The organism is Symbiopectobacterium sp. (assembly GCF_047692315.1).
Classification (GTDB): Bacteria; Pseudomonadota; Gammaproteobacteria; order Enterobacterales; family Enterobacteriaceae; genus Symbiopectobacterium.
Window position 1 is genome coordinate 57,672 of the sequence record NZ_JBLLJS010000007.1, and the last position, 48,665, is coordinate 106,336.

Below are 48,665 nucleotides of genomic sequence, written 5' to 3' on the forward strand. Positions count from 1 at the left end.
CCAACCGCTGAACCACAGCAAACGGTCGACCGGAGCACTGCAACACCGAGCAGTCATGCCACCGCAAATACGGCAGCACCGGTGTCCTCCGGTGCGCCAACGACATCCGAAGGTGCAATTACACCAGCATCTGCCACTGCGGATCACCTGAATAACCCGCCACCGCAATACCCCGTTCTGGCATTGAAGCGCAAACGGCAGGGCACGGTACAGCTACGGGTACAAGTGCTGGCATCCGGACGGCCGGGTGAAATCCAGATAGTGCGCAGTAGCGGGCGCGACATTCTCTATCAGGCGGCGGTAGCGGCAGTCCGACAATGGTCATTCGTTGCGGCGCGTCGCGGAGGAACGCCCATGGAGAGCTGGGCCAGCTTTCCGCTCAGCTTCAAACTGCAATAGTGCAAACAGGCACTCTTTTTAACCTGATGTGTGCGGCAACCTGGCCGCGCACTGACAATAACACTCTCGAGGTCACAGATGACTCTGCCCACTCACAGCGGGTATTCCATAGAAACATTGACGATCTGGTTACTGATCGTCTTCTCCACCATCACCTGGTCACTGGTGATTATCAAAAGCATACAATTCTCACGCCTGAAGCGTCGCGACCGACACTTCCTGCACGCGTTCTGGCACGCAAAAGCGCTGGCGGATGTTCACATGGAACACCCCCAGCACGCGGGTGCAGCCGCCAACGTCGCCCACGCGGGGCTCGCCTCACTGGAGGTTGATAACCCCGCCAACAGTGGGCTGGCGCAATCCATCGATTTTCAAGACCGCTTCGAGCGCGCCCTGCGGCATCAAATTTAGCGCGAGAGCCAACGATTGGAAGCCGGTCTGGCCGTGATGGCGTCCATTGGTTCTATTTCACCGTTTATCGGCCTGTTTGGCGCCGTGTGGGGCATCATGGAAGCGTTGCAGAGCATCAGTCAGGCAGGCAGTGCCAGTCTGGAAACCGTTGCCGGCCCCGTCGGTTCCGCCTTGCTGGCCACCGGGATTGGTATCGCTGTCGCGGTTCCCGCCGTGCTGGGCTACAACTACTTTTTGCGTCGGGTAAAAAACGGCTTCAGCCTGACACCCGCGACGCATCTCGCAACACATCCCTGACAGGAGCACCAACATGGCTTTTACCCCCCACTCAACATCGAAGCTGCAAAGCGAAATCAATGTCACGCCGTTGGTGGATGTGATGCTGGTACTGCTGGTGGTGTTTATCGTCACTGCGCCGTTGCTCACTAACGCCGTACCGGTCAATTTGCAAAACCGCGGCCACCGCCCCGCCAGACACGCAGCAGCCGCTGGTCGTGAGTATCGACGATGAAGGCCAACTGTTCGTTGCGCAGACGCCAACCTCACTTGAGCAGTTGGAACCGCGGCTTATCGCCGCACACAGCGAAAATGAACGTATTCAGGTGCAACTACGTGCCAGTGAAACGGTCAATTATGGTCTGGTGGCAAAATCACTGGTTAGCATTGAACGTGCGGGCATCAGCAAGGTGGCCATCGTGACCGCGCGCTAGCCTTCGCTGAACCGGGCCTGAATAAACAGAAGTTTGCCGATACTCGAATTTCGGTCATCTGCTTGTTGTGTTTTGCGGCTCCTCAGTAGAGTGAGCGATATTTCCCGCTATTCATCAAGGCGGTCAGTTTGAGCAAAACGCGGTGCAACCGCTTTGCTCTTTGTCCGTTAAACAGGAAGTGATAATGAAAGGTGTTACCTTATTGGCTGGCGCACTTGCACTTCTCTTCAGCGGCCAGGCGCTAAGTTCGGGTGATGACGTATGCGGATTTTCCGATGCATAGTGCGGCATTGCTGCGCTGCCTTATCTGGAACCCAATAACGACACCTGCGTCAATCTGATCCTGCTGCAAAGCAACCGCCACCATTTGGCCCTGCCGCTGCCGCAGCCGTTACCCGATCAGACACGAACCCGAGTAAACCCGTTTACCGCCTATCGTGTGATGGGCTTGACGGCCAGCGAAGCAGGCCTGGACGAAGCCAGCTCAGACAGTGCAGATAAGCCATCGTCACTGACAGCCAAGGCCAAACTGTTGGGGCTTCCTCCAGAGGTTCAGGCGCAGATGGATACGCTGGCACCGGAAGAGAACGAGGGTCGCCACGTCTCCAATGACGTCAACGCGGTAGAGACCTTTTTCGATGTGTTGCTGGCGGATACCCAGCTCAGCGCGCCGCAGCGCATTCAGCTTGCGCAGGCCCGTATCAACATGCTCTCCTCCGCAACCACGTCTGCAACTATGACCCGCGATCTCGCGAACCTGCCCGCTGACGGCCATGCCGGAGAACTCAAACAGTATTTGATCAATGCAGTGGCCTTTTATCAGGGCCTGTTTGAACAGGCAAACAGCGGCTTTCAGTCGCTAACGACGGCCAACCAGCCGTGGGTGGCAGAAACCGCGCGCTACATGCTGATCCGCGTATCGCTGAATCAGGCGATGGAAAATGCGTTGGATGAATACAACATGTTCAATGTTGATAAGGCTGACAAGGAACAAGGTCGGCGCGCAGTCGAACGCATTGACGCCTATCTGCAAGCCTACCCGAAAGGGCTCTACGCCGATTCTGCCCGTGGGCTTTATCGCCGTGCCTACTGGGTGATCGGTGATGAAAATGCCCTGTCAGCGTGCTATCAGCAAGTCATTGCCGTGCAGAAAGACCTGGATGCCTTACAGACGATCAATAACGAAATTGATAATAAGTTGCTGGAAAGCAGCATTTTTATTCAGACGCCAGAAGCGCCGTTGCTGATGCTGGTACAAGATCTGAAACGGCTGCGCAGTGACAAAGGCTGGATGCAGTGGCCCGCGTTGTCAGAAGCGGAACTCATCGCTCAGCAAGCGATGTTTGACGATGCTGGTATGCAACAGCAGTATCGCTATCTGCAGGCGGCCTTCCACTATTACCAACAGCGGGACGCGGCGGCCACGCTGGCGTTGATTCCGGAAGAGACGGGCAACGATCTGGCGGACACCACGCGTTTCAGTCTCCAGATACTGCGCGGTTTGGCGCTTGAAGCGGAACACGGCTGGCGCGAGGCGGAAACGCACTGGCGGCATCTGTTAACGTTAAAAACCAACGAAACGCAGCAGCAGTATCTGCAACTGTCTCTGGCGGAAACGCTGGTTAAATCAGGCCACCCTGATGTCATTTTTGCGCCGGACAGCCCGGTTAAAAATCTGCGCTTCCGCTCAGCCGTACTGAAAACCTCCACCAACGCCAACTTGCTGCGCCAGCAAACCGGCGAGCAGCAAACCCATGAAGAACGCGCCGTAGCACTGCATACCTTGCTGACACAATCACTGGTACACCGTGACTATGCCGCTTATCTCAAAGACAGCGAGCTGTTGCGCACCATCGAACCGTTGAAAAGCGCGGAGAACGCCAGTTGGAATATGGAGGATCTCACCGCGTTTGCCTGGGATGGCAGCGATACTGAAGAGGGTTACCAATGCCCGTCGCTGACCACGGTGGTGTCCACATTAAACAAACGTCCTAATGATGCCCACGCCACCAACTTGTCTGGGGGAATTCTTTTTCCGCACCGGAAATGAGGTCGGGTTCGATTGGGGTGAAAGAAATCAGTTGGAAGCGTTGACTAACGCGCCCAGCCAATTCACAGGGAAAGCCTATTCCCAGCTGGACGCTTACATGAAGGTGATTGCCGATCCGCATGCGCCGCCGGAAGACAAAAGCTACGCGCTTTATCGTGCTATCTACTGCTATGCGCCCAGCAGCATGAACGATTGCGGCACGCAAGAGATCAGCAAGGCAACGCGCAAAGCCTGGTTTACTCAGCTGAAAACCGAATTCAAAGGCACCCAATGGGCCACGCAGCTCAAATATTATTGGTAGTCGCCTGCGTTCTGTTCACGAACGCCGCCAAAGCTGAACGCGTCAACGCCGCCCATTATCAAGATTTTTGGTTGTGGGCGGCAGTCTTGCCAAATCCTTGCAGCGACATCGTGCCGTTACGCGCCCACTCCACCGATACCGTTACCAGCGTCCACAAAATCAGGCCGTTAAACACCAATACCAGCGCAACGGAAGGCACAGCCTCTTCACCCAGAATGGTGGTTGCCAGCGGCAAACCCAGCATGACGTTGTTGGAGAATATGCCGCTCAGCGCAAATACCGAGCCGGAGACGCCGTCCAAATCAAACACCTTGCGGGCAACAATGCGTCCAATCACGAACACGATCAGACAACTGCCGAAAAACGCGATCAGCAAGCGGGCATCTACCGGGGGACGTTTCGAGAAATCACTCATCATGCGGAACAGCATGGCAGGCAGGGCGACAGAGAAAACAAAGCGGCTGACGCCGTCTGTGAACGCGGTGGGCCATTTGGCAAACCGGATCAGGCTGTAACCCAGAATAATCAATACAAACAGCGGTAATGAAATCACCACCTGGTGCCAAAAGGAGAGTACAAAGGGGGGCATAGGTTAATCCTTCAATGCCTCACTCAGCAGCGCCAGATGGCCTGGCCTGATCAATGTAAGCGCCCACTAACAAAATCGGACACATCAGGCAACATAGCGCGGACAGAAAGGCGCGCAATCACCGGCTTATTAGACGAGTTATTATCTCCCCTGAGCATCGCTCAGGGGATGTGGGCGGATTTAGCCGGCGACAAATTCCGCTCCGATTAAATCATCCGGTCTGTACAGATGCAGTCAACGCCCCAGGCCAGCAAATCACGCGCGCGCGCCGGTGAGTTCACGGTGCCGCACGCAGCAGCGCCACGCGTTGCGCATCCAGCAGTTCATGGTTGAGGTGAATGGAGACGCAATCGAGATCGCGCGTCAGACGCAGCAGTCCTCTTCCCACTCATCCAACAACAGCCCACGCGGCAGCGTCGGCACCGCCTGCTGCGCAGCCGCCAGCGCTTCGACGGAGAAAGATGAGAGCAACGGCTCAACCGGATGATCGCGCCACAGCAGTGCTGCCGCCTGTGCCACGATGCGACCCGTAAGGGTTTCTTGTCCGGTGGTGGGTTTAATCTCGATATTGGCGGCTAAACCGTACTGCTTGCAGCGTGCCGCCACCTCGGATAACAGAGGTAAGCGCCCACCAACAAACTGCTTGCTGTACCACCCGCCCGCATCTAGCCCCACCAGTTTATCCCAGGGTAGATCTCCCGCCACGCCCCAGCCGTTGGTGGTTCTCTCCAGTGTGTCGTCATGCAGCAAAAAGATCTTACCGTCCTGAGAGAGTTTGGCATCAAACTCGATCATTTTATGCCCGTGATGCGCGCCCACTTCAATGGCGGCCAGTGTGTTCTCCGGTGCCAATGCACCGCCGCCGCGATGGGCGACAATCGCCGGGTAAGGCCACTGTTTTTCCATTATTCCACCCGCAATCCGCTTTCAGTATCAAAGAAATGCCACGCCGGCGGCGGCAGAGCCAGCCACAGGGTGTCGCCGCGCGCCGGGCACTGTTCATGAGAAAGGCGCACCACCACGCTCTGTTCCCCCCATACACCGTGCGCCAGATTATCCGCCCCCAGCAGTTCAAGGGTGGTCAGCAACAGAGGTATGCCGCCTGCCTCACGCGTGGTCAACTGAATATGCTCCGGTCTGACGCCCAACGTCAATGCCCGCCCGCGCCATTCAGGTTTCGCCACTGGCAGCGGTATCGCGCACTCCGCACTGAGCATAAACTGCGTACCTTCATCGCTAATGCGCCCGGCCCACAGGTTCATGGCCGGAGAGCCGATAAAACTGGCGACGAACAGTGAGGCCGGACGGCGATAGATTTCCGTCGGCGGCCCAATCTGTTCTGCAATCCCTTTGTTCATCACAATAACGCGCTCCGCCAGCGTCATGGCTTCTACCTAATCGTGCGTGACATACAGGCTGGTGGTACGTAGTCGCTGATGCAATTGCTGAAACTCGAGGCGCATCTGTACACGCAGTTTAGCATCCAGATTGGAGAGCGGCTCATCGAACAAGAACACGGCCGGCTCGCGCACAATGGCGCGCCCCATAGCGACACGCTGGCGCTGTCCACCGGAAAGCTCACGCGGTTTGCGTTGCAACAGCGGAAAGAGCTCCAGAATGCGCGCAGCATCTTCGACACGCTGGCGGATCTGCGCCTTGCCAAAGCCACGGATTTTCAACCCATAGGCCATGTTGTCATAGACGCTCATGTGCGGGTACAGCGCATAGTTCTGGAACACCATGGCGATGCCGCGATCTTTCGGCTCCCGCTCTGTCACCCGTTCGCCATCGATATAAATATCGCCGCTGGTAGTACGTTCCAACCCAGCCACCATACGTAGCAAGGTGGATTTGCCACAGCCGGAAGGGCCAACCATCACCACAAATTCACCATCCGCCACATCCAGATCGATTGGGCTGAATCACCTGTGTTTTACCGTCATAGGATTTGGTGACGGCCTGAAGTTTTAAACCTGCCATATTGTCTTATTTCTCACTATCCACCAGACCACGCACAAACCAGTGCTGCATCAACAGCACCACCAACAGCGGCGGCAACAACGTCATCAGCATCGCCGCCATCACGTGGTTCCACTGGGTGGCGACATCGCCAGAGGCGATCATGCTTTTCAACCCGGCCACCGCAGTGCCAAGGTTAACGTCATTAACGATCAGCAGCGGCCAGAGATACTGGTTCCAGCCGTAAATAAAGGTAATCACAAACAGCGCCGCCAGATTGGTGCGCGAGAGCGGCAACACCATATCGAAAAAGAAACGCATCGGACTGGCGCCATCAATGCGGGCCGCCCCCATCAATGGCTGCCGCCTCCACCAGAGAGCGCGGGATGGACTGCAATGCCGCCAGGAAAAACAGAAAGTTATAGCTTATCTACTTCCAGATAGACGCCAGCAGCACCAGAAACATCACCTGACTGCTGTGGGTGGCATGATTCCACTCATAGCCCCACTGGCTTAAGCCATAAGTGATTAATCCGCTGGGGCTGAACAAAAACATCCACAGCGCGGCCGCCACCACCTGTGCAACCGCGTAAGGCAGGATAAACAGGGTTTGATAGAGACGACGACAACGCAACACATAGTCCACCAGCGCTGCCAGCAGTAATGACACTCCCATACCGCACACCGTCACCAGTGAACTGAACACCATGGTAGTGTAGAAGGCGTCCAGATAGTAACCGTCACTCATCAGATGGCGAAAGTTCTCCAGACCGACAAACTAGCTGGAGAGCCCAAATGGATCAATGCGTTGCGTGGAATACAACAGTGCCTGACCGGCAGGCCAGATAAAGAAAATCACTGTGATAGCCAGTTGGGGAAAAACTAACGCATAAGGCAACCAGCTACGGCCAAATACAGGTCGGGATGACGTCATGCCACGTACTCAATCGAAGAGAGGGAAAAGTGCTTCAGCCTGTCCGTTATTAGGCGAAGTCCGGACAGGCCGAAAAAAGCGTTGTCAGCAACCTCAGGCCGACATCCGTCGGCCTGAGATAAAACCGCGTTACTTGGTGGACTGCTCGAAACGACGCAACAGCACGTTGCCGCGCTCCACAGCAGTATCCAACGCCTGCTGCGGCGTTTTCTTGCCGGTCCAGACGCTTTCCAGCTCTTCATCCACAATGGTACGGATCTGCGGCATATTGCCTAAACGCAACCCTTTGGTGAACGCCAACGGCGGCTTGTTCAGCATCTGACGCGTAGCAATATCCGCACCGGGGTTCTTCTCACAGAAACCCTGCTGCTTGGTTAACTCATAAGCGGCTGTGGTGATCGGCAGATAACCGGTCTTCTGGTGCCACTCGGCGGCCATTTCCGGCTGTGCCAGGAACTGCATAAACTGCGCAACGCCTTTATAAGTGGCATCGTCTTTGCCGCCCATCACCCACAGGCTGGCACCGCCGATAATGGCATTCTGCGGCGCATTCAGCACATCAGTGTCATACGGCATCATCCCCACGCCATAGTTGAATTTAGCGTGTGCGCGGATGTTAGCCAACGAACCGGACGACGCGGTAGTAATGGCGCAATCACCGCTGTAGAACTTCTCAGTCGACTCATCCTTGCGACCGTAGTAGGTGAAGTCCCCTTTCTTGTTCATGTCCTGAAAAAGACTTATATGTTTGATTTTATTATGCTTGTTGAATTACAGCACCGCATCGGTACCGTCGAACCCGTTGTTCTTGCTGGCAATCGGCAATGCGTGCCAGGCGCTGAAGTTTTCAATCTGGATCCAACCCTGCCAGCCGCTGGCATAGCCGCACTTCATGCCCGCCGCGCGCAGCTTGGCCGTGTACTCCGCCATTTGCTGCCAGGTTTTCGGCGGCTGCTCTGGGTCCAGACCCGCTTTTTTGAACGCGTCTTTGTTGTAGTTGTAGTAAAGCACCGGCGTTGAGCTGTTGAACGGCTGTGACAGCAGATGCCCCGTCTTCGCATCAGCGTAGTAACCGGATACGGTCGGCACGAACACGCTCTCATCAAAATTGATCCCGGCATCCTTGAACACCTGATACACTGGTTTGATCGCCTTGCTCGCCATCATGGTGGCGGTGCCCACTTCATACACCTGAAGAATAGCCGGTGCGTTACCGGTGCGGTAAGCCGCTATGCCCGCCGCCAGGCTCTGCTCATAGTTGCCTTTGTATACCGGCACAATTTTGACATCGGGGTGCGATTGGTTAAAACGCGTCGCGAGTGAATCCACCGTTTTTCCCAGTTCACCTTCCATCGAATGCCAGAAAGGGATCTCGGTAACCGCGTATGCGTTAGCCTGATACGCCAACGCAACAAACGCCGCCGCTTTATGCAGCGTCCGTGTCTTAAGTGCGTTAAACATGCCTGTCTCCTGCCATAAATGTGAGCACCTGTGCAAAGGGGTGCATTTCTTGGTCGAGGGGTAACATGGCACGGACGGATGACAGCAAGATAACCAAACGATGACACCAACATGACGCCCAGGCGGTGAATCTGTTTGGGCGCAATTACCGGTCACATTTGTCACCGATATCGCGAATGAGGATAAATTTTTACTCACACGATGCCGATATCAAAGTAATCATCTGTTTTTTTACTCATTACCACGTGAAATCACACAGCAAACGAATAATAAAGTAAATAAACCATTGATGATGTAAGCATAAATATAACTGTGCGTTCGCAATACCGTTCTCGCGAATGGACGCAATGAGCAATACCAGGGTGACTCACCTCTTCTTATGCCGTGCAGAGGCGAACCTGCTTTACCGACAAACTCGAAAAAAATGGGGAACATATGCAGCGCATACGCAACATCAAATTGGGAACGTTACTCGGCAGCGGATTCGCCGCCGTGATCATCATCGGCGTGCTGGTTGCAGGCTTTGGCCGCGTGCATCTCGCCGGTTTGGGCCAAACCACTGACAGCCTCGCCAAACAGCATCTGAATAACCTGTTTGTGTTACAGGAACTGAAAGACAACCTGAACGTCACCATCAAAGCCACGCTGCGTATGCTGCTGATGACAGATAAAAAAGAGCTAAGCGACAGCCAGGCATTGATTGAAAAAACCAGCGCACAAAACGGTAAACTGGTGGAACAGTTGGAAGCCAATTTACACGCCAAAGAAGTGCGCGCCATTCTGAGCGAGCTTCAGCAAAACCGTGTCGCCTTTACCAAGCTGGGGCGTGAAGCGATTGGCATGACACTGACCGATCGTCAGGAAGAAGCCGCCGTGTTGGTAAAAGGTCAATTGGAACCGGTGCAAACTGCCATGTTTGGCAACCTCAATACCATGATTAAACTGCAAAAAGATCTCACTGCCCAGATTGCCGTCAACGCCGTGGAAGAAGCGGAAGAGGATGGCAACAGCCTGTTGATTCTGGCGGCACTCTCCGCCTTGCTGGCCGCCATCATCGCCTGGTTTATCACCCGCCATATCAAAAAGCTGCTGGGCGGCGAGCCGCTCTACGCCATGCAAGTGGTACAAGAGATTGCGCAGGGGAATCTGGCAGTATCGGTGACGCTCGCCGACGCGGACAACAGCAGCCTGCTGGCCTCCATGAACCATATGCGCGACAGCCTGAGCAAGCTGGTTATTCAGGTGCGGGAAAGCAGCGAGTCTATCTCGACCGGTGCCAGTGAAATTGCCGCTGGCAGCACCGATCTCAGTCAGCGCACCGAAGAACAGGCTGCCAGCCTGCAACAAACGGCCGCCTCGATGGAGCAAATCAGCCAGACGTTGCGACAAAACACCGACACGGTACGCTCCGCCACCGAGCTTGCCAATACCGCCAGCAGCACAGCGGCCAAAGGCGGAGAGGCCGTGGGCAATATCGTACGCACCATGACCGACATTCGCGACAGTTCCCATAAAATCAGCGACATTATCACCGTGATCGACGGCATTGCGTTCCAGACCAACATTCTGGCCCTGAATGCCGCCGTGGAAGCCGCGCGCGCTGGAGAACAAGGCCGCGGCTTTGCCGTGGTGGCAGGCGAGGTTCGTTCGCTGGCACAGCGCTCGGCATCCGCAGCCAAAGAGATCAAAACGCTGATTCAGGATAGCTTGAGCCGCGTTGAAACAGGATCTAAGCTGGTCACCGATGCCGGAGAGACCATCGATGAATTGGTGCTCCAGTCACGCCATGTGGCAAATATGATCGATGAGATTGGTGTCACTATCCGCGAGCAGGGATCAGGCATCCACCAGATCAATGATGCCATCACCCAACTGGATCAGGTGACGCAGCAAAATGCGGCGTTGGTGGAGGAATCCAGCGGTGCAGCGGAGAGCCTGAACGATCAGGCGCGCCACCTGGTCGAACTGATGAGCGTCTTTCAGGTAGAGGGCGGCGCGTTCCACTACAGCGCATCACCACGCACAACGATAGCGCCTATGGCGCTGGGACATAAATAACTGCATCACGCCATATCGGCGATGCTGTCCTAACGGGCAGCATCGCCGATAGCACGACAACAGAGAAAAATACCGCGAATGTGATACTTAATAACCCCTTCTCTAAAACACCATTCTTTTTTCTTAAGCCACATTAAAAGAGTAATTAATTACATTGGCAGCAAAATTATAAAACAAAAAGAAAATAAACCGGTAACTTCTCAGTCAACATTATTCCCTTTACTGACAACCCTACCTCTTTTTAGCCGTTTATTTTTTCCGGAGCATTATTAATAATGGCGCGTTATTTCGCCAAACAAAAAAATAGCGTGCCCCACAGCCGCTCTTTGCATAAAAAATCCCTCCCCCTATGGCGTAAATACGGCATTACGAAAATTCGCACCCACAGGAAATTGTTTAATTAAGGAGCGTTATGCGCATTATAAAAACCATGAAGATCGGCACCATGTTAGGCGCAGGCTTTGGTAGCGTCATTATTATCGGTCTGTTGGTCGCCATTTTAGGCCGGTCACAGCTGGTATCCCTGGGAAATAATATGGAGGCACTCTCCCGTGACTCTCTTGCTAACCTGCTGCTGATTCAGGATGTGAAAAGCAGCTTTGACAGTGTCGCTCGTACTGTGCGCAACATCGCTCTACAGCCAGACCTGCAAAAAAGACTGGAAGAAAAACAGATTATTGATGAGCGGATCGCGCACAACACAGCCGTTTTAGCGACACTGGATAAAAACCTGTCGACGCCTGCGGCCCGACAATCGATGGAGCAGCTTAATCAAGCGCGCCCGGCCTACATACAGGCGGTGAAAGAGGCAATGACATTGGGGCTCTCCGACGACCCGGCTGCACATAACCGTGCCGGGGACACCATATTGAACCGAATGGTGCCTACGCAAAAACCGGTGTTCGCCGCGTTGGACAGTATGGTTGAGGTCCAGAAAGCTCAGGCGCTGGCGACAACGCAAAGTGCTATCACACAAGCCGACCACGGAGGAAATCTGATCCTGACGCTGGCTATCGTGGCGGCACTGGTGGGCGCATTGGCCTCTTTTTTGGTCACCCGCACGCTGCGTCAACAGCTCGGCGGCGAGCTTACCTATGCCACCCACATCGCCCAGCAGGTTGCCCAGGGCAATCTGGCGGTGGAGATCGCCCTGCGTACCAACGACGATCGCAGTATGCTGGCCTCAATGAACGAGATGCGCAACAGCCTGAGCAACATGGTCGATCAGGTACGTCAAAGCAGCGAAACCATCGCCACGGGTTCAAGCCAAATTGCCGCGGGCAGCGCCGATCTTAGCCAACGCACGGAAGAGCAAGCGGCCAGCTTGCAACAAACTGCTGTCGCCATGGAACAGATTAGCCAAACGGTGCGTCAGAACGGTGAGACCGTTCGTAGCGCGACTCAGTTAGCCAATCAGGCCAGCACTACTGCCGCCAAAGGCGGCGAAGCCGTAAGCCATATCGTATCCACGATGAAAGATATCGCTGCCAGTTCCAGCAAAATCGGCGATATTATCGGTGTTATTGACAGCATTGCCTTTCAGACCAACATTCTGGCGCTGAACGCTGCGGTAGAAGCGGCGCGCGCCGGTGAGCAAGGGCGCGGCTTCGCCGTGGTTGCCGGAGAAGTCCGCTCACTGGCGCAGCGTTCAGCGTCTGCGGCCAAAGAGATCAAGGTGCTGATTAACGACAGCGTTGAGAAAGTGGAGAACGGCTCGCTGCAAGTTGAGCAAGCGGGTACCACCATCGAAGCGTCCGTGCGTCAGGCGCATCGCGTCGCGTCGCAAACCTGATTGCCGAAATCGGCGTTACCACACAGGAGCAGGAATCTGGTATCGCACAAATTCATGATGCCATTACGCAGCTCGATCAGGTCACACAGCAGAACGCCGCTCTGGTTGAAGAATCCGCCAGCGCAGCAGACAGCCTTAACGAGCAGTCAGCCAATCTGGTTGATTTAATGCGCGTGTTTCGCTTACGCGCAGACAGCCATGCGCAGCGTCAGTCGCTGTCGCCAACAAAAACCAACGTAGCGGCAGTTCCCAGGCTAGCACGTGGTACGCAATGGGAACGATTCTAACGTAATCACTGTGGCTCCCGACATGGTGTGTAATGGCGGGAGTCTCGTGCTAATAAAAAGTAAGTTTTTTGATAATTTATATCGTAGTTTACTAAGTAAAATTAAATGAAGCACAGGCCAGTGCATTGGAAATAATTTCACTTAATACAGCACAATATATTCCATCATTAAACCAACCTCATGTCCCATTCTATTATTTACCGATTTTTCTCACGCTTATCTTTTTAGCGAATATCCATTAATAATCACGCATAAAAAACGCGTTAAGGACGCAGCCACACATCAGGAATATACAAGGACTAAGGACGCTTATGCGATTTATAAAAAACATGAAGATTAGCACCATGTTGGGTACAGGCTTTGCGTCAGTGATCGTTATCAGCCTGTGCGTGGCCATTCTTGGTCGCTCTCAACTGATATCACTGGGCAATGACATTGGGCAATGACATAGAGCTGCTCGCAAACCGATCGCTCAATAATCTCCTGCTCACCCAGGAATTAAAAACCGGATTTGATGCCGTCGCCCGCTCGGTGCGCAATATGGCACTGTATCAAGACCATGCGCGTAAACAAGAAGAGAAACAGGTGATTGATTCCACGATTGACCGCAATACAGAACTTCTGGAAACGCTGAATGACAGTTCCACCCTCCCTGCTGGAAAAGCGTTATTGGCGCAACTGGCCAAAGTTCGTCCCGCGTATATAAGTGCGGTCAAGGAAGCCGTCGCCAGAGAACTCAGCGATAACCCGGAAGAAAAAATGATGCTGGACGACATGCGCCGCGCGCAGTTACCGGTGTTCAAAACGTTAGACGATATGATTGAGCTGCAAAAAAATCAGGCAATAAAGCTGGCTCAAAAGGCCATGACGCAGGCGAATAATGGCGGAAACCTGATGCTGACTCTGGCGCTGCTGGCAACCGGATTGGGCGCGCTGATTGCGTTCCTGATCGCCTATACCTTGAGAAAGCAGCTTGGTGGCGAACCCGCCTATGCAACGCTCATCACCCAGCAGGTCGCCCAGGGCGATTTAGCCACAGCGATTACCCTGCGCCCTAACGACACTAGCAGTATGCTGGCGGCGATGAACACCATGCGTAACAGCCTGAGTGCCATGGTGGAACAGGTGCGACAAAGCAGCGAATCCATCGCGACCGGCTCCAGCGAAATTGCCGTCGGCAGTGCCGATCTGAGCCAGCGCCCGGAAGAACAGGCGGCTAATTTGCAGCAAACCGCTGCCGCGATGGAGGAGATAAGCCAGGCGGTGCGTCAAAACGCTGATGCGGTGCACAGCGCCGCGCAACTCGCCAACTAGGCCAGCGCCACGGCGACTAAAGGCGGAGAAGCCGTTAACCAGATCGTGGCAACCATGAAGGCCATTACCGCCAGTTCCAGCCAAATCAGCGATATTATCGGTGTAATTGATGGCATCGCGTTTCAAACCAACATCCTAGCATTGAACGCCGCCGTCGAAGCTGCACGAGCAGGCGAACAAGGACGCGGCTTTGCCGTGGTAGCGGAGGAGGTTCGTTCGCTGGCGCAGAGCTCGGCCTCTGCCGCCAAGGAAATCAAAACGCTGATCCATAACAGCGTCGAAACCGTGGATGCCGGCTCTACGCTGGTTGAAGAGACGGGCAGCACGATTGCAGCACTGGTTGCTCAGGCAAGCGAAGTCGCCCATCTGATCGCCACCATCGGGGGAACAACGCGGGAACAGGAATCGGGCATTGAGCAAGTACACAGCGCGATCAATCAGCTCGATCGTGTGACACAACAAAACGCCGCGTTGGTCGAGCAGTCGGCCAGCGCTTCATCACTAATCGGAGTAGTAAGCACTTTTTTCATAGTACGGCGCCTTTTATGGGAAATAATTTCATAGGACAAATCAGCGGAGAAACGGATCGTGCCGCGACGGTGCGCCCAGCACCCCGTCGACACCGCCACGCCAATGGTGGAAGGGTGGCGCGCTGAGGACTCGATGTTGACGCCCATCACCGATGAGGCACCGCCCAACCCCTGTGGTCCTAGGCCCACGCTGTTCAGCCCCTCTTCCAGCAGTTTCTCCATCTTGGCCGCATCGGCATTGGGATGGGATGAATCCACCGGACGCAGAATCGCTTTTTTCGACAGATGCGCCGCCGTTTCCACGGAAGTGGATACGCCCACCCCAACCAGCAGCGGTGGGCAGGCATTTACACCGTAAGATGTAATCACATCGAACACGAACTGGTTAACGCCTTCGTAGCCCTGGCCCGGCATCAACACTTTCGCGGCACCCGGCAATGAACAACCGCCCCCCGCCATATAGACTTCAATAGTGCAGCTATCATCATTAGGAATAATTTCTCAATCGAGCCACGGAATACGCGATCTAGTATTGGTGCCGGTATTTTTCTCAATAAAGGTTTCTACCGCATTATGGCGCAATGGCGCTTTTTTAGTGGCCTCTTCGGTGGCGGTCTGTAATATTCTTTCCAGTTCGCCTAAATAAGGGAATGCAGCTCCTGCCGTAATAAAATACTGAATAACACCAGTATCCTGACAGCAAGGTCTGTCTAATAGATCCGCTTGTTTCTGGTTTTCAAACATCGAGTCATAAACCACTTTGGCAAGCGACAGTTCATCTTTTTCTTTACTGCGTAACTCTTCCAACTTTTTAATCACATCCGTTGGCAGGCGTTTGCCAACGTACCCGGTAAAGCGGGTCATTATCTCTGTTAATGTCGACACATCATTTTGAGACATCACACAACCTCCAATAAAAAACAGATACGGCTTTATTTAATTGAATTGGTTAATTCGAGTTTTCCTGCATCGCGACGACGACGCACTTCAATGGACAGGGTTAATACCGCGGAAACCACCAGCATGCCCGCCACGCAATACAGCACGAGGGAAAAGCTGCCGGAGTTGTTCTTTAACCAGCCAATCAGCGCAGGGCCTGCAAAACCGCCCAAATTGCCGATTGAGTTGATGGCCGCCAGTCCAGCAGCAGCGGCAGGCCCGCTCAGGAACAGAGACGGGATACTCCAGATCGGCGGTTTACAAGAAGAAATACCCATGTTGGCCATGACAAGCGCGGCAATCGCCAGCGGTAACGACTGCGCCCATCCGGCCAGCACAAACCCGGTGCTCGCCAGCAAGCACGCACTTACCACATGCCACATGCCACATGCCACATGCCAGGTGCGCTCTTTGGTTTTATCGGAGTGCCGCGCCCACATCACCATTGCGATGGCAGCCATGGCTGAAGGTACCGCGTTGATAAGACCAATTTGCATGGTGGTTAAACCAAAGGACTTAATGAACTGTGGCGACCAGATGTTGAGGGAATAGAGCCCGGCAGAGGTTCCGAAATAGACCGCCGCCAGCGTCGCAACCAGCCACTGCGTTTCTTCCGCAGTTAACCAGCGGTTTTTCTCCGGGCGGTTTTAACATAGAACCAGGTAAACACACCCATTACCGTCGCCGCCACGGTGCAAATCAGGAACATCAACTGCCAACCCGCCAAACCAAGCGCGCCGTGTGCGCTGAGAATGGCCCCAGCCAGCGGCGAGCCAACCATCGCGGAAATGGGGGCAGAGGCCATAAACAGGGCAATCATTTGCGCCCGACGCTTCATCGGGAACCAGGTGCTGAGATAAAGAATAATGCCGGAGAAAGAACCGGCCTCCGCAACGCCCAGCAGAAAGCGTAGAATATAAAACCCTTCCACGGTTTTTACATTAATCATAAAGGCGGTGATCACCGCCCAGCTCAGCAAAATACGCGTTAGCCAAATACGCGGGCCGACTTTCTGCAAAATAATATTTGAGGGAACATCAGTAAGAAAATAACCGAGAAAAAATAAACCCGCACCCAAACCAAAAACCGCATCGGAAAAACCCAAATCCTGATTCATGGTTAACGCGGCAAACCCGATATTAATACGGTCAAAAAAACCGACAAAATAAACCACCATGACATAGGGTATAATTCGCCAGGTGATCTTTTTCAGCGTCACACTTTCAATATCTGTTTTCATTATGCATTCCAGAATAATAGGGTAAGAGTAGGAAAAATAATAAGACTGGTTAATACACTTTATTTCTGGCCAGACTATGCATCAGGTCGGTAGCGGGATCATTCACCTGGGATTATATAAATAAATTGCATAATCCAGCCGCGTGGCCAGGGTGGGCGTGAATTCGATGATGGCGATCAATATTCACCTATTTTTTATGTGGAAAAGCGATAAAAAAATACAATTCAGATGCATATTGTTAACAATAAGCCCATTTTACGCCTTGCGGTTCTGTGATAGGGATCACCGCCAGCAGCGTGAGCATTTTTTCACCGCTTGTTCAGGCTGAAAACGGCGCTATTATCTACGCGCTTGCTCTATCCATTCTGAGGGTCGCCCATGGAACTCCGTCAGTTGCACTGCTTTATCGCGGTGGCAGACGCCCTGCTCTTCGGCCACGCGGCCCAGCAGCTCGATATGCTGCCTTCCGCCCTCGGTCGTCATATTCGCCTGCTGGAAGAAAGCCTCAACGTGCGCCTGTTTGTGCGTTCCACGCGCAACGTGGCGCTTACCGCGCACGGTCACAAGTTGCTGGAAGAAGGGAAGAAAATCGTGGCTGATGTGGATGCGTTGGAAGCCCATTTTCGCCGCCAAGGACGCCTTCAGGCGCGCACATTGCGCATTGGGGCCATCGACAGCGCCGCGATTGCGCTGGTGCCTCACCTGTTGCCAGCGTTTCGTCACGCCTGCCCCGACGTGGATGTGCAGATTGATAAAAACAAAACTGCGCAGCTGCTACCCAAGCTGAAATCCGGTCGGCTGGATATGGCGTTTATCCGCCCGATGAAAGAGAGCGATCCGCAGCTCACCACCCGCTTTCTGCTCTACGAAAATGTGGTGCTGGCCATCGCCGAGCGCCATCCGCTGGCGACGCGCCGTAGCGTGACCATCGAGGATATCGCCACGTTGCCGCTTATCGTACCGGCGCGGCGCGCGCGACCGCACAGCCACGATGTCACCATCAAGCTGTTCAATGAAGCCGTACTTAAACCTAATATTGAAGCCGTACTTAAACCTAATATTGTGCAACTTGTCGATGAAAAACAGACCATTCTCAGTATGGTGGCAAGCGAGGTGGGGGGCGCCATCATGCCCCGTTGGGCCGCGCGCATGGCAACACCGCACGCGCGTTTTGTGGCTATCGATCACGGCGAGGGCGCGTTTACTGCCTTGCCGCTGGCGGTTGGCCAGATCCAGCAGGCCAACGCGTTCCAGCCACATGGCACCGAGCTCTTGTGCTTGCGCTTCTGCACGCCGGAAACCCGGCGTTTTCAGCAGACCGGCAAACACGCCGCTTTTCAGATGTTGATGTTGCGCTACCAGCAAGTTTTCAATCACCGTCATTTCACGAAACAGACGCACATGCTGGAAGGTGCGGACCACGCCCATGCGGGCAATCTGCTGTCCCGGCAGCCCCTCCAGATGGCGATCGCGCAGCATGATGGTGCCGCCCGTCGGACGGTAAAAACCGGTCAGGCAGTTAAATACCGTGGTTTTACCTGCGCCGTTTGGCCCGATCAGAGAGACGATTTCGCCCTGATTCAGATCTAACTCCACATTGTTAACCGCCAGCAAGCCGCCAAAGCGCATCGTCAGGCCTCGAACCGACAATAATAGTTGCGTACTCATGCCTGTTCTCCCTTCTTCTCAACCTTCAGCTTCATCTCGGGGCGCTTCATCGGCAACAACCCTTGCGGACGCCAAATCATCATCAGCACCATCAAGGCACCCAGCAGCAGCATGCTGTACTCGTTCAGATCGCGCATCAATTCACGCGACACCACCAGCAGAATGGCCGCGAGGATCACCGCGAACTGAGAGCCCATACCGCCCAGCACCACAATGGCGAGCACAAACGCAGATTCAGCAAAGGTGAAGGATTCCGGACTGACAAACCCCTGACGCGCAGCAAACAGCGTCCCGGTGAAACCGGCAAACGCCGCACTGATGGTGAACGCCGTCAGTTTGATACGGGTGGGGCTCAATCCCAGAGAACGGCAGGCAATTTCATCGTCACGCAGCGCTTCCCAGGCGCGTCCCAGCGGCATACGCAGTAAACGGTTGATCACAAACAGGGTTGCGATAACCAGCAGCAACGCCACCAGATAGAGGAAAATAATGCGATCGCTCGGGTCATACTTCAGGCCAAACACCTCGTGGAAGGTACCCCAGCCGCCTTCGCTGACGCGGCGGCTGAATTCCAACCCAAAGAAGGTGGGTTTGGGAATCTGGCTGATGCCGTTCGGGCCGCCGGTGAATTCGGTGTTATTAAGCAGCAGAATACGCACGATTTCACCGAAACCGAGCGTGACAATCGCCAGATAGTCACCGCGCAAGCGCAACACCGGGAAACCAAGCAGGAAACCGGACAATCCGGCCGCGATACCCGCCAACGGCAGGCTCTGCCAGAAGCCCAGCCCATAATAATGATTCAGCAGCGCGTAGGTGTAAGCACCAATGGCGTAGAAACCGCCGTAGCCCAACACCAACAACCCGGAGAGACCCACCACCACGTTCAGGCCCAGACCCAGCATGACGTAGATCAGCGTCAGCGTAGCAATATCCACCGAACCGCGCGACACCAGAAATGGCCAGGCGATTGCAGCAATAATCAGCACCGCCGCCAGACAGTTTCCGCATTCCACTTTGGAAGAAAGGGCGCAACAGTTGGAAGAAGGACACCACCACACAGCCAACGCCGATCAGGTTCCAGCGTACAGCATCAGCCCCGAGAACCACCAACGTAGTGCCATCCAATCCCAATTGCATTCCCATCAGGAACGCTGCCAGCACCAACAGCGTGAGCGCCGATATCACAGCATTTAACAAGTTGAGCTGTTTCATACTTTCTCAACCCCCGGGCGGCCCAGAATACCGGTTGGCATCACCAGAAGCACCACAATCAGCAACGCGAAAGACACCACGTCTTTGTACTCCGTACTCAGGTAGGCTCTGGTCAGGGCTTCCGCTACCCCCAGCACCAGGCCGCCAATCATGGCGCCAGGAATACTGCCGATACCGCCTAACACCGCTGCGGTAAAGGCTTTCATGCCCGCCATAAAGCCGATGTAGGGGTTGATTACGCCGTAGAACTGGCCCAGCAACACACCGGCGACTGCCGCCATCGCGGCACCGATCACAAACGTCAGCGAGATGACACGGTCAGTGCTGATCCCCAGCAGGCTGGCCATTTTCAGATCTTCCGCGCAGGCATGACAAGCGCGCCCCATGCGGGAATAGCGAATAAAGGTAGTTAACGCCAGCATGGTAATAAAGGTGACACCCCAGATGGTTACCTGCATGGTGGTAATAGTGGCGGCAAAGCCGTTGCTTTCCCCGACAACTAGTTGACCATGCACCAGCGTCGGCAACGCGACATCGCGCGAACCTTGCGTCAGGCTGACATAGTTTTGCAGAAAGATGGACATCCCGATGGCAGAAATCAGCGCGATCAGGCGCTTGGAATTACGCACCGGCTTATAAGTCACCCGTTCGATGCTCCAGCCGTAAGCGCTGGAGATCACAATCGCCGCGATGAATCCGGCACCGATCAGCACCCAACTGACATCGATACCCATCATCATCAGTGCAGTGATAACGATAAAAGAGACATAGCTGCCGATCATGTACACCTCGCCGTGGGCGAAGTTGATCATGCCGATAATGCCGTAAACCATGGTGTAGCCAATGGCAATCAGCGCATAAGTACTGCCCAACGTCACACCGTTGAACATTTGCTGAAGGAAATAGAGGAACTGCTTGGACATACCTTTACCTTAGAATTAACCCTTACACCTTAAGATTTTGCCCCCACGGCCTGAAGGCGGTGGGGGCATCGGTGTTCAGGAATAGCGTGGACGGCAGCGATTATTTTGCGCTAGAGGTGCCGTCTGCATGCCACTCGAATACGCCAAACTCAAACCCTTTCAGGTCGCCTTTTTCATCCCAGCTCAATGGGCCCATCACGGTGTCCACAGATTTGGCTTTCAGGTCTTTTGCGATGGCTTCCGGTTCCGTACCGCTACGTTCCATTGCGGTGGTCAGAGACTGCAACGCCGCATAGGTAGTCCAGACGAACGGCCCGGTCGGATCCAGTTTTTTGGCTTTCAGCGCATCTACGATCGGTTGGTTGGCGGGCACCTGATCGTAACGTTTCGGCAGCGTTACCAGCATGCCTTCCGACGCGGCACCCGCGATGTTAGACAGCGAGGAGTACCTACGCCTTCCGGTCCCATGAATTTGGTGGTCAGCCCCACCTGACGCAGGATCTGGCCCATTTCCGGGTAGTAGCCGCCGAAGTAGACGAAATCCACGTTCTCTTTCTTCAAACGCGCAACCAGCGTGGAGAAATCTTTGTCCCCGGCGGTGACGCCTTCAAACAGCACCACGTTCGCATCCGCTTTTTTCAGGCTGTCCTGAACTGAGCGAGCCAGACCTTCACCGTACCGCTGCTTATCGTGCACCACGGCGATACGCTGTGCGGTTTGATGGTATTCACTATGTAGTTGGCCGCGGTCGGCCCCTAATCGGAATCCAGACCGGTGGTGCGCGGCACCAGCTTGTAACCACGGGTAGTTAGATCTGGCGCGGTAGCTGCCGGTGTGATCACCAGCACGTCTTCATCTTCATAGATATCAGACGCAGGCTGGGTGGAGGAGGAGGAGCACAGGTGGCCGATTACATAACGGATGCCATCGTTAATCACTTTGTTGGCAACGGAGACGGCTTGTTTCGGGTCACATGCATCGTCATATTCCACAGCAACCAGCTTGTTGCCCTTCACGCCACCTTTGGCATTGATGTCGGCAATCGCCTGACGAGCTCCGATAAATTCCATGTCGCCATACTGTGCAACCGGGCCTGACATGGCGCCGACGACGGCAACTTTGATGTCTTCTGCATTAGCCATGTGTGCAAATGCTGCCGCCATACAACCCAACAGTATGACTTTACCTTTAGCTACTTTCATTCGATTCACCCTATCTGTCGTTATGGATTTCGCCTGCAAACCTGTACCAACCCGCCGTACTCAATTTTTTTCTTATAAGTAAGAACAGGTTAGGCTTTTTATTAGCTATACTTCACTAATAAAGCGTTATTTTTCATGTCATTAAACAGGAATTTTATGCTGCAAATCAACTACAGCAATGAGAAGCAAGCGGTGTAAACAGCATAAAATACCAGCCTTAAAAGCCACTATTTATTTTATATATAGTCAGTTATGCTGCTTTATGCAGCAATGGGCAACTCAATACTTGAAAAATTACCGGCGAAGAAAACATTTTCCCTATTAACCGTACAGAAAAACTTACACAACTGTTTATCTACATCACTACTACATTATGCTTTAGGCAACAGTTATGCTTTATGCAAATGCAAATGCAAATGCACTGAGAGGTTTATCGAAATGAAGCTCGCCGTCGAATGTCTCTCGTTATTCAGCGACCAGGAAGAATTGATCTCGCCAAGATTTGGCCTCACCAGAATCTTGACCTGTTGCAACAGAGCCTTGATGCTCACCAGCGCCTGTTCGCATCGCGCTTCAATGGCCGCTTGCTGGCAGCGGTGATGGTTGAGATTGATGGCGAATACGCGGAACTCGATGACCTGATGGTCAGAGAAGCAACGCGCCGCCGTGGTGTTGGCCTGCATTTGATCCAGGAAGTGGTGCGTCAGCTACCGGGTGTGAAAGAGTTTTGGCTGACAGCAGCAGACCATGCCGGTGTTAACGAAGCCGTGCTGGATCGCTTTATGGAAAGCTGTGGATTCTTCCCGGTGTCTGGAGGGTGGCTCTACACCAGAAATTAACCGCTAACAACGGCAGGAGCCATACCAGAAATAGCGAAGGGATCATGCACAATCCATGCGCTACCTATCGTGGCGCTACGTAAATCTATTGGCATTATACCCACCATTAATGATATTCCCTCATGTAACTGATTTTTTCTACTGCGCGATAAGGCACCTCATCCGTTAACGCATGGTGCTGGTAGCGATATATTCTCATTTCACTACGTTAACAAATCATCTTTTAGTTCCAGACACATAAAGCTTGTTATAACTCCATTAATATGTGCATGCTTATAATAACCATCCGTCAGAGCCACTTCATTATTTATTCCACTTTAAAAAAATTATATGACTATCAACACCAATGAATATTTTTACATTAGGGAGAAAAAAATTAAGATAACATTGTCAAATTTTTATCCATCATATTATAACGAAGAAAAATCAGTTGTTAATGTTTTAAAATACAATTCATATTTACTGGAAATGGAAAAAGAAATTTACCATGGGAAAGAACTCTCTAATATATAAACAAACAAGTTGAATGATGATTTAACGGTTAAAACTGAACATTTGAAAACATTAAACAATATTTGGATGAATATACCTCACAAAAAAAGGCCAAAAAAAGAAGATATAGAATACTTACAAATCCTTATTATAAAATATGCGATGAATATTATCGAAACTGGATATACCACATGGGAGCGGTTTAATAAATCATCCAATACATACAACTATATACTAAATCTTATGTCATCACACAACTATGTTGTCACGTATGATGAAGCCCGTAGACAACATATTGAACAAGAAAATATTGATATGAGATGGCCATATTGCATACAAAATTTTCTTATAGAGTTAATATATGAGGAGATACCTCTTGAGAAGGATTTTTTACCATTTGGATTTCAATATAACAATCAACATGATAACAATCAACATGACTTGAACATTACTGAAAACTTCAATAATAGCATTATAAATGCACAAGTATCTGAATTTATTTTCAATAAAGTATTAACGAAAAAGGTTGATAAGAAAAATTACGAAAAACTCGCACTGGATATAAAAAAATAAACGATTTTTATTTCATGTATATGATGTCGAAAATTCACAATGAATATTCTTCTTTAAAAAAAGAATATCATTCTATAATAACAGGAACCTTATGATTTATACCTCAAGAAATCAAGGACGAAATCATATCTTACCCTGACTAGTATTCACTTTTCTACCATACTTACCCAACGATATACGCTACAAAAAAGGCCAACATATGTTGGCCTTTTCATTAGTATGCTGCATCAGGCCTCAATCGCTGCCCGCAGTTTCTTCATGGCGTTTTTCTCTAACTGACGCACACGCTCTGCGGAAACACCATACTGATCGGCCAGCTCCTGCAAGGTGGATTTGTTGTCATCATCCAACCAGCGCGCCCGGATAATATGCTGGCTACGTTCATCCAGCCCTTCCAACGCGTAGACAAGCTTATCCGCTGCGTGGTTATCCCAGTTATCTTCTTCGATACCATCGGCGAAATCAGAAGATTTATCCTGAAGATACAGCATCGGCGCCATCGCCTGACCATCGTGCGGCTCGTCATCCGGCGTGGGATCGAACGTCATGTCTTGCGCAGCCATACGCGATTCCATTTCGCGCACATCTTTGCTGGCCACACCCAATTCGCGGGCGACCAGTTCCACTTCGTCCTGGTTAAACCAACCCAGACGCTGTTTGGTCTTACGCAGATTAAAGAACAGTTTGCGCTGCGCTTTGGTGGTGGCAACCTTAACGATACGCCAGTTGCGCAACACATATTCGTGAATTTCGGCTTTGATCCAGTGCACGGCAAAGGACACCAGACGCACACCCATTTCTGGGTTGAAGCGGCGCACCGCTTTCATCAAGCCGATGTTGCCTTCCTGAATCAAATCAGCCTGGGGCAATCCGTAACCGGCATAAGTACGGGCTACGTGAATCACAAAGCGCAGGTGCGACAGAATCAGCGCTTTCGCCGCTTCCAGATAGCCCTCGTAATGCAGCCGTTCAGCCAGTGCCCGCTCTTCCTCCGCCGTCAGCATCGGATAGGCATTGGCGGCACGAATATACCCTTCCAGACTGCCCTGGGGAACTAAGGTGAAAGTTCGCATATCTTTGGTCATTCGACCCCTCTTCAATTACGCGTGACAGAATAAAGTACCACTTTAAACATCACATTAACTACAACAAACCGTTGAGCCTTCTGCCATTTCGGGCCTGAAAACTTTGACCATGGCGAACGCTGCAAGTTCCTTCCATTCATCGACTGACAGTATTTTATCGCCTGTCAGCAACAGATCAAGACGAACCTGTCGATTCCCTGTGCCCGACATTCTACGAACCAGGACACAAGAAAATCCTACCAGAAAAAAGTCATTCTGGTGTAAAGCGACGTAAATGTTGTACGGTTGCCAGCCATGCCGCCAACCAGCCAATCATCCCGGCAATCAACAGCAGCAGCAGTGATTCATCCCGGGTTAGCCCGGTCACGGCAAAGCGCGTACCAAATACCGCCGCCACCTGATCGACCACAGCAGAGAGCTTCCAGACCAACGCCTGTGACAAAATCAGTGACAGCAATGCGCCACCGCCGCCCAGTAACGCACCGCCGTTGAGGAAGGGACGTAAAATAAAGCCGTCCGTCGCGCCAATCAGCTTCATGACATTGATGGTTTCTCGGCGACTGAAAATACTCAGGCGCACGCTATTGCCGATAACCAGGAACACGGCCACAATCATCAGGATACCGATGGTGGCCGCCACTTGCCCCACCAACGAGGTCAATGCCACTAGCCGTGCAAACCAGCTATCATCCATGCGCACTTCACTCACCCCCTGTACCGCTGCCACGCGATCGCGTAGCGAGGTCAGCGTCTGTGCGCTTTGGAAGTTCAGCTTGGGAGTAATGATGGCAACGGCAGGTAACGGATTCTCTTCCAGCATATCCAGCGCACCGCCGAAACCAGACCAGTTACGAAACTCGCCCATCGCTTCATCACGGGACAAATAGTTGACCTTGTCTACCCCGTCCTCCGCCTGAAGCTTGGTAATCACTGCCTGCGCCGCGTCATTGTCCAGCGCCTTGCCCAGATAGACCGTTAACTGCGGCGTGGGATACCACTGTTCAGCGGCCTGGCTGACGTTTTTCCACACCAGATAACAGATACTCGGCAACGTCAGCGAGATGGCAATCACCATGACGGTCAGCAACGTCGCCAGCGGCTGGCGCAGCATATCCGCCAGCGTATTATCCCAGGCATAACGCCACTGCTCTTGCCACCCGCCGCGCAGTGCCTTTTCCTTACTGACGCGGGGTTTCGCGTTACGGGAATTAGTCGCCATAAACGCCTCCCAGCATACGTCCTTACGACAGCGTCAGTACGCGATACTGACGGCTGGCAATCAGCGTCGTGTCGTGCGTTGCCATCAAGACCGTGACGCCAACGCGGTTAAACTCTTCAAATAAACGCAAAATATCCTGAGACAGCGCGTTGTCCAGGTTACCGGTCGGTTCATCCGCCAGCAGCACCGTCGGTTTGTTCACCACGGCGCGGGCAATCCCTACTCGCTGCTGTTCACCGCCAGACAGTTGAATCGGGTAGCTCTTGGCTTTATCCAGCAGTCCCACCTTGTCGAGTGCAGCTGAAACACGACGGCGGATATCTTCACTGCTCGCTCCGGCAATAATCAGCGGCATCGCCACGTTATCGTAGACGGTACGATCCATCAGCAAATGGTAATCCTGAAAGATCATGCCGATCTGGCGACGCAAGAAGGGCACTTCACGCTTCTTCAAGCGGCTGATATTGTGCCCGCTAAACAAAATTTGGCCCGCGCTTGGGCGTTCTATGCCACAAATCAGTTTCAGCAGGGTACTTTTCCCGGCACCGGAATGACCCGTCAGAAACGCCATCTCCCCAGGAAGCAGATGGAAATCCACCCCCTGCAACGCCTGACGTCCACCGAGATAAGCCTTACTGACTTGTTCAAAGCGAATCATCCGTTTTCATCCTCTCGGGCAAGCTTTTCATCCTCACGAGAAATCAGTCCTCGCGGGCAAAAAGCGCCTCAATAAAATCGTCAGCCTTAAAGGGACGCAAATCGTCAATACCTTCCCCTACCCCAATATAGCGGATAGGAATGCCAAACTGATCGGCGATGGCGAAGATCACCCCGCCTTTCGCGGTGCCGTCCAGCTTGGTCAGGGTGATACTGGTCAAGCCGACAGCATCGTTAAACAGTTTCGCCTGGCTGACGGCGTTTTGTCCGGTGCTGGCATCCAGCGTCAACATGATTTCGTGCGGCGCTGACTCATCCAGTTTTTTCATCACGCGGACAATTTTTTTCAATTCTTCCATCAGGCGAGCTTTGTTCTGCAAGCGTCCTGCGGTATCGGCGATCAACACGTCAGCACCACGCGCTTTTGCCGCCTGAATGGCATCAAAAATCACCGAGGCGGAATCCGCGCCTGTGTGCTGCGCGACCACGGCCACGTTGTTGCGCTGACCCCACACCTGCAACTGCTCCACGGCAGCAGCACGGAAGGTATCCCCGGCAGCCAGCATCACCGATTTACCCTGTGCCTGAAACTGGCGCGCCAGTTTGCCAATCGTGGTGGTTTTTCCGACGCCGTTAACGCCCACCATCAGGATCAAGTAAGGGGTTTTTCCGTCGATGTTGAGCGGTTCGTCCACCTTGTTAAGGATAGCGCCCATCTCTTCTTTCAGTTTCACCAGCAGGGCATCGGCATCTTTGAGCTGCTTACGGCTGGCGTGCTCTGTCAGGTCGGCAATAATCTTGCGTGTGGTTTCTACGCCGACATCCGCAATCAATAATTGCTCTTCCAGTTCCTCAAACAGATCGTCGTCGATTTTCTTACCGCGAAACAATCCGATAAATCCGGAACCGAGGTTTTCTCGGGTTTTTACCAGGCTGCGTTTTAGTCGAGCGAAAAAGCCCTCTTTGGTCGGTCTTTCCTGCTCTTGTTCGACCAGCACGGGCTCGGCAACGCTCTCTTCTGCTTCAGCCGCCTCTTGCGTATCAACACTGTCTTGCGCTTCTGCACGCGCTGACGATTCTGCAATATCTAGCGTCTCAGCTATCTCAACCACATCAGCGATGAGAGGTGATGCTGGCTGCTCTGCTGCGGGCGCCACGTGCGATTGGCGCTCCGTTGGCGGCACCGACTCAGCGTGCGCCTCCGTCTGCTCGTCAGAGACGTCGTTTGGCGTCTCGGCGTGAACGTCCGATACCACAGGCGCGTCACTCTCCTGACGTAACGCCACATCCTGATGCTGTTCTGTCTCTTGCGGTTGCTTAGTCTGTTCCTCTTCCTGACGCCCTAATCCCAGCCAGGAAAAGAAACCGCGTTTTTTCTCTTTTGTCATATCGCAATCGCGCCCCATGCTGCTGCTCACAGCAGCGCTTAAATAATTGAAGTCAATAGCCCAGTCTGGGTCGAGCCCAGAGTCTACCACTTTCCGCCCGACAGCAACACGCACCATGGTGGCGCAGGTGATGACAATCTCGGTAACCAGGTATGTCAAAACCACACGTCACCGCAGACAAACCTAATATTAAATATTAACATTCCTTCCCCTGTTAACCCTCGTTAGAATAGCGCCTACTTATTACCGATAGCGAATATCGGCACTCGGCAAACAGGTGTTCTACAGTAAACAGACGATGGCAAAAAAAAATGCACCTGCACAGGCAGGCCAAATCCGCATAATCGGCGGCCAGTGGCGCGGACGAAAACTTCCCGTGCCAGATAGCCCGGGGCTACGCCCCACCACAGATCGCGTTCGTGAAACGCTGTTTAACTGGCTGGCGCCGGTCATTCAGCATGCCCGTTGTCTGGATGGCTTCGCAGGAAGCGGCGCGCTCGGGTTTGAGGCGCTATCCCGCTACGCAGCACATGTTACCCTGCTGGAAAATGAACGTGGCATCTCCCGCCAACTGGAACAGAATGCGGTTCTATTGAAAGCGAACAACGCCCGCATCATCAATACCAACACGTTGCACTGGCTGGCGCAGGCCGGTGAGCCTTATGACGTGGTGTTTCTCGATCCCCCCTTTCGCCGTGATTTATTGAACCAGACGCTCACCTTGCTGGAACAGCAGGGCTGGCTGGCACCCGAGGCGTGGATTTATGTGGAAACTGAGGCGGAGAATGGCGACCTGACTATTCCCGTTACCTGGATGTTACACCGCGAAAAAGTCGCAGGACAAGTGGCATACAGGCTGTATACCCGTCAGGCCGCACCCACACAGCATGAAGAGGTAGAAGATGATTTGGATTAACCTGGGCCGGTTATTGATAATCGGTGTGTGGGGCTTTTTAATAACCAACCTGATTGCGCCCTTTCCCCGCCCGCTGAACATCTTCATTATGGTCGCGATGGGATTTACGCTGCTGATGCACGGTTTTCAGGTGCTGTTGTTACGCGCCAGCCACGGCAAAGAACAGGGGCTACTGAGTCGAGCGCAGGAAGCACGTATTTTTCTGTTCGGGGTGTTTGAATTGCTGCCGTGGCAAAAAAAGATGAAGGGTGTCCAGCCCAATAGCGGGACAAAAAAATAGCCCTATGCGGGTACGAAGGACACAAAGCGTGAGCCCTGTACCTGCAACGTGCCCGTCATACCTAAGGCCAGCGCCCGATACTGCGTCTCGCTCACGCGACAGGTGATGCTTTCCCCAGCGGGCAATAGCATAAACGTCGCTTCATAGCGCGCAGGAAGATCGGGATTCACAGGCTGCGCGCGGGTATGGCGCGCAGTGCGGCGATCTCTGCCTTTACCGTGCGCAGTGGCGCTGCATCATCCGCTTCGCTCTGGCATCGTTGCCGCTGGAACTGCCGCCAACCCAGAAACAGGATCAGGCTGACAACCAAAGACCACCAGTGGGATATTTCCCACGACATCAGGGCTTTTTCCCGGGAAGGAAAGGGAAAGAGGTCACATTGTCGCCCAGTTCGGAAATACGGGCCGCCCCTTTCTCCGTCACGGCATCAATGCAGATCACCGCCTGCAACGGAATAAAACTGCGGTTCACACCGGAAAACTCGGTTTTCAGCTTCTCTGTAGAAGGGTCTACCAGCAGGGTCGAAGGACCGTCAAAAACAAAATCCGCAATCTCGATAAAACCAAACAGACTGCTTTGCACCAGCTCCCGCACGTAAAGCTGATAATTTTTGCCGTTATTCATAAACTGAATCCGGTAGAGCGCTGGCTCATTGCTCATTCAAAAACCGTCTCCCTCAGTTGCATCGTGAAGATATATATACAAAAAAACGATCATTATTGCCGCCAACATAGCATGAAGTGCGCCACTTCGCACTTGTCACACCGCGTGTTGTTCATCCTGCCCGCGATCTCCTACACTGAATGATGAAAAACCCAATAAGGTGATAAGGATACGCTATGCTCTGGTCATTTATTGCCGTTCTGTTTTCGGGTTGGCTTTACGTCGATGCCAGTTACCGTGGACCAGGCTGGCAACGCTGGTTATTCAAGCCAATCACCATCGCGTTGCTGCTCGCACTGGCCTGGCAAACCCCGCTGATGAGCGTCACTGGCTACTTTATTGTGCTCGGCCTGCTGGCAACCTTAGCCGCAGATATCCTGCTGCTGACCACGCAGCGCATGCTGTTCGCCATCGGCGCCTATTCCGTCTGCCATTTGCTTTATACCATCGGGTTTCTGGTGGCAAATGCGTCGCTGACGTTTTTCTGGCCGTTGCCGCTATTGCTGCTGGCGGTTATCGCGTTGCTGTTAGCCCTGTTGTGGTCACGGCTCGACACATTGCGCTGGCCGGTAGTGGCTTTTATTGCAATGAATGCGGTGATGGTCTGGGTTGTCGGAGAACAGTACTTTGCACTGAGCAGCAGCAATAACCTCTCCTGGTTTGCAGGTAGCCTGCTGCTGCTTATCGCCCACAGCGCCTGGCTGATTCACCATTACCGTTTTCCGTTTCGCGCTCATCAGGCGATTGTCGCGGCGGGCTATTTCGCGGGCCATTTTCTGATCGTACGGGCGCTCTATTTTTAATCAGCGCTGAGTGACAAAAGCGCTGTGCAGCCACTGGCAGCAGTGGTAGAGTCGTGGATGAGAACCACTATCATCAAACAGGAGAGCATGATGCATTCTCATCACCACACTCACCATGACCATGGTGCTAACGCTTGCTGCCAGCGCCATGCGCAACACAGCAGCCATGCCGATCGCAGTTGCTGCGCGGTCAAACACACCGCAACAACGATCTCTGCGTGCGGCACCACACCCAGTGCGGAACATAGCGGGTCTGATGGCGGAGAGAGCGGCGATTCCGGTGACCCCGACGGCAGCGACAGTGATGCCCCACCCGCTTCCGGCGTGCACTTTAGCTGGATTATCCGCGGGATGGATTGTCCGAGCTGCGCCAAAAAAATCGAAAACGCCATCACTCCGCTTCCCGGCGTCATTCAGGCAAGCGTTCGCTTCGCCACCGAAAAACTCATCGTTGATGCACAATCCGATATTCGCTCGCAGGTTCAGTACGCGGTAGAGCAAGCAGGTTTTACCTGGCACGATACGTCTCCCACAGCGACAGCCCCAACACCATCCGCCCCTGTCGAAGCTCCTTTGCGCCGTTTCCTGCGCGAACAAGGTTTTCTCATTCTGTTTGCCGTATTAACGGCAGCCAGCGGGGTACTTTCACTGTTTTCACCACGCGCTTCAGGGCTCGCCTTTATCGCCATCACGCTGCTGGGGCTGATACCGCTACTTTCACAAGCCATTAAACTGATTCGCAGCGGCACGCCCTTCGCCAGCGAAACGCTGATGAGCGTCGCCGCGCTGGGTGCATTGTTGATTGGCGCAACCAGCGAAGCCACCATGGTTATCTTGCTGTTTATGCTGGGTGAACGCCTGGAAGCCTATGCGGCACAGCGTGCCCGGCGCAGCGTAAGCGCGTTGATGGCACTGATGCCAGAAACGGCAACGGTGATCCGTGCAGGCCAGCGTACACAGGTCAGCATTGCGGCACTGCGCCCCAGCGATGTGATCGAAGTGGCACCGGGAAGCCGCCTGCCCGCCGACGGTGAGCTGCTGGTTCCCCATGCAAGCTTTGATGAAAGCGCACTGACCGGGGAATCCCTTCCGGTAGAGCGCGAGCAGGGCGACAAGGTATCGGCAGGCAGTCTGAGCGTCGATCGCCTGATACAACTGCGCGTGATTTCCGAGCCAGGCAACAGCGCCATCGACCGTATATTGCATTTGATTGAAGAAGCCGAGAGCCACCGTGCGCCAATAGAGCGTTTTCTCGATCACTTTAGCCGCTATTACACCCCGGCCATCATGCTGCTCGCGGCGGCGACCATCGTGGTACCGCCGTTGTTCTTCGGCGCCCCGTGGCAAAAGTGGATTTATCGCGGTCTGACACTGTTGCTGATCGGCTGCCCTTGCGCGCTGGTGATCTCCACCCCGGCGGCCATCACTTCCGGCCTTGCTGCCGCTGCCCGACGCGGCGCGTTGATTAAAGGCGGTGCCGCGCTGGAGATTCTGGGCACCATCAATACCATTGCCTTCGACAAAACCGGCACCCTGACGCAAGGCAAACCTCAGGTGACCGATGCGATACCGGCTCAGGGCATGGGCGCGGCAGCACTGCTCGCAAGAGCCGCTGCCATTGAAGCGGGTTCACACCATCCATTGGCGAAAGCGATTGTCCAGCATGCCCGCACGGTTGCACCGATGCTGCCGGTCGCAACGGCACAGCGGGCACTGGCCGGCGTGGGCGTTGAGGGTGTCATCGCAGGCAAAACCATCAGCGTCAAAGCGCCGGCCAAAATCTCACCCGACACGCTCGACGCCGGCTGGCGCGATCGCATTCATGCCCTGGAGAGCGACGGAAAAACGGTGGTGGTAGTACAGGAAGAAGCGCAAATCATTGGTTTGCTGGCGCTGCGTGACACCTTGCGCTCGGATACGCCGCAAGCGGTAGAGGCACTACGCAAGCTGGGAATTCGCTGCACCATGCTCACCGGCGATAACCCGCGTTCTGCGGCGGCTATCGCTGCGGCACTTGGCATTGATTATCGCGCGGGTCTACTGCCCGCCGACAAAGTGGATGCCGTGCGCGAGATGAATCAGACTCATCCGACGGCGATGGTAGGGGATGGCATTAACGATGCTCCGGCGATGAAGTCGGCTGCCATCGGCATTGCCATGGGCGGCGGCAGCGACGTTGCGCTGGAAACCGCCGATGCGGCACTCACCCATAACCGGCTGAGCGAACTGGCGGGCATGATTCAGCTCTCGCGCGCCACGCGCAACAATATCCGGCAAAACATCACCATTGCGCTGGGGCTGAAGGCCATCTTTCTGGTGACCAGCCTGCTGGGGATCACCGGATTATGGCTGGCAGTGCTGGCAGATTCCGGTGCCACAACGCTGGTGACTGCCAACGCGCTGCGGTTGTTGCGACGCGAAAAAACACAAGACGCCTGATAGGCCAGAAAAGGCTACTTCTTGCGCAAGAGGTAGCGGTAGGGCAGCGATGCCGTCCCCTGTGCCAGAAGTTCGTGTTCCATATAGACGCAAAAGCCCGGTATATCGCGCGTGGTTGCCGGGTCATCCGCCAAAATGAGTAATGTCTGCCCCGCTTCCATCTGACGCACGGTTTTACGCACCATCATCACCGGTTCCGGGCAGCGCAGCCCCTGTGCATCGAGGGTTTTATCCGGATTGGCGAAGGTGTCGGTCATCATTATTATTCTCGGCAGTAGCATAAGGACATATACAACGACCGCCCTGTGTGGCTGCCGTCAAAACCGCCTTAGTTTACGCCGCAGATTTTCCTGCGCAACTTACGATATCGATTGCGCATAAATTCGCCATTGCAATCCTCGCCTAACAGCGTATCATGCCGCGCGCTGCTACCTGTGTTAGCCGCATTGAATAAGCAGTACGGATTACGTGCCATAATGTCATTGTTAACGGCACAACTTGGGTTCCCTCACCCCAATCACTAAAAAGGTCACATTGCCATGTTTCATTTTACCGCCCAGCAGCGGCTCAGCGCGCTTTTCTGGCTTTCGTTGTTTCACATCCTGATCATTACTTCCAGCAATTACCTGGTGCAGTTGCCGATCGCTATCTTCGGGTTCCATACCACCTGGGGCGCGTTCTCTTTCTCGTTTATCTTTCTTGCCACCGATCTGACCGTGCGTATCTTTGGCGCACCGCTGGCCCGCCGAATTATTTTGACGGTGATGGTGCCCGCGCTGGTGATTTCCTATGTGGTGTCATCGCTGTTTTATCAGGGAGAATGGCAAGGGTTCAGTGCACTCGCCAGCGTCAATATCATGGTTGCCCGTATCGCTTGCGCCAGCTTCATGGCCTATGTGCTGGGGCAGATTCTGGATGTGCATGTGTTTAACCGCCTGCGCCTGCGCCAGCGCAAGGCGTGGTGGATCGCGCCCACGGTATCCACCCTGTTTGGTAATTTAAGCGATACGCTGGCTTTCTTCTTTATCGCCTTCTACCGCAGTACCGATCCCTTTATGGCGACAAACTGGGTGGAAATCGCGCTGGTCGATTACACCTTCAACTTGCTGATTAGCCTGTTGTTCTTCTTGCCGATGTACGGTGTGATGCTCAATATGATGCTCAAGCGTTTGAGTGAATCTCACGGTCATCCCGTATTGCGCGAGCAGCCTTCAACTGAACAGCTGCGCTAATTGCTGACGGCACATCCGCCACGCGCGGATGCGCTATCTCAGGAACCGTCCTAAATAGGTTTTGTGACAACAAAACGCTTGAGTTTCCCCAGTAAATAGGGTGCGATATAGCGGTTTACCCGTGCATGCCTGATAAAAGAAAAGGACGCTTATGCCGAAGCTAGTGAAATATCTTGGAATTACGTTGCTTACCGCACTATTAGCCGCCTGTGACGGTAAGAAAGACGACAATGCAGGCCACGCCGGGCACGATGCACCTGCCGCGCAAACCGCCAGCCAAACCATCTCGCTGCTGTCTGGCAACGTCACGTTCACGCTGCCTGCGGATATGCGTGATCAAAGCGGAAAAGTGGGTTCGCAATCTAACAACATGCATGTCTACGCCAACGACGATGGGCAGCGTGCGGTGATTGTCATTCTCGGTGACAGCAGCAATGAAACCCTGCCGGTATTGGCACAGCGCCTCGAAGATCAGCAACGCGCCCGCGATGCCAACTTGCAGGTCGTGACCAACAAATCCATTGAGATTAACAGCCATGCTCTGCAACAGCTCGACAGCATCTCCAACAGTGGCAGCAGTAAGCAGGTTTACTCTTCTGTTCTGCTGAGTAATGTGGCTAACCAACTATTAACGCTGCAAATTACGCTGCCTGCCGATAACCAGCAAGCGGCGCAAACGGAAGCAGAAAACATCATTCACACGCTGACGTTGAAGTAGTTTTTATGAGGCCGCTTACGCGGCCTCTCTCTTCAATCACACTCAGCTCGCCTTTACCACATTTTTCCCTGCAATGCGCCCAAACACGATGCAATCCGTCATGGCAACACTGCCCAGACGCACGGCGCCGTGCACCCCGCCAGCCGCTTCCCCGTCGGCATACAACCCAGCAATCGGCTTCAAATCAAAACCAATCACCTGCGCGTCTTTATTGATCGCCAAGCCACCCATGGTGTGGTGAACGCGCGGCCAGAGGCGCTCCACATAGTAAGGCGGTGTGATATTAGGCGAGGCATCTTTGAAAATCATGCAACCCAAGTCGGGATCGTTTTCCAGATGCTGCTCCACATAGCCGTTCCAGCGCTTCACCTGTTCGACAAAAGGTGCCACCGGCATACCGTAAGCCTGCTCCACCCCTTCTAGCGTGTTATAGGTTTTGAGCGAGCCATTTTTCAGCGCGCCGTTCATCTGCCCTTCATCGACCATTTTCAGCGTGTTGGTTTTGTCCGCAATAATTAACGCCGGATGCCCCAGTTGAATAATGGCATCGGCACGCTCTTTGCGGTTACCGGTTTCTTTAAAGAAGCGTTTGCCGTTGGCAGGATCGACCATCAGGCCATAGCCCACCACGCGCTCAACAAACTGCGGGATATAGCCGAAATCCTGCTCGTCCGGGCTGGTCCAGGGGCCGAGCTGGATCCAGTCCATCTGCGTCGCTAATGCGCCAATCATGCTGGCTGCCATCAGCGCTTCTCCTGTCGCTCCCGGTTGGTTGGTGGAGGTGAACGCATCCGTCAGGCGCGGATCGTACATTTGCCGCAACGCGACCCCTTGCGAGAAGCCACCGGATGCCAGCACCACCCCTTTTGTCGCGCGGATAAACGCCACAGAGCCGGAAGCATCGTCGGGGAACTTATAACCACGCCGCACTTCCGCCCCGAGCACGCGCCCCTCACTATCAATAATCAACCGCTCCAGCTTGGTACGCTGTTCGATCACCACGCCCAGCTCTTTGGCCTTCTGATACTGTTTCACTACCAGCCCGGAACCAGAGCGCTGCTTCAGTTGGTGGGCGCGCTTCACCGCGTGGCCGCCATGATAATTGACCCGGTCAAACTCAGCCCCGAGGCTTTTTGCCCACTCCAGTGCCTCCACCGAGTGATCGGCTACGGTTCGCGCCAGTTCTGGATAGTTCAGCCAGTTGCCCGCTTTCATCATGTTCTGGTACATCAGTTCCGGGGAATCCTTAATGCCCAGCGCCTGCTGCATACTGGAACCTGCTGCCGACAGATCGCCGCCGTTCAGTATCGAGTTCCCGCCAAACAGCGGCATTTTCTCGATAATCAGCACATTCGCCTTGGCGTTACGCGCTTCAATGGCGGCAGCTAATCCGGCGAAGCCAGAGCCAACAATCAACACATCCACCGTGCTATCCCACTTCTGCGGCACCGGCGCTGGTGGTGCAACTGCCGCCGCAGGGCGAGACAACGCCATGCCGCCTAACGCGCCCATCATGATACCGGTAGATTTAAGGAAATGACGGCGCCCCTGGGGATTTGGGTCTTGCTTGGTGTTTTTACTCATAAGATTATCTCCATGTTCAGAAACATCGCATCGAGCTGAGAAAAAATCCAGTGCAATCAAAAGATAACGAAAACAGGCGTGATGCCGCGAGCGAGCAGGATAATACGCGCGCCCGCGCCTTGAGTCGGCGGTAATGGCCTATTTCATCATGAAAAGTAATGGATTAAACGTGAAGCGCCGCCCAATGTGGGGAATCTTCTGTGAAGGAAGGATCGACTGTAACGACCCAACCGAAGACCTTGGGACAGTTTCCAGCTGGGTAGCCGCCTTTATTGCCCTGACGTAAGATTTTCTTCCTGCGCCAGGGTGACGCCACGGCGGCTCAGACGCAGCGTCATCAGCAGGCCGACGCTCACTAATACGACAGCCGCCAGATAGATAGCGCCTACGCCGGTATAGCCCATCATCACGCCAGCCAGCGGGCCGACCAATCCGAGAGACAAATCGAGAAACAACGTATAGGTCGCCAGCGCGCTGCCCTGATTTTGCGGCGCAACCACTTTAACCGCCAGCACCCCAAGCGACGGGAATACCAGAGAGAAACCTACGCCGGCCAGAAAAGCGCCCAGTTCCGCCATCAGCGGCAGCGCAGCCCCCCATATCAGTAGCAGCCCGGTAATTTCCACCGTAAAACAGACGATAGCCACGCGCAGCCCGCCAAAACGGTTAATGCTGTTAGGGAATAACAGGCGCACGCCGACAAAGGCACAGCTGAAAATGGTCAGGGTAAGCGCTGCGCCCTCCCAGTGCCGATCGGCATAGAACAGGGTGATAAAAGTGGCGATCACGCCAAATCCGACAGACGCCAACGCCAGCACAATACCGTAGACCCACACCTTGCCCAGCACTTCGCGAAACGGCAGTTTTTTACCCGGCGTCACTTTCGCCGCCTCACGCGGCAGAGCGAGCAGCACAAACAACACGGCAACGGCGATGACTGTATACGACACCAGCTTTAACCCACCGATGTGATTGATCCATACCCCGAGCGGCGCACCGATCGCCATCGCGCCATAAGTCGCCACGCCGTTCCAGGAGATCACCCGCCCGATATGTCGCGATCCCACCACACCCACGCCCCACAGGGTCGCGCCGGTGCCAGCAAAGCTTTGCCCTTCCCCCAGAATCAAGCGGCCAACGCACAGCCCCATCACCACCACTTTCTTCGGCCTTTTTTCATCCGCAATGCGTCCAGATTGCAGCCGACTCAGCAACGTGGTGAAGTACTGCAAACTGATCACCAGCCCCGCCCAAAAGGCACTAAGCCCCAGATGCTCATGCACATAGCCCGGTAATACCGCAAGCGGCAGCCCAATGGTCAGGTAGTTGGCAAAGTTGAACATCACCACGGAAAAAATACGCAAATTAAGGCGCAACGCGCTCGGCGCAGACTCTGAAGCAGGCATGAAAGGTTTTACTCGATTAACGGCGTGGCAGCATCAGCGCAATAGCGCCAACCAGAACAGACCTCAGGCGGTCTTGAACGAGTATAAACAAGCGTCAACACTCTTTCATCGTAAATGTGTGCCATATAATAACTTTAGTTATTATTTAGTGCAAAATTTTTTACGTATTGCATTATGGCGCAGGTCATCCTGATTTTTTTGCCTGCGCGTTTTTATCCTCCTGCTTGAACATCAGACACATCGCCAACACAAAGAACACCTTCCTCTGCTGATTGTTGGTTATAATCAATCCATCGCTGTATGACGTTTGCGGCTACATTTATTTATATAAATCGTTACTTATATAAATCATCTCGTGACACAAGCCATCCGCACGTCAGTTTTTTCATTGCGCAGGAGGAAACGGATGCCCGCACCGGTCGATCCGCATCGTTCAACATCTACTGCCTCATCCACACAGAAGGTGGCCTCTTCATGGCTTTCACGCTGTAAGCGTATTGCACAACGTGTTCAGGCTATCCCCAGCATCGCGCACCTGATCCGTGCCGGGGAACGTTTCAACGATCGGATGGGAAATCAGTTTAGCGCAGCAATCACCTACTTTTCCTTTCTATCGCTGATCCCGATTTTGATGGTGTCCTTCGCCACCGTCGGTTTCGTGCTCGCCTCTAACCCCGATATGCTGACGCAGTTGATCGACCGCATCGTCAACAGCATCAGCGACCCCAATCTGGCGCTGACGTTAAAAAACACGGTAAAAACCGCCGTTGAACAGCGCACCACCGTCGGCGTAACCGGGTTGCTGATCGCGCTCTATTCCGGGATCAGTTGGATGGGCAATTTGCGTGAAGCGATCCGCGCCCAATCCCGTGACGTATGGGAACGTAAGCCGCACGAAGAAGAAAAAATCTATTTTCAGTACGTGCGTGATTTCCTCTCCCTGATTGGGCTACTGATCGCGCTGACCATCACCATGTTTCTCACCTCAGCGGCGGGTACGGCACAAAGCGCTATCGTTTCTGCATTGGGTCTGGAGGGCATCGAGTGGCTGCGGCCCCTGCTGCGCGTGATTACACTCACCATTTCCATTTCAGCCAACTATCTGGTATTCCTTTGTATTTTCATGGCATTACCTCGGCACAAGCCCAAACACAAAGCGCTGCTGCGCGGCACGCTGCTCGCCGCCGTGGGGTTTGAAGCCATCAAATTTGCCATGACGGTCGCGCTGCCCAAACTCGCCAGTACCCCTTCCGGTGCCGCATTCGGTTCGGTGATTGGGCTAATGGCATTTTTCTACTTCTTTGCTCGCCTTACGCTGTTTTGTGCGGCATGGATTGCAACGGCGAACTATAAAGGCGATAAATCAGCAGATGACACACAACGTTAAACCTTACCGGGAGATCCCATGCCATTTGTTAACATCAAAATCACGCGCGATGGCGCAACCACAGAGCAAAAGCGTCAACTGATTGCGGGCGTCACCCAGTTGCTGGTTGATGTCATGGGTAAAAACCCGGCCACCACCACCGTCATCATTGATGAGGTGGATACCGATAACTGGGGGCTGGGCGGCGAAAGCGTCACCGAATTGCGCAAGCCGAAAGCCCGATATTTCGTACGCTGAGCGCCATAAGGATCGGGAGAGGTCAATTTTCCCGATCCAGGTCATGAAAAAATAAAACATCGCTTTAAGACTATTGACTCAATGCCTGCGAACGTTGAGACTGGAGCCCATTGCACCATTTTTTTTATGACCTTTTTCTTCACTTTTCGAACGGGCCAGCTTCTGATGACCACTAAAAACATTGCCGTGATTGGCGAATGCATGATTGAACTGTCGCAAAAGGGCGCGGACCTCAACCGCGGCTTTGGTGGCGACACCCTGAACACCGCCGTGTATATCGCTCGTCAGGTGAATACCGATGCTCTGGGCGTCCACTACGTGACCGCACTGGGTACGGACAGTTTCAGCACGGAAATGATGACGGCCTGGGAAAAAGAGAGGGTTGGCACATCGCTGATTCAGCGCCTGGACAACAAACTGCCGGGGCTCTACTTCATTATTATTGAAACCGACGATACCGGCGAGCGTACGTTCTACTACTGGCGTAACGACGCCGCAGCGCGTTTCTGGCTGGACGGCAAAGATGCCGATGCTATCTGCACGCGTTTGGCTACCTTTGACTATCTCTACCTGAGCGGTATCAGCGTTGCGATTCTCAACCCAGCCAGCCGCCAGCGTTTGCTGACACTGCTGCGCGCCTGTCGCGCCAACGGTGGCAAGGTTATTTTCGATAACAACTACCGTCCGCGCCTGTGGCAAAGCAAAGAAGAGACACGGCAGGCTTACAGTGACATCCTCGCTTGCACCGATATCGCTTTCCTGACGCTGGACTACGAAGACATGCTGTGGGGCGAACAGCCGGTAATGGATGACCAATAGGTGATTTTCTCTTGCTGTTTCCATTCTTCAAAATAAAAATTCTCGCTACTCGACTCAATAGCATTGACAATCTCATTGGAAAAAGCCTCAAAGTCTAAAGAAAGAATATCTTTCCTGGACGAAAGGCATAAAACTCCCTTTCGCATCCATTGCTCATCCTCTTTGAACTGCTGAATTTCTTTATGAAATATTATCGATATCGGCAGTTCGCCTGATTTGTATCTTGGCGGTGAAAAAGGGATGGAATCATCATAAAAAACGAAACGTTTTCCCAGAATCGTATAATTACACAGCAGCCCATATTGCTCAATACATAATAGATCGTTGCCCCTGTTATCTTTGATATGAAGCTTGCTCGTGCATGAACTATAAATGTGATCGTGACAAAATTTTTTCTTGTGCCTTGCCGAGGCTAACTCTTTTAGTCTGAAAAAAATGTCTTCAGCGTCGTCACTGGTGAAATGTATTGAAGGGTGGCATAGTTTGTACAAACAATCTAATGCTTCTCTTTGTTTGTTGCCCAAAAAGAAATCTTTTATTCTCCCCCATAAGCTCATTACAGGGAGCGTATCTTGCGTACAAATATCGTAAAGCCTGTCACTGTCTATATAAGCAGGGAAATATCCGCCTCCAACCTGAAGCGTCATAATGAATTCCTTTCATCTCAATAATCATGGAGATATGTATAATATATTACACACCCCATATAGATAAGTGAAAAGGTCGATTTTAGAGAGTTGTTGTTCAGTACTATTAAAGGAGAATCCCTATAAGCACGCTGTAATTTCAAAATGACATTCATAGGAATTAAAGTAAGCAGGTGGGGCCGCTCTGTCGCGCCGTACAAAAAAGTGATTTTTTCTCGACACTTTTTTCCAAGCGGCCCCTGTTACTCGGCGTAACGGTAAAAACCTGTTTACTGCGCTGGTTTTGCCTGCGCCACATCCTCTGACGGCGCTGCCGGTGCTACCTCAACCGGAGGCGTCATGATTTTGCTATACACCTCATACAACGCTTTGGTATTCACTTCCGGTTCACCCTTCTGCTGTTTCAGCATCAGCGTGGTTTCCTGAGAGAGCTGCTGATGCAGTTCCTGATTCAGCAGAGGGAGTGTCAATTCAGACAGATAAGTCTGACGCAGTTTCTGATACTGTTCCGGCGCAATATCCACCACGCCGTTACATTGTGAACGCAAGCGTTGCTTCATCAAGACATCGGTGCTGGTGCGCGCGTAGGTCGCAAACAATTTGCCAAGCCCATCATTCTTGCGTGCGATCAGCGCATCAAACTCTTGCTGCGTCAGCCCCTTGTCACGTAACGTCACCAACTCTTCCGCCAAAGGTTGCTTCAGCATTCTCGCTGTTGGGGCTATCAAGGTGGATGCCACACTGCGCACGGGTATAGTAAACATCACAGTTAAAACGGACGCTGGTCTCTTTTAGCGCACTCTTTTCCAAGGCCTGCTGCACATGCCAGAACAGCGCTTCGCGCGCCAGATCGCTGTGCCAGTAACGGATAAGCGCCTGTGATTCGCGAATTGGATGCCAAGGCATATCCCACACCAGCGAGAGCGTATCCCGCTTCGCTTTATCAAGCATAAAACCAATCGGTTCCGCAGGAGAGCGTTGGCATCGGTGCTGGAGCAGTTCGCTTGCCTTCCAGCGCCGCAAACGCTTTACCGATCTGTTCGTTAATCCGACGACTTTCCACATGGCCCACCACGTACAGCGTCATCGCATCGGGGGTGTACCAGGTTTTGTAAAACTGCGACATCAGTTCAGCCGTTGGGCATGTTTTTACATTTTGGGCCGGATCGTGCGCGAGCATGGACGATCCTTTCAACCGATATCGCCACATGGGATCCTGCGGATCGGCAGGAACACTCATCACCGGATCGGCGATCCGTAATGTGGTAGCGATCGTGCCATCATCAATTTTGATTCCCCCTGCGATCTCTGCCAGCCAGTTCAACGCATCTTTCAACAATTCAGGCCGATTATTGGGCAAGCTGAGATTGTAGGACGTGTAATCATACGAGACGAAAGCGGGCGGCAGCGGTTTCGCACCGTTTGCCTCCGGTATCAGCAACGAGGGAAGTTGAGCGACAGGTAAGTTATCGCCCGGCGTCAGTGCCAAACGAGAAATAAGGTGCGCAAAGCCCGCCTGCTGAGCACTCTCAACCAGCGAACCTGCGTTAACAACCAAACGTAACTCAATCCGATCCCCTGGACGCTGCGGCAGCATGGTCAGCAACTGCCAGGTAAAGCCATTATCCAGCTTTCCCTGCTGCCAGGCAGGATCGGGTTGTAGTGTTTCAGCTTGCACGCTGCCACCAGCCAACGCCAGCAACACTCCACCAACTAAGAACCCTGTTTTGGTGCCCTGCATGTGAACCCCTACTTAACTGACTATCCAACATAGTAAAAGATGATTGTTACAATAAGGCCTGCACGCTCTCTTCCCGCCGGATAGGTACACCCGTTCCGGGAGACGCCAGCGAAGATATTACGGGGAAATCAGAGCGATCAGTTTACCCTTACGTTAGACCGCACACTTTTGCCTATGTCACTCAATACGATGAAATAATTTTGGAAATAGAGACGAAATGATGACCAATAAGCGGTTTTTGATCGTTATGCCCCCGAAACAGACCGTGCACAACGCGATTGCCTGGCCGCAACCTTATGAAAAATTCCCCGTGATGGCAAGCCGCAATCACGGGGAATCATGAGAAGCGCATACGGGGATGCCCCGTAATGGCTACACCAACGGGGTGTTGGCGTAGGATAAAACAGATTTACGAAAGTACGGTCGGTACAGACGCATCGTCTTTTTTCTGCCCGGAGAGTTCGCTTTCCAGCTGTTTTTCATCCAGCTCGCCCACCCACTTGGCTACCACGATCGTCGCCACGCCGTTACCGACCAGGTTGGTCAGCGCGCGCGCTTCTGACATAAAGCGGTCAATGCCCAGAATCAGCGCCAGACCGGCTACCGGCAAATGCCCCACGGCAGAGATAGTGGCTGCCAGCACGATAAATCCGCTACCGGTAACGCCTGCCACACCTTTAGAGGAGAGCAGCAGTACCACCAACAACGTAATCTGGTGCCAGATATCCATATGACTATTCGTGGCCTGGGCGATAAACACCGCCGCCATGATCAGGTAGATCGAGGTGCCATCCAGATTGAAAGAGTAACCGGTAGGAATAACCAGACCCACCACCGATTTTTTACAACCCACTTTTTCCATCTTGTTCAGCATACGCGGCAGTACCGCCTCCGAAGAGGAGGTCCCCAGCACAATCAGCAGTTCTTCGCGGATATAACGGATAAACTTGAAAATGCTGAACCCGGTAGCGCGTGCGATGCTGCCCAGCACCAGAAAAACAAACAGCAGACAGGTAATATAGAAGCAGATAATCAGCTGGCCCAGTTGCACCAGTGAACCGACACCGTATTTACCAATGGTGAACGCCATCGCACCAAATGCGCCAATCGGTGCCAAGCGCATGATCATATTGATCACACCGAAAATAGTGTGAGAGAAGCTGTCAATCACGTTGAAAATGACACGCCCTTTTTCACCCAGACGGTGCAGTGCGAAACCAAACATCACCACCTGCAAAATGTTACCACTGGCGAAAGCACCCACGACGCTCGCGGGAATCACATCCATCAGAAACGCGACCACGCCCTGTTGCTGTGCCTGTTGGGTATAGACCGCCACCGCAGAGGCATCCAGCGTGGAGGCATCAACGTTCATGCCAGCACCCGGTTGCATAATATTCACGGCCAGCAGGCCGATAATCAGCGCGACGGTACTGACAATTTCAAAATAGAGCAGAGCGACAGCACCGGTGCGGCCTACCGACTTCATGCTTTCCATACCGGCAATACCTGTCACCACGGTACAGAAGATGACGGGTGCAATCACCATTTTGATCAGTTTAACAAATCCATCGCCCAGCGGTTTCATTTGCGCACCCAGATCCGGGTAGAAATGTCCTAGTAGGATCTCTATCGAAATCGCTGTAATAACCTGAAAATAAAGACTTTTTAAAATAGACGTTTTCATATACTTATCCTATGGTAGGGAAACACATAGGGTCGCAAACGACGCCTCTGTGACTGCGGCGGAAAATAACATTGCAGTAACAGAGTGGAAATGTTTTATAACTTTAGTTTGTGAACGTCAGGTTAAAAACAAGAGCTGAATCACATCAGCGAGAATGCAAAAACAAACATACAGGCAACTTTTTTTGCAACATCTAACGACAATTTAACCAGTCCATTAGCCATGAAAAATAAAAAAAAACCATAAAATACAATTGAAAGATTAAAAACCTTTGTTTTATGTGGTTAATTGTTAATGTTATCAAGCGGTAACAATGAAGAAGGCAAGAACGCTCTAATGGCATGGATTAATGGGTCACATCATCAGATTTAGACTGCGCAACCGCCTCATCGTGCACTATATGCTGCGCTAAACGCTGCTGATTGAGGTTATAGCTGCGCACCAGCGCCCCCAGTTCATCATCCTGATGATGCTTTGGCGGCGTCAGACGATGTTGCAGCAGCTGTTCCGTCAGCACCTCCTGCAACTCGGTAATCACTGCTCGCAACGGGTGAATCATCAAGCGATTGATGCACCAGGTCACGGTGACAGAGAGGATCAACGCCAGCAAAAAGTAGGTCGCCAACAGCATGGAAAACGTGCTGACAATAAACTGGAACATACGGTAGGGGTCTGCTTGCAGCACCAGCGGTGTCGATGCGGGCGTCTGTGGCAGCGCATAAAGCGGTACCGCGATGCGAATGGGTAATTTGAATACGCGCGCGAGCCACGCGGGCACCGGGCGCTCGCTGGGGAAGCGGGCATGCAGCGTTTGCAGGTAGCCAGGCAGCATCACGTCTGCGCGGCTCAAAAATGCCACGGGCAACAGGTTATCGAGGATCGCCTCTACACGCACCACGTCACCGCGCAGCACCGCCTCCGTCAGCGGTTCGCGCACGGAAAAAGCGATGCTCTCCAGTTGCCTGGCATAATCTTCACGCCGCTGATGCACGAAGTGAAAAAGTTGTATCACAATAAACGGACTGAGCGTTACCACCGCCACGGCGGAAACCGCCGTCATCTGTTTGATCGTCAAAGAGCGTCTCAGCCGCAAACCTGTTCTCCGTCTATGGCGCTTATCTGTCTATGATGCTTAGTTGTGTTGTCGCACAGTTCACCGGGCACGATCGCGCTAGTATAGGCCAGCTTAAGCGCGTCTCAATGCCCTTTTATAACGCCGGGGGGATTTCATCTTAATCCGAACGGTAACGCAGAACGCGTGGAACGATAGCCGGGCAAGGCAGCGCGAACAAAGGACGGGGATATCAGTCAGGCAGACCCAACGCGAGTCTGCCTGACTGATCTGCTGTTACTGCGGATAAGGCACTCAGTCGCCACCGTTAAGGCGGATATAGACCTTGTCCTGATAGGGCATGACAATGGCATTTTCGTTTTCAGAAATAGCCTCGGTTTGCGGGAGATCCTGCGTCAATGCCGCCCAATCGATGGCCGGAGCCACAAAGTTTTTACCATCTACCAGACGAGAAACCAACGTCGAGATCGCCAGGTAGCCACTGGGCGTTTTGATCTCAAGCGGCGCACCCTGATGCGGGGCGGCAGCGACAAACAGTTTCATCCCGACCGGAATATGGGTAATGCTGGGGCTTGGGATATCACGCAGACCGGACATCTGCGTCTTATCTCCTTCCAGCGCGGCACCGTGCTCTGGTACCACCACCACCAGCACCTTGCGTCCCGATTTTTCCAGCACGTCGAAGAACGCATTCAACTGATCAAACAGCGTCTTGGCCCGCGGAGCAAAATCCGCAGAGGTGTTGGTGCCCACCAGACGGTTGCCATCATGCAACGGAATGACGTTGAAGAAGGTAGCGCTACGCGCCGCGCCTTGCTGTGTGGTGCCCGAGAGCCAGCGGTTGAGCAGTTCCAGATCGTTATAAATCGGTTCGCCGTCGAAAGAGGTGATCTGATGGCTAATGCCTTGCTGCGATAAGAGTTGCGACTGCATATCGCCTTCTTCCCGCACCTCTTTCAGGTAGTTACCGAACACGCCGGAGTGATCCAGCATCAACTGTGATTTAAAGCCGAGGTTCGCCAGATTATCAAACAGATAGCACCCGCGGTTGGCCGGTTGGTACAACCCCTGATGCGAAGTTTGCCCACAGCTTGCCCGCAGCAGACGAATCGATGCCGGGCCGCTATACGCCGTAGCTGAGTTGAACTGGGAGAACATCACATCAAAACGTTGCCACAGCGGATGAGTATCGAGATGGATGGCTTGCAAATCCGACCAGGAGAGCGAACAAATATTGATAATCAGCACGTCAAAGGGCTGAGCATCCGCAGGAAACGCGCTAACACGCGATTTTTCCCGCATATAGAACTGGCCGTCAGGTTTTCATTGGTGGGCGGCAAGGCCGCCGCCGCTGGCGCACTCCCCTCGCTGGATGACGCAGGTGTACCGGATGCCACCGATGACAACGGCAGCAGCGCAATCGCAGGCCCCCCCAGCGTAATAATATTCAGCCAAGCCATGGCTGCGACGGTAAACACCGTAATGCGAATCCACTGCGACAGGAAGAGGTACGCCACCAGCAGCACAAAACCGGCCCCGACCATCTGCCAATTAATAAAGCGGCTCACCAGTTCAAGCAGATAAGCGGCGCTAAAGCCCGCGACCTGACTGCCCTGACTGAGAATGCTGTTGAATCCCGGCAACCAGGTATCGTGATAAAACAGGGCGATGCCAATAGGGATGGCAATAATATTGAGCGCCCGGTGCAACCCATCAGCACGTAGCGGAAACAGCAGAAACGCCAGAAATACCAGGTTTAAAAACGGGTGAAAATTCAGGTAACCAAACCACAACAGGGCGAACTTCAACAGGAAGTAGAAATTCCACCCGCCCAGCCCACGACAGTAACGCCAGAGTTGTTGCTTAGGCGACACGTTGTTTTTTGCGGCCATGTTATTTATCCGCCTGTGATGCGGCCCCATCACGTACCCACACCCCGTCAGATTTCAGGTAGCGTGGACGCAACAGCCGGTTTTTCCAGTACTGATAACGCGGTGAAAGGTAACGCTGCACCAGGTAGCCTAGCGGAAAAAAAACCAGCGCACTCAGTGCAATAATCTGAAGGATATCGCTTAGCATCATGGTATTTTTCCCTCCGAGGATTCCTCAAACAGCGCCAGAGCGATGGGCTCGCGACGAATCGGCACTGACGCCGGGCGCTCCTCGCGCGGCAGCACCACGGACTGCACAGTGCTGGAGACCACGCTCTCTTCACGCGCTTCCGACAAGGATTTCACTTCGATAAGCATCTGCACATCCTGCGACCACACCAGCCGATTGCTGAAAATCTCGTTGACCGGCAGACGGAAAATGGATTTCAACGCCGTTTCCAGTTCATTAGGGCGACAGGTTGAGAGGTAAATAAACAGGCGTTGTTGCGCCACCGTCACCACATCACCAAAACAGCGCAGTTGGCACAGCGTTAGCGCTTGTTCGGCGGCCAATCCCGGCACCGGTCGCAGCGCCACCAGAATACCCTTTCCCCCTTCCGGCATCAGGGAGTGTTCGATCAGCATGCGTACGGCGTTACTGAATGCGGCTTGCGGCAGATAACCTTTGAATTGCAAAGGGCGCATCGTCGTCAGCAACGGCGTGATAGACGCGGGATCGTCGTCCTCATCGCGCAGCAATTGCCATCCCTGTGTTTGCGGCGTCATCAACACAGCCAGATTGGCATTGATACCACTGCCTTCACTCCACCAGGCGATCAAATATTGGGCACGATCCTGCTGCCATTGCAGGTGCACCAGTCCGTACAGCGTGGGGGGGGGGGGGGGGGGGGGGGGCGGGGCCCCGCCC

35 protein-coding genes and 18 pseudogenes (1 of these 53 only partly in view) are annotated in these 48,665 nt (G+C 53.4%); 24 read left to right on the top strand and 29 right to left on the bottom strand.

Annotated elements, in window-relative coordinates:
* The 7 genes and pseudogenes from ACMZI0_RS02650 to ACMZI0_RS02680 form a co-directional block, all read left to right on the top strand.
* A protein-coding gene (locus ACMZI0_RS02650) for a TonB family protein (RefSeq protein ID WP_415671848.1) crosses the window boundary here: on the top strand, positions 1 to 399 show its 3' portion. The gene continues 237 nt to the left of window position 1, outside the view; only the last 399 of its 636 coding nucleotides appear in the window; its start codon lies beyond the left edge, outside the window; it ends in the stop codon at positions 397 to 399.
* Positions 400 to 477: 78 nt separating this feature from the next.
* Positions 478 to 810, top strand: coding sequence for a hypothetical protein (locus tag ACMZI0_RS02655; protein WP_415671849.1), 333 nt, complete (start codon positions 478 to 480; stop codon positions 808 to 810).
* 12 nt (positions 811 to 822) lie between these two features.
* Positions 823 to 1,107: pseudogene (locus tag ACMZI0_RS02660) on the top strand (MotA/TolQ/ExbB proton channel family protein); the annotation flags it as partial.
* 13 nt (positions 1,108 to 1,120) lie between these two features.
* Positions 1,121 to 1,321, top strand: coding sequence for a biopolymer transporter ExbD (locus ACMZI0_RS02665; protein ID WP_415671850.1), 201 nt, complete (start codon positions 1,121 to 1,123; stop codon positions 1,319 to 1,321).
* On the top strand, positions 1,305 to 1,520 hold the full coding sequence (locus tag ACMZI0_RS02670) for an ExbD/TolR family protein (protein ID WP_415671851.1): 216 nt from the start codon (positions 1,305 to 1,307) through the stop codon (positions 1,518 to 1,520). Before ACMZI0_RS02665 ends, ACMZI0_RS02670 begins: the two co-directional genes overlap by 17 nt.
* A 367-nt stretch (positions 1,521 to 1,887) precedes the next feature.
* On the top strand, positions 1,888 to 3,570 hold the full coding sequence (locus ACMZI0_RS02675; RefSeq protein ID WP_415671852.1) for a hypothetical protein: 1,683 nt from the start codon (positions 1,888 to 1,890) through the stop codon (positions 3,568 to 3,570).
* A 31-nt stretch (positions 3,571 to 3,601) separates the two neighbouring features.
* On the top strand, positions 3,602 to 3,871 hold the full coding sequence (locus tag ACMZI0_RS02680; RefSeq protein WP_415671853.1) for a hypothetical protein: 270 nt from the start codon (positions 3,602 to 3,604) through the stop codon (positions 3,869 to 3,871).
* 79 nt (positions 3,872 to 3,950) lie between these two features.
* Here ACMZI0_RS02680 and ACMZI0_RS02685 read toward each other — a convergent pair.
* The 6 pseudogenes from ACMZI0_RS02685 to ugpB form a co-directional block, all read right to left on the bottom strand.
* Positions 3,951 to 4,460 (bottom strand): annotated as a pseudogene (locus ACMZI0_RS02685) (AEC family transporter); the annotation flags it as partial.
* A 180-nt stretch (positions 4,461 to 4,640) separates the two neighbouring features.
* Positions 4,641 to 5,366 (bottom strand): annotated as a pseudogene (gene ugpQ, locus ACMZI0_RS02690) (glycerophosphodiester phosphodiesterase).
* Positions 5,366 to 6,440 (bottom strand): annotated as a pseudogene (locus ACMZI0_RS02695) (sn-glycerol-3-phosphate import ATP-binding protein UgpC). The pseudogenes ugpQ and ACMZI0_RS02695 overlap by 1 nt, the downstream one beginning before the upstream one ends.
* Positions 6,441 to 6,446: 6 nt before the next feature.
* Positions 6,447 to 6,776 (bottom strand): annotated as a pseudogene (locus ACMZI0_RS02700) (ABC transporter permease subunit); the annotation flags it as partial.
* Positions 6,760 to 7,353: pseudogene (locus ACMZI0_RS02705) on the bottom strand (glycerol-3-phosphate transporter permease); the annotation flags it as partial. The pseudogenes ACMZI0_RS02700 and ACMZI0_RS02705, both read right to left, overlap by 17 nt.
* A 129-nt stretch (positions 7,354 to 7,482) precedes the next feature.
* Positions 7,483 to 8,814: pseudogene (ugpB, locus tag ACMZI0_RS02710) on the bottom strand (sn-glycerol-3-phosphate ABC transporter substrate-binding protein UgpB).
* Between the two features lie 435 nt (positions 8,815 to 9,249).
* On the opposite strand from ugpB, the gene ACMZI0_RS02715 reads away from it, so the two are divergent.
* The 5 genes and pseudogenes from ACMZI0_RS02715 to ACMZI0_RS02735 all read left to right on the top strand — a co-directional run bounded on the left by ACMZI0_RS02715 (position 9,250) and on the right by ACMZI0_RS02735 (position 14,829).
* Positions 9,250 to 10,872, top strand: a complete 1,623-nt coding sequence (locus ACMZI0_RS02715; protein ID WP_415671854.1) for a methyl-accepting chemotaxis protein — start codon at positions 9,250 to 9,252, stop codon at positions 10,870 to 10,872.
* Between the two features lie 412 nt (positions 10,873 to 11,284).
* A pseudogene (locus tag ACMZI0_RS02720) lies at positions 11,285 to 12,951 on the top strand (methyl-accepting chemotaxis protein).
* Positions 12,952 to 13,262: 311 nt separating this feature from the next.
* A complete protein-coding gene (locus ACMZI0_RS02725; protein WP_415671855.1) occupies positions 13,263 to 13,397 on the top strand; it encodes a hypothetical protein in 135 nt (44 codons plus the stop codon).
* The gene (locus tag ACMZI0_RS02730) at positions 13,387 to 14,265 is read left to right on the top strand and encodes an MCP four helix bundle domain-containing protein (protein WP_415671856.1); all 879 of its coding nucleotides are present in this window, start codon (positions 13,387 to 13,389) and stop codon (positions 14,263 to 14,265) included. The genes ACMZI0_RS02725 and ACMZI0_RS02730 overlap by 11 nt, the downstream gene beginning before the upstream one ends.
* A gap of 54 nt (positions 14,266 to 14,319) precedes the next feature.
* Positions 14,320 to 14,829 (top strand): methyl-accepting chemotaxis protein, encoded by a 510-nt coding sequence (locus ACMZI0_RS02735; protein WP_415671883.1) that lies wholly within the window; start codon positions 14,320 to 14,322, stop codon positions 14,827 to 14,829.
* Here ACMZI0_RS02735 and ttdA read toward each other — a convergent pair.
* Both ttdA and ACMZI0_RS02745 read right to left on the bottom strand, forming a co-directional pair.
* A pseudogene (gene ttdA / locus ACMZI0_RS02740) lies at positions 14,811 to 15,695 on the bottom strand (L(+)-tartrate dehydratase subunit alpha); the annotation flags it as partial. The gene ACMZI0_RS02735 and the pseudogene ttdA sit on opposite strands and share 19 nt — an antisense overlap.
* A gap of 32 nt (positions 15,696 to 15,727) precedes the next feature.
* Positions 15,728 to 16,974: pseudogene (locus ACMZI0_RS02745) on the bottom strand (MFS transporter).
* Positions 16,975 to 17,352: 378 nt separating this feature from the next.
* Between ACMZI0_RS02745 and ACMZI0_RS02750 the strand changes: the two are divergent.
* Positions 17,353 to 18,102, top strand: a pseudogene (locus ACMZI0_RS02750) (LysR family transcriptional regulator); the annotation flags it as partial.
* A 36-nt stretch (positions 18,103 to 18,138) separates the two neighbouring features.
* Here the strand turns inward: ACMZI0_RS02750 and ACMZI0_RS02755 are convergent.
* From ACMZI0_RS02755 to ACMZI0_RS02770, 4 genes and pseudogenes are all read right to left on the bottom strand, one after another.
* Positions 18,139 to 18,642: pseudogene (locus ACMZI0_RS02755) on the bottom strand (ATP-binding cassette domain-containing protein); the annotation flags it as partial.
* Positions 18,639 to 19,857 (bottom strand): annotated as a pseudogene (locus ACMZI0_RS02760) (high-affinity branched-chain amino acid ABC transporter permease LivM). The pseudogenes ACMZI0_RS02755 and ACMZI0_RS02760, both read right to left, overlap by 4 nt.
* On the bottom strand, positions 19,854 to 20,780 hold the full coding sequence (gene livH / locus ACMZI0_RS02765; RefSeq protein ID WP_415671857.1) for a high-affinity branched-chain amino acid ABC transporter permease LivH: 927 nt from the start codon (positions 20,778 to 20,780) through the stop codon (positions 19,854 to 19,856). The pseudogene ACMZI0_RS02760 and the gene livH overlap by 4 nt, the downstream one beginning before the upstream one ends.
* A gap of 100 nt (positions 20,781 to 20,880) precedes the next feature.
* Positions 20,881 to 21,982: pseudogene (locus ACMZI0_RS02770) on the bottom strand (branched-chain amino acid ABC transporter substrate-binding protein).
* A 438-nt stretch (positions 21,983 to 22,420) separates the two neighbouring features.
* Here ACMZI0_RS02770 and panM point away from each other — a divergent pair.
* Together panM and ACMZI0_RS02780 are read left to right on the top strand one after the other, a co-directional pair.
* Positions 22,421 to 22,821: pseudogene (panM, locus tag ACMZI0_RS02775) on the top strand (aspartate 1-decarboxylase autocleavage activator PanM).
* A 522-nt stretch (positions 22,822 to 23,343) separates the two neighbouring features.
* A complete protein-coding gene (locus ACMZI0_RS02780) occupies positions 23,344 to 23,886 on the top strand; it encodes a hypothetical protein (protein ID WP_415671858.1) in 543 nt (180 codons plus the stop codon).
* 227 nt (positions 23,887 to 24,113) lie between these two features.
* Here the strand turns inward: ACMZI0_RS02780 and rpoH are convergent, their stop codons facing one another.
* The 4 genes from rpoH to ftsY all read right to left on the bottom strand — a co-directional run bounded on the left by rpoH (position 24,114) and on the right by ftsY (position 28,235).
* Positions 24,114 to 24,971, bottom strand: a complete 858-nt coding sequence (gene rpoH, locus ACMZI0_RS02785) for an RNA polymerase sigma factor RpoH (RefSeq protein WP_415671859.1) — start codon at positions 24,969 to 24,971, stop codon at positions 24,114 to 24,116.
* Between the two features lie 250 nt (positions 24,972 to 25,221).
* The gene (gene ftsX, locus ACMZI0_RS02790; RefSeq protein ID WP_415671860.1) at positions 25,222 to 26,190 is read right to left on the bottom strand and encodes a permease-like cell division protein FtsX; all 969 of its coding nucleotides are present in this window, start codon (positions 26,188 to 26,190) and stop codon (positions 25,222 to 25,224) included.
* 22 nt (positions 26,191 to 26,212) lie between these two features.
* Positions 26,213 to 26,848: a cell division ATP-binding protein FtsE gene (gene ftsE / locus ACMZI0_RS02795; RefSeq protein WP_415671861.1), complete on the bottom strand. Its 636-nt coding sequence runs from the start codon at positions 26,846 to 26,848 to the stop codon at positions 26,213 to 26,215.
* Positions 26,849 to 26,891: 43 nt separating this feature from the next.
* A complete protein-coding gene (ftsY, locus tag ACMZI0_RS02800; protein ID WP_415671884.1) occupies positions 26,892 to 28,235 on the bottom strand; it encodes a signal recognition particle-docking protein FtsY in 1,344 nt (447 codons plus the stop codon).
* 298 nt (positions 28,236 to 28,533) lie between these two features.
* On the opposite strand from ftsY, the gene rsmD reads away from it, so the two are divergent.
* A complete protein-coding gene (gene rsmD / locus ACMZI0_RS02805) occupies positions 28,534 to 29,151 on the top strand; it encodes a 16S rRNA (guanine(966)-N(2))-methyltransferase (RefSeq protein WP_415671862.1) in 618 nt (205 codons plus the stop codon).
* Positions 29,138 to 29,431 (top strand): DUF1145 family protein, encoded by a 294-nt coding sequence (locus ACMZI0_RS02810; RefSeq protein ID WP_415671863.1) that lies wholly within the window; start codon positions 29,138 to 29,140, stop codon positions 29,429 to 29,431. Before rsmD ends, ACMZI0_RS02810 begins: the two co-directional genes overlap by 14 nt.
* A gap of 2 nt (positions 29,432 to 29,433) precedes the next feature.
* Here the strand turns inward: ACMZI0_RS02810 and ACMZI0_RS02815 are convergent, their stop codons facing one another.
* Genes ACMZI0_RS02815 through ACMZI0_RS02825 form a run of 3 tightly spaced genes read right to left on the bottom strand, consistent with a single transcriptional unit; the run spans position 29,434 to position 30,091 of the window.
* Positions 29,434 to 29,601: a DUF2500 family protein gene (locus ACMZI0_RS02815; protein WP_415671864.1), complete on the bottom strand. Its 168-nt coding sequence runs from the start codon at positions 29,599 to 29,601 to the stop codon at positions 29,434 to 29,436.
* Complete coding sequence (locus tag ACMZI0_RS02820) at positions 29,598 to 29,771, bottom strand: hypothetical protein (RefSeq protein ID WP_415671865.1); 174 nt, start codon at positions 29,769 to 29,771, stop codon at positions 29,598 to 29,600. The genes ACMZI0_RS02815 and ACMZI0_RS02820 overlap by 4 nt, the downstream gene beginning before the upstream one ends.
* On the bottom strand, positions 29,771 to 30,091 hold the full coding sequence (locus tag ACMZI0_RS02825; RefSeq protein WP_415671866.1) for a DUF1820 family protein: 321 nt from the start codon (positions 30,089 to 30,091) through the stop codon (positions 29,771 to 29,773). The genes ACMZI0_RS02820 and ACMZI0_RS02825 overlap by 1 nt, the downstream gene beginning before the upstream one ends.
* Before the next feature lie 179 nt (positions 30,092 to 30,270).
* On the opposite strand from ACMZI0_RS02825, the gene ACMZI0_RS02830 reads away from it, so the two are divergent.
* Both ACMZI0_RS02830 and ACMZI0_RS02835 read left to right on the top strand, forming a co-directional pair.
* The gene (locus tag ACMZI0_RS02830) at positions 30,271 to 30,897 is read left to right on the top strand and encodes a lysoplasmalogenase (protein ID WP_415671867.1); all 627 of its coding nucleotides are present in this window, start codon (positions 30,271 to 30,273) and stop codon (positions 30,895 to 30,897) included.
* Positions 30,898 to 30,987: 90 nt separating this feature from the next.
* On the top strand, positions 30,988 to 33,336 hold the full coding sequence (locus tag ACMZI0_RS02835) for a zinc/cadmium/mercury/lead-transporting ATPase (RefSeq protein WP_415671885.1): 2,349 nt from the start codon (positions 30,988 to 30,990) through the stop codon (positions 33,334 to 33,336).
* Positions 33,337 to 33,350: 14 nt separating this feature from the next.
* Here the strand turns inward: ACMZI0_RS02835 and tusA are convergent, their stop codons facing one another.
* Entirely contained in the window at positions 33,351 to 33,593 is a 243-nt protein-coding gene (gene tusA, locus ACMZI0_RS02840; RefSeq protein ID WP_415671886.1) for a sulfurtransferase TusA, read from the bottom strand.
* Positions 33,594 to 33,875: 282 nt separating this feature from the next.
* Between tusA and ACMZI0_RS02845 the strand changes: the two genes are divergently transcribed.
* Both ACMZI0_RS02845 and ACMZI0_RS02850 read left to right on the top strand, forming a co-directional pair.
* Positions 33,876 to 34,568 (top strand): 7-cyano-7-deazaguanine/7-aminomethyl-7-deazaguanine transporter, encoded by a 693-nt coding sequence (locus ACMZI0_RS02845; RefSeq protein ID WP_415671868.1) that lies wholly within the window; start codon positions 33,876 to 33,878, stop codon positions 34,566 to 34,568.
* Between the two features lie 151 nt (positions 34,569 to 34,719).
* Positions 34,720 to 35,286 carry a DcrB family lipoprotein gene (locus ACMZI0_RS02850; RefSeq protein WP_415671869.1) on the top strand — a complete coding sequence of 189 codons (567 nt, stop codon included), beginning with the start codon at positions 34,720 to 34,722 and terminating at the stop codon, positions 35,284 to 35,286.
* A gap of 42 nt (positions 35,287 to 35,328) precedes the next feature.
* Here the strand turns inward: ACMZI0_RS02850 and ACMZI0_RS02855 are convergent, their stop codons facing one another.
* Positions 35,329 to 36,870 carry a flavocytochrome c gene (locus tag ACMZI0_RS02855; protein WP_415671870.1) on the bottom strand — a complete coding sequence of 514 codons (1,542 nt, stop codon included), beginning with the start codon at positions 36,868 to 36,870 and terminating at the stop codon, positions 35,329 to 35,331.
* A gap of 269 nt (positions 36,871 to 37,139) precedes the next feature.
* A complete protein-coding gene (locus tag ACMZI0_RS02860; protein ID WP_415671871.1) occupies positions 37,140 to 38,276 on the bottom strand; it encodes an MFS transporter in 1,137 nt (378 codons plus the stop codon).
* Between the two features lie 406 nt (positions 38,277 to 38,682).
* Between ACMZI0_RS02860 and yhjD the strand changes: the two genes are divergently transcribed.
* The 3 genes and pseudogenes from yhjD to ACMZI0_RS02875 form a co-directional block, all read left to right on the top strand.
* Positions 38,683 to 39,663, top strand: a complete 981-nt coding sequence (gene yhjD, locus ACMZI0_RS02865; protein ID WP_415671872.1) for an inner membrane protein YhjD — start codon at positions 38,683 to 38,685, stop codon at positions 39,661 to 39,663.
* Positions 39,664 to 39,681: 18 nt separating this feature from the next.
* Entirely contained in the window at positions 39,682 to 39,900 is a 219-nt protein-coding gene (locus tag ACMZI0_RS02870; protein WP_415671873.1) for a 2-hydroxymuconate tautomerase family protein, read from the top strand.
* Positions 39,901 to 40,065: 165 nt separating this feature from the next.
* Positions 40,066 to 40,704, top strand: a pseudogene (locus ACMZI0_RS02875) (sugar kinase); the annotation flags it as partial.
* Here ACMZI0_RS02875 and ACMZI0_RS02880 read toward each other — a convergent pair.
* The 7 genes and pseudogenes from ACMZI0_RS02880 to ACMZI0_RS02910 all read right to left on the bottom strand — a co-directional run.
* A complete protein-coding gene (locus ACMZI0_RS02880) occupies positions 40,671 to 41,366 on the bottom strand; it encodes a hypothetical protein (protein ID WP_415671874.1) in 696 nt (231 codons plus the stop codon). The pseudogene ACMZI0_RS02875 and the gene ACMZI0_RS02880 overlap by 34 nt on opposite strands.
* A gap of 269 nt (positions 41,367 to 41,635) precedes the next feature.
* Positions 41,636 to 43,107 (bottom strand): annotated as a pseudogene (locus tag ACMZI0_RS02885) (insulinase family protein).
* A gap of 409 nt (positions 43,108 to 43,516) precedes the next feature.
* Positions 43,517 to 44,794 carry a dicarboxylate/amino acid:cation symporter gene (locus ACMZI0_RS02890; RefSeq protein WP_415671875.1) on the bottom strand — a complete coding sequence of 426 codons (1,278 nt, stop codon included), beginning with the start codon at positions 44,792 to 44,794 and terminating at the stop codon, positions 43,517 to 43,519.
* 346 nt (positions 44,795 to 45,140) lie between these two features.
* A complete protein-coding gene (locus ACMZI0_RS02895) occupies positions 45,141 to 45,869 on the bottom strand; it encodes a hypothetical protein (RefSeq protein ID WP_415671876.1) in 729 nt (242 codons plus the stop codon).
* 291 nt (positions 45,870 to 46,160) lie between these two features.
* Positions 46,161 to 47,758, bottom strand: a pseudogene (gene bcsG, locus ACMZI0_RS02900) (cellulose biosynthesis protein BcsG).
* Position 47,759: 1 nt separating this feature from the next.
* Positions 47,760 to 47,948, bottom strand: a complete 189-nt coding sequence (bcsF, locus tag ACMZI0_RS02905; protein ID WP_415671877.1) for a cellulose biosynthesis protein BcsF — start codon at positions 47,946 to 47,948, stop codon at positions 47,760 to 47,762.
* Positions 47,945 to 48,665: BcsE family c-di-GMP-binding protein (locus ACMZI0_RS02910; protein ID WP_415671878.1), on the bottom strand; the 721-nt coding region annotated here is incomplete at its 5' end. The genes bcsF and ACMZI0_RS02910, both read right to left, overlap by 4 nt.

Bases quoted from the DNA above. Each gene is read 5' to 3' on its own strand.
- ACMZI0_RS02655 (WP_415671849.1), top strand. From the start codon at position 478: ATGACTCTGCCCACTCACAGCGGGTATTCCATAGAAACATTGACGATC.
- ACMZI0_RS02665 (WP_415671850.1), top strand. From the start codon at position 1,121: ATGGCTTTTACCCCCCACTCAACATCGAAGCTGCAAAGCGAAATCAAT.
- ACMZI0_RS02715 (WP_415671854.1), top strand. From the start codon at position 9,250: ATGCAGCGCATACGCAACATCAAATTGGGAACGTTACTCGGCAGCGGA.
- ACMZI0_RS02725 (WP_415671855.1), top strand. From the start codon at position 13,263: ATGCGATTTATAAAAAACATGAAGATTAGCACCATGTTGGGTACAGGC.
- ACMZI0_RS02735 (WP_415671883.1), top strand. From the start codon at position 14,320: ATGAAGGCCATTACCGCCAGTTCCAGCCAAATCAGCGATATTATCGGT.
- livH (WP_415671857.1), bottom strand. From the start codon at position 20,780: ATGTCCAAGCAGTTCCTCTATTTCCTTCAGCAAATGTTCAACGGTGTG.
- rpoH (WP_415671859.1), bottom strand. From the start codon at position 24,971: ATGACCAAAGATATGCGAACTTTCACCTTAGTTCCCCAGGGCAGTCTG.
- ftsX (WP_415671860.1), bottom strand. From the start codon at position 26,190: ATGGCGACTAATTCCCGTAACGCGAAACCCCGCGTCAGTAAGGAAAAG.
- ftsE (WP_415671861.1), bottom strand. From the start codon at position 26,848: ATGATTCGCTTTGAACAAGTCAGTAAGGCTTATCTCGGTGGACGTCAG.
- ftsY (WP_415671884.1), bottom strand. From the start codon at position 28,235: ATGACAAAAGAGAAAAAACGCGGTTTCTTTTCCTGGCTGGGATTAGGG.
- rsmD (WP_415671862.1), top strand. From the start codon at position 28,534: ATGGCAAAAAAAAATGCACCTGCACAGGCAGGCCAAATCCGCATAATC.
- ACMZI0_RS02810 (WP_415671863.1), top strand. From the start codon at position 29,138: ATGATTTGGATTAACCTGGGCCGGTTATTGATAATCGGTGTGTGGGGC.
- ACMZI0_RS02820 (WP_415671865.1), bottom strand. From the start codon at position 29,771: ATGTCGTGGGAAATATCCCACTGGTGGTCTTTGGTTGTCAGCCTGATC.
- ACMZI0_RS02825 (WP_415671866.1), bottom strand. From the start codon at position 30,091: ATGAGCAATGAGCCAGCGCTCTACCGGATTCAGTTTATGAATAACGGC.
- ACMZI0_RS02830 (WP_415671867.1), top strand. From the start codon at position 30,271: ATGCTCTGGTCATTTATTGCCGTTCTGTTTTCGGGTTGGCTTTACGTC.
- ACMZI0_RS02835 (WP_415671885.1), top strand. From the start codon at position 30,988: ATGCATTCTCATCACCACACTCACCATGACCATGGTGCTAACGCTTGC.
- tusA (WP_415671886.1), bottom strand. From the start codon at position 33,593: ATGACCGACACCTTCGCCAATCCGGATAAAACCCTCGATGCACAGGGG.
- ACMZI0_RS02845 (WP_415671868.1), top strand. From the start codon at position 33,876: ATGTTTCATTTTACCGCCCAGCAGCGGCTCAGCGCGCTTTTCTGGCTT.
- ACMZI0_RS02850 (WP_415671869.1), top strand. From the start codon at position 34,720: ATGCCGAAGCTAGTGAAATATCTTGGAATTACGTTGCTTACCGCACTA.
- ACMZI0_RS02855 (WP_415671870.1), bottom strand. From the start codon at position 36,870: ATGAGTAAAAACACCAAGCAAGACCCAAATCCCCAGGGGCGCCGTCAT.
- ACMZI0_RS02860 (WP_415671871.1), bottom strand. From the start codon at position 38,276: ATGCCTGCTTCAGAGTCTGCGCCGAGCGCGTTGCGCCTTAATTTGCGT.
- yhjD (WP_415671872.1), top strand. From the start codon at position 38,683: ATGCCCGCACCGGTCGATCCGCATCGTTCAACATCTACTGCCTCATCC.
- ACMZI0_RS02870 (WP_415671873.1), top strand. From the start codon at position 39,682: ATGCCATTTGTTAACATCAAAATCACGCGCGATGGCGCAACCACAGAG.
- ACMZI0_RS02880 (WP_415671874.1), bottom strand. From the start codon at position 41,366: ATGACGCTTCAGGTTGGAGGCGGATATTTCCCTGCTTATATAGACAGT.
- ACMZI0_RS02890 (WP_415671875.1), bottom strand. From the start codon at position 44,794: ATGAAAACGTCTATTTTAAAAAGTCTTTATTTTCAGGTTATTACAGCG.
- bcsF (WP_415671877.1), bottom strand. From the start codon at position 47,948: ATGATGCTAAGCGATATCCTTCAGATTATTGCACTGAGTGCGCTGGTT.